General features: G+C 56.7%; 52 protein-coding genes and 1 tRNA gene (1 of these 53 running past the window's edge). 17 read left to right on the forward strand and 36 right to left on the reverse strand.

Features of this window, described 5'->3' with window-relative positions:
• Positions 1-388: 388 nt before the first annotated feature.
• Positions 389-763, reverse strand: a complete 375-nt coding sequence (locus ACRZ91_RS08295) for a hypothetical protein (RefSeq protein ID WP_170543664.1) — start codon at positions 761-763, stop codon at positions 389-391.
• A gap of 47 nt (positions 764-810) precedes the next feature.
• Here ACRZ91_RS08295 and ACRZ91_RS08300 point away from each other — a divergent pair, with 47 nt between their 5' ends.
• Positions 811-1,623 carry an alpha/beta fold hydrolase gene (locus ACRZ91_RS08300; protein WP_480904804.1) on the forward strand — a complete coding sequence of 271 codons (813 nt, stop codon included), beginning with the start codon at positions 811-813 and terminating at the stop codon, positions 1,621-1,623.
• Here the strand turns inward: ACRZ91_RS08300 and ACRZ91_RS08305 are convergent.
• From ACRZ91_RS08305 to ACRZ91_RS08330, 6 genes are all read right to left on the reverse strand, one after another.
• Entirely contained in the window at positions 1,611-1,796 is a 186-nt protein-coding gene (locus tag ACRZ91_RS08305; protein WP_010442554.1) for a hypothetical protein, read from the reverse strand. The two genes, ACRZ91_RS08300 and ACRZ91_RS08305, sit on opposite strands and share 13 nt — an antisense overlap.
• 85 nt (positions 1,797-1,881) lie before the next feature.
• Positions 1,882-2,274: a rhodanese-like domain-containing protein gene (locus tag ACRZ91_RS08310; protein ID WP_170543658.1), complete on the reverse strand. Its 393-nt coding sequence runs from the start codon at positions 2,272-2,274 to the stop codon at positions 1,882-1,884.
• A gap of 72 nt (positions 2,275-2,346) precedes the next feature.
• Entirely contained in the window at positions 2,347-3,687 is a 1,341-nt protein-coding gene (locus ACRZ91_RS08315; protein WP_480904149.1) for an HlyD family type I secretion periplasmic adaptor subunit, read from the reverse strand.
• Positions 3,688-3,690: 3 nt separating this feature from the next.
• On the reverse strand, positions 3,691-5,982 hold the full coding sequence (locus ACRZ91_RS08320; protein ID WP_480904152.1) for a type I secretion system permease/ATPase: 2,292 nt from the start codon (positions 5,980-5,982) through the stop codon (positions 3,691-3,693).
• A 36-nt stretch (positions 5,983-6,018) separates the two neighbouring features.
• A complete protein-coding gene (locus tag ACRZ91_RS08325; RefSeq protein WP_480904155.1) occupies positions 6,019-7,962 on the reverse strand; it encodes a type I secretion protein in 1,944 nt (647 codons plus the stop codon).
• Positions 7,963-8,093: 131 nt separating this feature from the next.
• Positions 8,094-10,505 (reverse strand): hypothetical protein, encoded by a 2,412-nt coding sequence (locus ACRZ91_RS08330; RefSeq protein WP_480904158.1) that lies wholly within the window; start codon positions 10,503-10,505, stop codon positions 8,094-8,096.
• A gap of 611 nt (positions 10,506-11,116) precedes the next feature.
• On the opposite strand from ACRZ91_RS08330, the gene ACRZ91_RS08335 reads away from it, so the two are divergent.
• Together ACRZ91_RS08335 and ACRZ91_RS08340 are read left to right on the forward strand one after the other, a co-directional pair.
• On the forward strand, positions 11,117-11,878 hold the full coding sequence (locus ACRZ91_RS08335) for a helix-turn-helix transcriptional regulator (RefSeq protein WP_480904161.1): 762 nt from the start codon (positions 11,117-11,119) through the stop codon (positions 11,876-11,878).
• The gene (locus ACRZ91_RS08340) at positions 11,871-12,368 is read left to right on the forward strand and encodes a hypothetical protein (protein WP_170543646.1); all 498 of its coding nucleotides are present in this window, start codon (positions 11,871-11,873) and stop codon (positions 12,366-12,368) included. The genes ACRZ91_RS08335 and ACRZ91_RS08340 overlap by 8 nt, the downstream gene beginning before the upstream one ends.
• 8 nt (positions 12,369-12,376) lie before the next feature.
• On the opposite strand, the gene ACRZ91_RS08345 is transcribed toward ACRZ91_RS08340, so the two are convergent.
• Positions 12,377-12,462 (reverse strand) — tRNA-Leu (locus ACRZ91_RS08345).
• A 215-nt stretch (positions 12,463-12,677) separates the two neighbouring features.
• Here ACRZ91_RS08345 and ACRZ91_RS08350 point away from each other — a divergent pair.
• The 10 genes from ACRZ91_RS08350 (at position 12,678) to ACRZ91_RS08395 (ending at position 22,809) form a co-directional block, all read left to right on the forward strand.
• Positions 12,678-13,721 (forward strand): pyridoxal-phosphate dependent enzyme, encoded by a 1,044-nt coding sequence (locus tag ACRZ91_RS08350; protein ID WP_480904165.1) that lies wholly within the window; start codon positions 12,678-12,680, stop codon positions 13,719-13,721.
• Entirely contained in the window at positions 13,718-14,863 is a 1,146-nt protein-coding gene (locus ACRZ91_RS08355; RefSeq protein ID WP_480904168.1) for a M24 family metallopeptidase, read from the forward strand. Before ACRZ91_RS08350 ends, ACRZ91_RS08355 begins: the two co-directional genes overlap by 4 nt.
• Entirely contained in the window at positions 14,860-15,573 is a 714-nt protein-coding gene (locus tag ACRZ91_RS08360; protein WP_480904170.1) for a maleate cis-trans isomerase family protein, read from the forward strand. Before ACRZ91_RS08355 ends, ACRZ91_RS08360 begins: the two co-directional genes overlap by 4 nt.
• A 132-nt stretch (positions 15,574-15,705) precedes the next feature.
• On the forward strand, positions 15,706-16,806 hold the full coding sequence (locus tag ACRZ91_RS08365; protein WP_010442565.1) for an ABC transporter ATP-binding protein: 1,101 nt from the start codon (positions 15,706-15,708) through the stop codon (positions 16,804-16,806).
• A 102-nt stretch (positions 16,807-16,908) separates the two neighbouring features.
• Complete coding sequence (locus ACRZ91_RS08370; RefSeq protein WP_170476914.1) at positions 16,909-18,000, forward strand: extracellular solute-binding protein; 1,092 nt, start codon at positions 16,909-16,911, stop codon at positions 17,998-18,000.
• Positions 18,001-18,070: 70 nt separating this feature from the next.
• Complete coding sequence (locus ACRZ91_RS08375; RefSeq protein ID WP_170476917.1) at positions 18,071-19,345, forward strand: ABC transporter permease; 1,275 nt, start codon at positions 18,071-18,073, stop codon at positions 19,343-19,345.
• Between the two features lie 5 nt (positions 19,346-19,350).
• Entirely contained in the window at positions 19,351-20,562 is a 1,212-nt protein-coding gene (locus ACRZ91_RS08380) for an ABC transporter permease (RefSeq protein ID WP_480717469.1), read from the forward strand.
• A gap of 160 nt (positions 20,563-20,722) precedes the next feature.
• The gene (locus tag ACRZ91_RS08385) at positions 20,723-21,943 is read left to right on the forward strand and encodes an aminopeptidase P family protein (RefSeq protein WP_480904174.1); all 1,221 of its coding nucleotides are present in this window, start codon (positions 20,723-20,725) and stop codon (positions 21,941-21,943) included.
• Positions 21,944-22,108: 165 nt separating this feature from the next.
• Complete coding sequence (locus tag ACRZ91_RS08390) at positions 22,109-22,423, forward strand: ArsR/SmtB family transcription factor (protein WP_170543638.1); 315 nt, start codon at positions 22,109-22,111, stop codon at positions 22,421-22,423.
• Positions 22,420-22,809 carry a VOC family protein gene (locus tag ACRZ91_RS08395; RefSeq protein WP_480904176.1) on the forward strand — a complete coding sequence of 130 codons (390 nt, stop codon included), beginning with the start codon at positions 22,420-22,422 and terminating at the stop codon, positions 22,807-22,809. Before ACRZ91_RS08390 ends, ACRZ91_RS08395 begins: the two co-directional genes overlap by 4 nt.
• 212 nt (positions 22,810-23,021) lie before the next feature.
• On the opposite strand, the gene speB is transcribed toward ACRZ91_RS08395, so the two are convergent.
• A complete protein-coding gene (gene speB, locus ACRZ91_RS08400) occupies positions 23,022-23,993 on the reverse strand; it encodes an agmatinase (protein WP_480904178.1) in 972 nt (323 codons plus the stop codon).
• 316 nt (positions 23,994-24,309) lie between these two features.
• On the opposite strand from speB, the gene ACRZ91_RS08405 reads away from it, so the two are divergent.
• Positions 24,310-25,680: a DUF3179 domain-containing protein gene (locus tag ACRZ91_RS08405; RefSeq protein ID WP_480904181.1), complete on the forward strand. Its 1,371-nt coding sequence runs from the start codon at positions 24,310-24,312 to the stop codon at positions 25,678-25,680.
• Here ACRZ91_RS08405 and ACRZ91_RS08410 read toward each other — a convergent pair whose 3' ends face one another.
• From ACRZ91_RS08410 to ACRZ91_RS08490, 17 genes are all read right to left on the reverse strand, one after another.
• Positions 25,681-27,366, reverse strand: coding sequence for a chloride channel protein (locus tag ACRZ91_RS08410; RefSeq protein ID WP_480904184.1), 1,686 nt, complete (start codon positions 27,364-27,366; stop codon positions 25,681-25,683). It abuts the gene before it with no gap.
• A gap of 104 nt (positions 27,367-27,470) precedes the next feature.
• The gene (gene recN / locus ACRZ91_RS08415; protein ID WP_480904187.1) at positions 27,471-29,120 is read right to left on the reverse strand and encodes a DNA repair protein RecN; all 1,650 of its coding nucleotides are present in this window, start codon (positions 29,118-29,120) and stop codon (positions 27,471-27,473) included.
• 35 nt (positions 29,121-29,155) lie between these two features.
• The gene (locus ACRZ91_RS08420) at positions 29,156-30,016 is read right to left on the reverse strand and encodes an outer membrane protein assembly factor BamD (protein ID WP_170476932.1); all 861 of its coding nucleotides are present in this window, start codon (positions 30,014-30,016) and stop codon (positions 29,156-29,158) included.
• Positions 30,017-30,142: 126 nt separating this feature from the next.
• Positions 30,143-31,063 carry a UDP-3-O-acyl-N-acetylglucosamine deacetylase gene (gene lpxC, locus ACRZ91_RS08425; protein WP_170476934.1) on the reverse strand — a complete coding sequence of 307 codons (921 nt, stop codon included), beginning with the start codon at positions 31,061-31,063 and terminating at the stop codon, positions 30,143-30,145.
• Between the two features lie 214 nt (positions 31,064-31,277).
• Positions 31,278-32,879, reverse strand: coding sequence for a cell division protein FtsZ (gene ftsZ / locus ACRZ91_RS08430; protein WP_480904190.1), 1,602 nt, complete (start codon positions 32,877-32,879; stop codon positions 31,278-31,280).
• Positions 32,880-33,227: 348 nt separating this feature from the next.
• Entirely contained in the window at positions 33,228-33,647 is a 420-nt protein-coding gene (locus ACRZ91_RS08435) for a hypothetical protein (RefSeq protein WP_480904193.1), read from the reverse strand.
• On the reverse strand, positions 33,634-34,968 hold the full coding sequence (gene ftsA, locus ACRZ91_RS08440) for a cell division protein FtsA (RefSeq protein WP_010442579.1): 1,335 nt from the start codon (positions 34,966-34,968) through the stop codon (positions 33,634-33,636). Before ftsA ends, ACRZ91_RS08435 begins: the two co-directional genes overlap by 14 nt.
• An 8-nt stretch (positions 34,969-34,976) precedes the next feature.
• Positions 34,977-35,981: a cell division protein FtsQ/DivIB gene (locus tag ACRZ91_RS08445; RefSeq protein ID WP_480904196.1), complete on the reverse strand. Its 1,005-nt coding sequence runs from the start codon at positions 35,979-35,981 to the stop codon at positions 34,977-34,979.
• Positions 35,969-36,886 (reverse strand): D-alanine--D-alanine ligase, encoded by a 918-nt coding sequence (locus tag ACRZ91_RS08450; RefSeq protein ID WP_480904198.1) that lies wholly within the window; start codon positions 36,884-36,886, stop codon positions 35,969-35,971. Before ACRZ91_RS08450 ends, ACRZ91_RS08445 begins: the two co-directional genes overlap by 13 nt.
• Before the next feature lie 111 nt (positions 36,887-36,997).
• Positions 36,998-37,921, reverse strand: a complete 924-nt coding sequence (gene murB / locus ACRZ91_RS08455; protein WP_480904200.1) for a UDP-N-acetylmuramate dehydrogenase — start codon at positions 37,919-37,921, stop codon at positions 36,998-37,000.
• Positions 37,918-38,211, reverse strand: a complete 294-nt coding sequence (locus ACRZ91_RS08460) for a hypothetical protein (protein WP_170543621.1) — start codon at positions 38,209-38,211, stop codon at positions 37,918-37,920. Before ACRZ91_RS08460 ends, murB begins: the two co-directional genes overlap by 4 nt.
• A 22-nt stretch (positions 38,212-38,233) precedes the next feature.
• Positions 38,234-38,500: a DUF2484 family protein gene (locus ACRZ91_RS08465; RefSeq protein ID WP_170476949.1), complete on the reverse strand. Its 267-nt coding sequence runs from the start codon at positions 38,498-38,500 to the stop codon at positions 38,234-38,236.
• Positions 38,497-38,745, reverse strand: coding sequence for a DUF2484 family protein (locus tag ACRZ91_RS08470; protein ID WP_480904204.1), 249 nt, complete (start codon positions 38,743-38,745; stop codon positions 38,497-38,499). The genes ACRZ91_RS08465 and ACRZ91_RS08470 overlap by 4 nt, the downstream gene beginning before the upstream one ends.
• Positions 38,746-38,749: 4 nt before the next feature.
• Positions 38,750-40,156 (reverse strand): UDP-N-acetylmuramate--L-alanine ligase, encoded by a 1,407-nt coding sequence (gene murC, locus ACRZ91_RS08475; protein WP_480904207.1) that lies wholly within the window; start codon positions 40,154-40,156, stop codon positions 38,750-38,752.
• Positions 40,153-41,244 (reverse strand): UDP-N-acetylglucosamine--N-acetylmuramyl-(pentapeptide) pyrophosphoryl-undecaprenol N-acetylglucosamine transferase, encoded by a 1,092-nt coding sequence (locus ACRZ91_RS08480; RefSeq protein WP_480904210.1) that lies wholly within the window; start codon positions 41,242-41,244, stop codon positions 40,153-40,155. Before ACRZ91_RS08480 ends, murC begins: the two co-directional genes overlap by 4 nt.
• Positions 41,244-42,407: a putative lipid II flippase FtsW gene (gene ftsW, locus ACRZ91_RS08485; protein WP_480904213.1), complete on the reverse strand. Its 1,164-nt coding sequence runs from the start codon at positions 42,405-42,407 to the stop codon at positions 41,244-41,246. The genes ACRZ91_RS08480 and ftsW overlap by 1 nt, the downstream gene beginning before the upstream one ends.
• A 170-nt stretch (positions 42,408-42,577) precedes the next feature.
• Positions 42,578-43,624: a Hint domain-containing protein gene (locus ACRZ91_RS08490; RefSeq protein ID WP_480904215.1), complete on the reverse strand. Its 1,047-nt coding sequence runs from the start codon at positions 43,622-43,624 to the stop codon at positions 42,578-42,580.
• 241 nt (positions 43,625-43,865) lie between these two features.
• Between ACRZ91_RS08490 and ACRZ91_RS08495 the strand changes: the two genes are divergently transcribed.
• Positions 43,866-45,044 (forward strand): BaiN/RdsA family NAD(P)/FAD-dependent oxidoreductase, encoded by a 1,179-nt coding sequence (locus tag ACRZ91_RS08495; protein ID WP_480904218.1) that lies wholly within the window; start codon positions 43,866-43,868, stop codon positions 45,042-45,044.
• On the opposite strand, the gene ACRZ91_RS08500 is transcribed toward ACRZ91_RS08495, so the two are convergent.
• The 9 genes from ACRZ91_RS08500 to mraZ all read right to left on the reverse strand — a co-directional run bounded on the left by ACRZ91_RS08500 (position 45,041) and on the right by mraZ (position 54,734).
• The gene (locus tag ACRZ91_RS08500) at positions 45,041-45,415 is read right to left on the reverse strand and encodes a glycine zipper family protein (RefSeq protein WP_480904221.1); all 375 of its coding nucleotides are present in this window, start codon (positions 45,413-45,415) and stop codon (positions 45,041-45,043) included. The two genes, ACRZ91_RS08495 and ACRZ91_RS08500, sit on opposite strands and share 4 nt — an antisense overlap.
• Positions 45,416-45,527: 112 nt before the next feature.
• On the reverse strand, positions 45,528-46,922 hold the full coding sequence (gene murD, locus ACRZ91_RS08505) for a UDP-N-acetylmuramoyl-L-alanine--D-glutamate ligase (protein ID WP_480904224.1): 1,395 nt from the start codon (positions 46,920-46,922) through the stop codon (positions 45,528-45,530).
• A 150-nt stretch (positions 46,923-47,072) separates the two neighbouring features.
• Positions 47,073-48,155 (reverse strand): phospho-N-acetylmuramoyl-pentapeptide-transferase, encoded by a 1,083-nt coding sequence (mraY, locus tag ACRZ91_RS08510; protein ID WP_170781876.1) that lies wholly within the window; start codon positions 48,153-48,155, stop codon positions 47,073-47,075.
• A gap of 34 nt (positions 48,156-48,189) precedes the next feature.
• Positions 48,190-49,584 carry a UDP-N-acetylmuramoyl-tripeptide--D-alanyl-D-alanine ligase gene (locus ACRZ91_RS08515; protein ID WP_480904228.1) on the reverse strand — a complete coding sequence of 465 codons (1,395 nt, stop codon included), beginning with the start codon at positions 49,582-49,584 and terminating at the stop codon, positions 48,190-48,192.
• Positions 49,581-51,062, reverse strand: a complete 1,482-nt coding sequence (locus ACRZ91_RS08520; protein WP_480904231.1) for a UDP-N-acetylmuramoyl-L-alanyl-D-glutamate--2,6-diaminopimelate ligase — start codon at positions 51,060-51,062, stop codon at positions 49,581-49,583. Before ACRZ91_RS08520 ends, ACRZ91_RS08515 begins: the two co-directional genes overlap by 4 nt.
• Positions 51,063-51,084: 22 nt before the next feature.
• On the reverse strand, positions 51,085-52,872 hold the full coding sequence (locus tag ACRZ91_RS08525) for a peptidoglycan D,D-transpeptidase FtsI family protein (protein WP_480904234.1): 1,788 nt from the start codon (positions 52,870-52,872) through the stop codon (positions 51,085-51,087).
• Complete coding sequence (ftsL, locus tag ACRZ91_RS08530; protein ID WP_170476976.1) at positions 52,869-53,237, reverse strand: cell division protein FtsL; 369 nt, start codon at positions 53,235-53,237, stop codon at positions 52,869-52,871. The genes ACRZ91_RS08525 and ftsL overlap by 4 nt, the downstream gene beginning before the upstream one ends.
• Entirely contained in the window at positions 53,234-54,226 is a 993-nt protein-coding gene (gene rsmH, locus ACRZ91_RS08535; RefSeq protein WP_480904237.1) for a 16S rRNA (cytosine(1402)-N(4))-methyltransferase RsmH, read from the reverse strand. Before rsmH ends, ftsL begins: the two co-directional genes overlap by 4 nt.
• Positions 54,227-54,230: 4 nt before the next feature.
• Complete coding sequence (gene mraZ, locus ACRZ91_RS08540) at positions 54,231-54,734, reverse strand: division/cell wall cluster transcriptional repressor MraZ (protein WP_170543605.1); 504 nt, start codon at positions 54,732-54,734, stop codon at positions 54,231-54,233.
• Between the two features lie 901 nt (positions 54,735-55,635).
• On the opposite strand from mraZ, the gene ACRZ91_RS08545 reads away from it, so the two are divergent.
• Positions 55,636-55,860 (forward strand): DUF1127 domain-containing protein, encoded by a 225-nt coding sequence (locus ACRZ91_RS08545; RefSeq protein WP_170543603.1) that lies wholly within the window; start codon positions 55,636-55,638, stop codon positions 55,858-55,860.
• A 370-nt stretch (positions 55,861-56,230) separates the two neighbouring features.
• Complete coding sequence (locus tag ACRZ91_RS08550) at positions 56,231-56,521, forward strand: DUF1330 domain-containing protein (protein ID WP_010442602.1); 291 nt, start codon at positions 56,231-56,233, stop codon at positions 56,519-56,521.
• A 3-nt stretch (positions 56,522-56,524) separates the two neighbouring features.
• On the opposite strand, the gene ACRZ91_RS08555 is transcribed toward ACRZ91_RS08550, so the two are convergent.
• On the reverse strand, positions 56,525-57,671 hold the 3' portion of the coding sequence (locus ACRZ91_RS08555; RefSeq protein WP_480904242.1) for an ATP-dependent helicase. It continues 1,250 nt past the right edge of the window; the window shows 1,147 of its 2,397 coding nt (coding positions 1,251-2,397); its start codon lies beyond the right edge, outside the window — the gene reads right to left on this strand; the stop codon is at positions 56,525-56,527.

Genomic DNA, 57,671 nt, shown 5'->3' on the forward strand with positions numbered 1-57,671 from the left:
AGTTGTCGATGGTCTGGCCGCCAATGGCGAAGAAGGCAATGCCGCAGTCGAAGCAAAGGTCAAAGCCGAAGTCGCTGAGCTTTGCGCCAAGTTTCCGATCTATCCGAACCTCTGAAAAGTCCGGACTTTGATCATTAAAAGCGGCGTCCTGTGGGCGCCGCTTTGCTATATAGATTGACGTACACGTGAGAAATCAGTGGTGCCTGATGCATCCAGCGTCGTTGGCAAAATCTGCTGCGCGCACATCAAATAAGAAGATACGGGCAATACAAGCCTCAAACGCTTCAAAAATATTGTTCTCGGAGGTGTGACGTCTGATCTGGGTTTTAGCCGGCCGGAGGCTCTTTGCATCATCCTCTGATCCGCGCAATTGCGCTTGAATTGCGAATCAGATCAAGCCACGCGACCTGAGGATAAAGATCGACACGGCGGTCAAAACCAGCAAGCCCAAAGCAAGCGACCCCAGAAAGCTTAGAAACCACCCCCAGCGCCGGTCAGCAAGGTTGATAGCATTCAGATGGCTTTGCACATCCTCCGATGCCTGCTCGAGTTTGGGTGTATCCAGCAACAGCCGTAGCTTTGGATGAACTGCCATCTTCTCGGCCTGCGCAAGCACCAGTGCCTGCTTATAGACCTTACGCGGCAATCTACGTCTCGCACGGCGAACCGATGCTGTCAGGGTTTTGTCCCGCACACCAAGCTTTTTACGCAGCAGTAAGATGGTCTGCGCGATTTGGGTCTGTATATCGAATTCCTGCGACATTCACGTCTCCTGACGGGGCAATCTAACCGCGCTCAATGCTGACGACAATGGGGCTGGTTGTTCCATCTGGTGGCAGGTATCACATAGCCATGTTGAACACGATCATCCATGGCGACCCGACTGACCAACCTCCTTTGTTGATAGCGCATGGCCTATATGGCTCGGCGCGAAACTGGGGTGTGATTGCGCGGCGCTTGTCAGACGAGCGGCAGGTGATCGCAGCCGATATGCGCAATCATGCCTACAGCTTTTGGAATGATCAGCATGGATACTCCGAATTGGCGCAGGATTTGGCCGAAGTGATCGACAGCATAGGCGGTGCCGCAGATGTCGTCGGGCATTCTATGGGCGGAAAGGCCGCAATGGTGCTAGCCCTAAAGCACGGAAACAAGGTTCGCAAACTGGTGGTCGCCGACATTGCTCCGGTTTCCTACGGACATAGCCAGATCAAATACATTGAAGCGATGCGCGCTGTTGATATGTCACATGTTGAACGACGATCTGATGCAGAATCGCAGCTGGCGGATCAGGGAGTTGAAAAAGCACTTCAGAGCTTCTTCACGCAATCTCTGGATGTCGAGAACAAGAAATGGCGTTTGAATCTTGATGTTCTGGCTCATGAAATGCCCAAAATTATGGGTTTTCCAGAGGCGTCTGGCAATTGGGATGGTCCGACTCTTTTTCTTTCTGGTGCCGCATCGGATTATGTCTTGCCCGAATATCGCGACCAAATCCGTCAGATGTTTCCCGCTGCACGCTTTGCCAAAATTCCCGGCGCAGGCCATTGGCTGCACGCCGAGAAACCTCGTGAATTCGAAGCGGCCGTCAGAACCTTTCTGACGCCTGATCATGCACCTTGATAGAGACGCTTGGCTACGAGCCATGACGCGGGTGCGGCAACAACAGCACCTGCAGCGGCCGCAGAAATGATCGCCACCGAACTGACCATCCCGGCGGCCAGAACGGCGATTACAGCACTACCTGCAATTGCGGTAGCGATCAGAGAATATAGCATGGCTGCAAGGCGTATCATGGCCAGTCGTCCTGTCGTTTGGTTTCTGGCCAAGACATTACACCCCTAGTATATTCGTGGCATTGATTTGGGTCAGAATTCATCGCTACATTCCGCGATCCATCGGACCGATGGTTTCTCCGCCACCCTCAACCCAATCTGAGTACCCACCCAGATTATAGACATGAGAAAATCCCATATCCTTAAGCAGTTTTCCTGCCAGCGCTGCCCGGCCTCCTGACGCGCAATGCAGGATGATCACCCTGTCCTTGCGCAATTCAGGATCATGAGATGGCAAATCTTGATCAGCCCGAAATTCCAACATTCCGCGTGGGATATGGTGCGAACCAACGGCGCGACCGGTACGTTCCAGTTCTGGTGCGTCGCGAATATCCAATAGTAATGCCCCCTGTCCCAGCAATTCCTGCGCCTTGCTGGCACCAATACGCTCAACTGCGGCGTTCGCTGCTTGCATCATGTCCTTGACCGTCAGTGCCATCTTCGTCTCTCCTGCTCGTTGATCCGCTAAAGGCTAACATGCAGAAAATTGAAGGTGTAGAGGTTCAGGCAATCAATGTTCCCTGAAGGCACGTGACATACTGTCGACGACCGGTTTGGCGATATAAGCGGCAAATGTGCGCTCTTCGGTTTGGATCATGATCTCGGCAGGCATTCCGGGCGTGGGAACAAACCCCCGTACGCGGCTCATCTCATCGGCGGTCAACGAGATGCGCGCCAGATACACCTCTTGCGGCATGCCAGCAGAATCTTCGACAAGCGAGTCGGCCGAGACATAGAACACCTGACCTTCCAGAACAGGCGTCGTACGCTGGTTGAGGGCCACGAGCCGAACCGTCGCAATCTGGCCAGTTATGACGCTGTCGATCTCTGTTCTCGGGATTTGCGCTTCGATAATCAACGGCGCGTCAGCGGGTAAGATCTCGGCGATCTGTTCGCCTGTTTCGATAACGCCACCGGGCGTGTGATGGTGTAACCTAACGACGGTTCCTGTGACCGGCGCCCGCACCACAGCACGGTCAAGAACACTGCGGGCCTGGCGCGCCTTTTCGCGCACACTTTCCAGATCGGCTTCGATAACGCCCAATTCGTCCAGAGCGGCCTCACGATAAGCTGATCGTGTCCGCAGAATCTGTTCTTCGTACTTCAGCAACATCTGATTGACCTCGGCAGTCTCTGCCCGCAGGCGTGCCAATTGACCCTCGGCCTCGGCCTGTACCCGGCGGATCGTGTTCAGATCGCCCTTGCGTACAAGCCCTTTCTCAAACAGTGAAAGCTTGGTGTCATATTCTTCCTTCAATATGTCCGAGCGGCGCTCCATACTGGTCAACTGCGCTTCAAACCCCGAGGCACGGATTTTCAATGCCTCCATATTACGCTGAAGCAGGGCGATGTCGTTCAGTAAAGTCTTGCGCGAAACATCAAAGCTGAGTTTCTGATTGTCGAGGATCGTCATGACCTCAACGTCGTCTGACGCTTCGATCAGCGCTGGCGAAAACACCAGGTTTTCCTGTTCGCTGTGCTCGGCCAGAAGCCGCTCAGTCATCGCTTGAAGGCGGATCTTGCGGATGAACAACTCGCGCTCATTGGCCTCGGCCGAGGTCTGGTCCAATGTCATCATGATCTGTCCGGCCTGAACGGATTCTCCTTCCGCGACCAGAATGTTCTCGATGATCCCACCTTCCAGGTGCTGCACGATTTTATTACGACCGGTGGCGACAAAGCTGCCTTGCGCGATGACCGCAGCCGCCAGAGGCGCGCGGAATGACCAGACGCCGAAGCCACCAAAACAGATGATCAGCATGGCTAACCCAATCACTATGAACTTGGTGATCGAGCGCGGAACCTCGGCATACCAAAGCCCGGATTCGTCGGTGCGTGCCACTTCGTTCATCGCTTAATCCCCCTTGCCCTGAATTTCAGGTGGTTGCTGGCGCGGCCCGTTGAGCTTTTCCAGCACCTGTTCGCGTTGCCCGAACAGCGCCACACGTCCGTCAGTCAGCAGCATGATCTTGTCGACCACATTCAGTAGCGTTGGTTTTTGTGTGATGACGACCACGGTGATCTTGCTTTCCTTGGCCTGTTCAATCGCCCGTGCCAGCGCCTTGTCGCCCGCCACATCGAGGTTCGAGTTCGGTTCATCCAGAACAACCAGTCGCGGGTTTCCGAAGAAAGCCCGTGCCAAAGCGATACGTTGCTTTTGCCCGCCAGAAAGGGGCGAACCGTCTGCGGCCACCACGGTTTCATAACCTTGTGGCAGCGTCGCGATCATGTTGTGTACGTCTGCCAGAACGGCGGCATCGTGGATCTGCTCATCTGTGGCGTCCGCACGCATCCGGCCGATGTTGTCCTTGATGGTACCTGGGAACAGCTGCACGTCCTGCGGAAGATAGCCAATATTCTCGCCAAACTGGCGTGGATCCCAATTGCGGATATCCATCAGATCCAACCGGACGCTTCCCGAGGTCGGAAGAATCGAACCCACCAGCGTTTTGCCCAGCGTCGTTTTGCCCGCGCCTGAATTCCCGATGACTGCCAAAGTTTCCCCGGGGTTCAGTGCAAAGGTAATCCCGTTTAGAACGACACTCTTGGTTCCACCCGGGACATAGAGCAGACGCTCTACATCCAGACGTCCCTCGGGCCGCGGCAGGCGTAATTTTTCGTATTGCAGAGCCGAACTCGACAGCAGTGCCTTGATCCGGCCAAAAGCACCTCGCGTTAGCAGGAATGTATTCCAGCCCTCAATCGATCCCTCAATCGGAGCGAAGGCCCGGCCCGCGATGATCGAAGCGGCGATGACCATTCCTCCGGTGATCTCTCCCTGCAGGGCCAAAAAGGCGCCCCACCCCAAAATGCTGATTTGTGTCAGCAAGCGAACGGCACGGGAAATAGCAGCGAAGATGACGTTGCGGTCCTGCGCTTTGACCTGCCAGGTCAGCGATTGTGCGGTGTCACGACCCCAGATGCGCACCGCCTCGGGGATCATCGCTAACGCGTTGATGATCTGACTGTTGCGCGACATCGAATCCAAATGCTGGTTGGCCAAAGATTGCGCCTGATTGGCCTTGGCAAAGGGCTTGGCCGTCATCTTCTGGTTGATCAGCGCGATCACCATCAGGATAAGAGCCGTCGTCACGACAATCATCCCCAATTGCGGGTGGACCAGAAAGATCATCAGGATGAAGAGCGGCGCAAACGGAACATCGAGAAACGAAATCAATGTGCCAGAAACCAGAAAGCCCCGCACCTGCTGCAGATCACCCAAGGTCTGATATTCACGTCCATTACCATGCAGAGAAGCGTGTGCAGCGGCACTCAAAACCGGAGCACCAAGACGCGCGGCCACTTCGACCGCCGTGCGCATCAACATGAATCGCCTTACAGCGTCAAAGGCTGATTGAAAAATGACCGCCCCGGCGACGATAGCGGTCAGCATGATAAGCGTATCCAGTGACCGGCTGGTCAGAACCCGGTCACTGATTTGAAACAGGTAAATTGGGATCGCAAGGATCAGAACGTTAGTTGCGCAAGTCAGAACCAGCACGAAAGCCAGATTGCGCCAGATTGCCCGCAGCGATGTGCGCAGAGTCTTCTGGAAATCTTCGGGCGGGGTGCGTTTGTGAAAAGTTTGGGGTGGCCCGTTCCCGTCGCCGCCTCCCGTTTCCAGGCGCATCAACGGTTCATTTGCCTTAGCCTCGATCGTGGTGCCCATGCGATTTTTGCCGTCCGACTGCACAGAGGGGGTCATGCGCGCAGTCGATTGATCGGCGGCTTCACGATCAGGGGCTTCCGCATCGGCCACCCCAGCGTCGCCACCCACAGGATCCTTGTCTTTTTTGGGCCGCGACCGCGTGCGCCGAAGGGGAGAGCCAGCGCACGATTTTGAATTTGCATTCTGCTGCTCTGCCTCTGCTTCTGCCTGCGTCGGTCTGTATGTTTGTTGCGCCGCACGCGGCAATTGTTCTGGATCATTGGGGTGCGTCGCAGGTTCTGCAGCTGCCGTTCCAACGCAAGGCTCAGGCATCCGCATTTCAGGGGTCAACCGCAATCGTGCCTCTGTTTTCGACAAAGAATTCCCGTTTGACTTGGCCACGCGATCACGGGTTTTGAGGGTCAACGGACCCCCTCCTCCGTGCCGGTCCAATGGGCTAGCAAAACGGGTGCGGCGCGACGAAAAAACGATCGACATAAACTAACCTTCCGGTCACTCGTTAATCAGGGAAAATCAGGCCAGCATGGTTTGCAGGCCATCAGAGGAATTCGCCAATTCGCTGGGCGTGAGATCGTTGCCCTGAGGGCCAATACCGCCTTCATAACCAGGCATACCTGCCTCTTCCATAATGGCGGCGATCGCCTCATTGGTCATCTCAGCGATGTCCTCGTTCGTCGGCATATCAATCAGGCTTGCTTGATGTAGCAATAGATCAGAAAAGGCCCCGTCCTGAGCCATGACGACTGAATCCACACCCGCCTTGGTGACATGGGCGGCATTGAGCATCGCATTACTGCCCGCCACCACTTCGGTCTCATCGGCGTTTGGGCCATGCAGATGTACGTCATCCTGATCAGCAAGCATGGTCGATTGCTCGGCGACATTGACCTGCACCAGCGATCCGTCGACCTTGAGCACACGCATCTGCTCCATCCCGGCGAACATTGGATCGTTCATCAGCGCCTCTTCCAAGGACGCCATGTCGTCTTCGCCAAAGGCCATCGCTTCGGCCATTGAGCTATGCATCTCTTGATGCGTGTCTTCGCCTTCTTTCGTCAGCGCGACTTCGTTCATGACGAGGTTCTCATCCGATCCATCAATCGGGCCCGGCAAGCCGCCCGTGATCACATCATCATCTATCAAGACGTGGGTCTGAATAAAGGCATCGACCGTAATCATGTCGCCTTCGATCATGATCAGATCGTAGTAGCTGCCAAGCTGGAGGATATTGGTGACATCCACCAACTCATTGTCGCCCAGTGCATAGAGCGTCGTCGTCGCGTTGATCTCGGTATCAATGTGATCGATATCTGTCGCATCAATGTTCTGCTTCACAAAATTAGCGACGATCAGGTCAGTGGTGATCCAATCAACATGTATGAATGCCGGAGCGTCGTCGTTTGCCCCCTGCATCAACCAAGGGGCTGAATTACCTTCTACTTCGATCGTCGATGAGTGCACAACATTGGTGCCCGATCCGCCATTCGTGCCTACATCCATATCCGACACAACAGCAACTTGGCTGATCATAGCCAACTCGATCGATTTACCACCCACGGCGATGTAGGGCGCGTCGACCCACGCTACAGTTGCGTTCACTTCGTTGATCGCAAGATTGCCGCCTGCAATCACCGTGTGGCCGTCTGCAAATTCAGAATCCTCATCCTGATCCCATTCCGCGGGCATCGCATCAGGCGTTTCATCCTCTTCCTCTTCGTCAGGCCTGTGATGCTCGGGCAAAAGGTCATCCCAAACCGGGGCTTCGTCCACATACTCACCATTGACGATTACACCGATCGCGTCTTCGCCGTGGAACTGATAAACAACCGCACCTTCAACTTCGACATTGATCGGTGCAAGCATCTCTGCGGCCAATGCCTCCACATACTCGATAGACAGATAGTCGGAGATCGAGAATGAAGGTACGGCAAACCCATGCATCGAGGCCGCAACCTGCGCTGCTGCTTCTGCCTGGGCGATAAGTTGGTCGACGTCGCGAAAATCCCCTTCGCCCACGACATCATTGTCGCGTAGGAAAATGTTCTGGAATGTATAGGTTACTGCCGAACCGATAAGTTCGGTCACAATTTCAAGCTTCTGTTCGATTATAAACGTTGCGCCGATGCCGGTGGTCGCCTCAGGCAACGGTGGACCGTCAGTGAGTGGTGGCTCTAGTGTGATGGCCGTTTGAATATCCGGTCCGTCAACCAGTGGTGGAAGTTCAGGAGTGGCCGGGGAAGTGTTGAACCCATAGGGTAGCGGGCCAAATTTGCCCGGGTCTAATTCAAGATCTGCTTTGACCCGGATTTTTGCGGGCTCTTCCAGTTCGTCGAGTTCCGCCTTGCGTCTGACGGCGGTGAACTCTTCGTACTGATCCCTCAGCCGGGCTTTTTCAATCGTGAGATCAAAAGTTCCAATAAAGTGTGCAATCTTTTCGGTAACACTATCGAATGACATTTCGATGATCCCTTACGCCCTTACCGGCCCAAAAATTTCCGGTTCGGGATATGTTGGGCCGAGGCCGCTCGACGCGGCCTCAGCGGTTTCAATGAACGGGGACCGATAATGCGGCCCCCGCGAATAGGGTCTTAGACCTCGGTGTCGTCGCTCGAATAAGTCGAAGTCATCGAACCGCCAACCATGGTCGTGTCGACCGAGTTACCAAGCACGTTGGCACCCATGACGATCGATTGGTTGAAGGCAGATGTGTCAACTACCGCAGCTGCGGATGCATAAGACTCACCGTTGACGATACCGTCGCCACCGTTGTCCGAGCCCCACATACCGCCGTCACCGCCAGCACCGCCAGCGCCAGAGTACGCACCAGACGCTTCGCCACCGGTATTCGTTGCACCCGTGGTTGCACCACCAGTCGACGAGCCCATGACATCACCACTGGTTCCTCCGGTCGATGCCGCAGCACCGCCTGCACCACCGGCGCCAGACGTCGCGGTACCGGTTGCATCACCCGAAGCCGACGAGTCTGCATCATTGTCAGATGACGCGTCACCACCGTATCCGGCAATCGCTTCGGCAAGGCTTTCTGCATAACCGTCATTGGCTGCGTCGGACCACGCTTCGGAATCGCCACCGTTTCCGGCTTCGTTGGTTGCGTCAGCAGAACCTGCGCCGCTTGCCGCCGAGCTTGACTCGGGGTTGGCTGTTCCGCCTGCACCACCAGTACCTTCGGCGGTCGCCATACCATCACCGCTGGCGTCAGCAGATCCATTGGTTGTGTTGGTTCCACCGTTACCACCGGAACCATCAACGTCCTGATCGTTATCGGCCGAGCCGTCGATGTCACCGGGTGACTGCGTGATTACCGGACCAGCGGCATCTTGGTCACCAACGCCTTGCGCTGCCGCATCCGTGTCTACGTAACCGCCACCTGCGCCACCGGTTCCTGTACCACCAGTACCTGTACCACCAGTACCCGTACCACCGGTACCCGTACCACCGGTACCCGTACCGCCAGTGCCCGTACCACCGGTACCAGTACCACCAGTACCACCGTCACCGCCGGTACCGTTCGAGTTACCAGCTGCAGCTTCTTCGTCACCGTCTGGATCTTCCTCTTCGACAAGGAGTACCGGGAATGGGAAGGCTTCTTCTACAGAGCCCGAATCTCCACCGGTACCATCACCACCGTTGGCGTTGCCACCAGTGCCGGAACCGCCTGTGCCTTCGCCACCAGAGCCTTCGCCGCCTGAGCCTTCGCCGCCTGAGCCTTCACCACCTGATCCTTCGCCGCCAGAACCGCTACCGCCATCGGCATCGTTCAGGCCAAGTGCACCCGCACCCGCCAGACCCAGACCAATATTACCACCAGAGGAAGATTCGTTAGCTTCGTTGGTTCCTTCGCTGGAGTTGTCAGCCGAACCGTCATTTTCAGCGTCACCATCTCCACCATCAGCATCTCCGGTTGACGAGTCATTGCCTGCTAGGCCGAGACCGGCAGCCAGCGCGCCTGAGGTGTTATCACCACCATCTGCATCGCCATCAGCGTTCGAACCGGACAGAGCAAGGCCGAGACCAAGACCAAACGATTCAGCGTTACCACCGTCGCCACCGGTCGAGTCGCTGTCTGCGCTTGCTTCACCGTAGTTATCCGCATTGGACTCGCTATCGGCGTCACCGCCATCGCCACCGGTGCTGTCACCGCTGGAGTGCGCACCGGAAAGTCCAAGACCAAGGCTTGCGTTATAGGCATCACCCGAAGATGCGCCATCACCACCAGACGCCGAACTATCAGCGTTTCCAGAATGACCACCGAGTGCAAACGAATGGCTGCCGCTGGTGTCGCCATCGGCATCACCTCCATAGCTCTCTCCGCCATCACCCGAGTCGCCACCATCGTTATTTACGTCGATACCGTCTTCCGCGTAGGCCTCACCTCCATGAGCGTTGCCACTTTGGCTAAAGTCACCTGAATTTGATACCGATGCGTTACCTAGTGAGTCGTTATCCTCTAGGCTCGCGTACTGGCTGTTGATGGATGCGAAGTCGTTTCCTGGGCCATCTTGTGAGATATCAATGTTGATATCATCACCGGGATCATAATCCAGGTCGTCACCTGCGGTGATTACGTCGCCTACATCGCCATCAATATCTTCGATATCGACATCTACTTTGTCGTCATCGCGCGGAATCCACTCGCCGCCGCCGAAGTCGATGTTCACTTCGTTGTGGTTCGAATTGTCATTGTCGTTGTTGTCTTCTCCACCGTTGGTGTTTTGCTGGTTCTGATTTTGGTTTTGGCGCTGATCCTGATCGTTGTCATTATCATTTCTTGAACGTTGTGATTGATCTTGGTCCTGTGAGTCAGAATTGTTCGCAGAATTATCAACATCTTGCTCTTGCTGCTGTTGTTGAGCGTTGATGTCCGCCTCGATATTTGCTTCGTCTACCGCGATATCAGTATCAAAATCGGCGTCCAGATCGTCGATTTGGACTTCATCAACTGTTGTTACGGTTGTCGTTTGATTAGGCTGGCGTCTCATAATAAATTCCACTTTTACGGAAGCACCCGACCGCCATTCATCTAAAAAGCGGTTACTGGCGCGGTTAAAACAAACGTCGCGCAAAGAGCGTCAAACTGGACACTCGCGCGGCAGTGATCGTCTTCTGTTTGGTTTGCCCCCCTTTCTCGGCTTAGCCGATTCCGTGACCACGGGGGTCTCGCCAAAATACGCGAATCCATGGGCACGTCAGGTTCAAGTGCGCTTTACAAATCAAAGCACCATCATGGTTGCAGTCATGAGCGGGCATGCATAGCTGGTCGAAAGCACTAGTTTCTTTAACTGCTTATTATTAATGCACTTTATTTGAAAAATTGCCCCTTCCATCGCCAAATCGAAGGGGAAACAATCTCGGCAGATCGAACATTATTATTAACGAAGCCATTTCATCAGGTTAGGCAATCTGGATTGGAATTGAACCTGATCAAAGGTTCTAGATATGCAGCTCCTAAATACTGCCTCTGGTTGCTGAAACCCGTACTTTCAGGTATGATCACACGTAATTTGGATGATAAAATTTCTCACGTCGCTTAACCCTGTGCCCGCATTTTTTGGCTTCAGAAGGTGACGTTTTTGCTAGTGGGGGAAGATCAGTGAGTTATTCCTTACAAGACGATGCCCGTAGTCAGATCGAATATCCCGAAGAGCTTTCGATCATATTTATCGGCAAAGAACTGTTCTATTCGGACCAAACCCTAAGAAGTGTTCAAACTGAATTCGGTGTTCGTGCAGAGCGATTTGATCACCTGGAAGACGTGCTGGCCAAAAGTAGTGTCGCGAGTTCCGCCGAACGAATAATCGTGGTGGATCAGATGATGCTGGATGAGCTGCTGGCGCGACCCGCCGATTATGCAAAAGTTGCAGAAAACGGCTGCCTTGCCTTCGCCTATCGCAAGAAAAGCCCCGCTCGGATATTGTTCGAACACTGGGACCGCACGAGTTTTGGCAACATCGGATATCTGCCGATGAACGTCGCTCCGGATGTGTGGCGCGCGATATTGCGGCTTCTCATGCATGAAGAACTGCACCTGCCTTGTTTTCTGGCCGACAGTATGGCGGCATCGCCAAGCGCAGCGGACGTACCAATCGAAAAACAGCCTGCGACCAGAACTCGGTCACCCGACAAACTACTGCAATACGCAAAGCTTACACGCCGGGAAAAACAAGTTTTGAGGCTTGTATCCAAAGGCCAAAGCAACAAAACGATTGCGACCAGGCTGGGCATTACTGAACATACAGTCAAACTGCACATGCATAATGTTTCGGGCAAAATCGAAGTGAGCAACCGGACCGAGGCCGCTCATTTCTATTTCGAGGTCGCGCCGAACGAAGCGCGTAGCGCAGCCGTTGGATGAGGCTTTCGAAACCCGATTTGACCGGCTCATCCTTCTGGTGGGTCGCCTCAATTACATGTGGACAAATACCGAAAGCCTTCTGATCCACCTCATTGCTGGGCTAACCGAGGCCAACAAAGATGTAGCAGTGATCATTTTCCTGACTTTGAACACGACGCGAGCTCGCATCGATCTGGTCGAGCGTCTTGCGAAGATGGAAGGTCGCGCGCCTGAAATCCGTGATCAGATCCTTGAACACACCCAGCGTTTGTCTCGCTTGTCCTCCATCCGGAATAAGTACAACCACTGCATTTACTCCTTTGATCAGGAAAGCGGAAATCCCAAGACCATCCTGATGAGAATCGCTGATCGCAAAACTGATATTAAATTAGGGCGGGAAGATACGGTGGATGACAAAGCGATGAAAGAAATCGAGGATGTCGTCTCTCAGCTTTCGGACGCGAACAAAGACATCTGGAAACTGATATCCCGGCTGGGTTTCCCGGTCTGAAGCTCAACTGGTGCGGGCGGTGGGACTCGAACCCACACGGCACTAAGGCCTTCGGATTTTAAGTCCGATATGTCTACCATTCCATCACGCCCGCATATCACCTGAGCGACAATTTCAAACCACTCTGATGACCTAGGCAATCTCTTACAAGCAACCAAAACGATTGAAAAGATACTCAATGGATTGATCCATAAATTCGAATGTCGGTGCGATCAAAATTCAGGATCGGACGTTTCAAGGAAACGCTTTACTTGACAGGGTTCGGGCAATTCGTTCACGTCTGCGCATAAACCGGTCAGGGAGCGAAGAATGAAGATAATCAGCAACCCGTTTCGAAACGGATCCAAGCTTGCGGATCAGGCCCCCTACCCGTCAGTCGAAACCCTTCGACTGGGGCGGCACCGTTCGTTCTGCCCGGATTTTGAGCCAACGCCCTTGGTTGATGCATCAGCGATTGCACCGGTCGCAAGCCTCTGGGTCAAAGATGAACGGCCCCGCATGGGTCTGGGATCGTTCAAGGCTCTGGGCGCTGCTTATGTTATTGCCTGCCAGGCGAACGAGGCTTCGGACAATCCAGGCAGCGACACCCTCAAAGGGCGTACATATGTCACGGCAAGCGCGGGCAATCACGGGATGAGTATGGCCGCCGGTGCTCGTGTCTTCGGGGCCGATGCGGTGGTTTACATCGCGGAAACCGTTCCCGAGAGCTTTGCCGAGCGTCTGCGCGCGCAAAACGCACAGGTGGTTCGGGCCGGTGCGGACTACGCAGCAAGCATGGAGGCCGCCAACCTTGCCGCGCAAGAAAATGGATGGACCCTGCTCTCGGATAGTTCTTGGGACGGGTACACCGAACTCCCACATCTTTTGATGGAAGGGTATCTACAAATGGCTGTCGAAGCAGCCAAGCAATGCCCCGAAGTGCCCACCCATATTCTGCTGCAGGCCGGAGTCGGAGGCATGGCTGGCGCTGTTGCCGCCTATGCACGCGTGGTTTGGGGTGACGAACCACAGATCATAGTTGTGGAGCCGACGTCCGCCCCCGCGCTTCAGGCCAGCATCGAGGCCGGGCACTGCGTTTTTGCAGATGGGCCAGACAGCATCATGGGTCGGTTGGATTGCAAAGAACCGTCGCTTATTGCGTTGAATGGGCTTGCGCGGGATGCTGATGCATTTCTTACCATCAGCGACACTGACGTAGCAGCCCAATTGCCTGTCATGGCAGAGGCAGGGTTGGAAACCAGTGCCTCGGGAGGCGCTGGAATTGCCGCTGTCTTGAACGACGCCAGCCGCACCGGTTTGGAAATTGGCCCCAATGCAAAGGTGCTGTGCATGTTGACCGAGCAGCCGGCATGACTGGATTCGCTCCGGCAGAGTTCGAGGCTCGGGTTGCGCGTGCTCAAGCGCGGATGCGACAGGCAGGTCTCGCAGCCCTTTTGCTCACAACGGAGCCCGAACTACGATACTTCACCGGCTATCTCACTCGGTTTTGGGAAAGTCCGACACGACCCTGGTTTCTGATTGTACCTGCCACCGGTAAACCGGTTGCAGTAATTCCCTCCATTGGTGCCGCGCTCATGGCGCAGACTTGGATTGATGACATTCGCACCTGGAGTGCACCCGATTTAATAGATGACGGGGTATCTTTGCTGGCGGATACGCTGAGCGAATTGACGGCCGAGGGCGATGAAATCGGTTGCCCCGATGGGCATGAGACTCATCTGCGCATGCCTCTGGCCGATTTAAGACGCCTTCAATCAGCTATAGGTGCGCGCAAAATTGTCGGGGACCAAGGCATCCTAAGGGGGCTGCGCATGGTGAAATCTGATGCCGAAGTCGCCAAGATCCGAGCAGCCTGTCAAATCAGCGCGCGCGCGTTTGCACGGGTGCCGGAAATTGCCTCGGCCGGTACACCGCTCGATCAGGTTTTTCGACATTTTCAGATGCTTTGCCTTGAGGAAGGCGCGGACTGGGTTCCCTATCTGGCCGGCGGTGCCGAGCAAGGCGGGTACACAGACGTGATCTCCCCTGCCAGTCAAACGCCACTTAGGTCGGGTGATGTTCTGATGCTGGATACAGGCCTCGTACGCGATGGATATTTCTGTGATTATGATCGCAACTGGTCGGTCGGTCCGGCAAGCGCGCCCGTTCGTGCGGCGCATTCGCGGCTGATCGAAGCATCGGACGCCGCCTTTGAACAAGCTCGTCCCGGTGCCACCGCGTCGCAATTGTTTCATGCCATGAATGCGATCCTGACTGACGGTGGTGTTGGTACGGATGCTGGTCGACTGGGCCACGGGTTGGGGATGTCACTGACTGAATGGCCCTCGCTTATCCCTGATGACCATACAGAATTGGAGGCCGGGATGGTGTTAACTCTGGAGCCAGGCATCGCCGTGAACAACAAGATCCTCGTTCATGAAGAAAACATTCTAATCACCGAGGGCGCGCCTGTATTCCTAAGCCCGCGCATCGGACCGGAGATCCCTGAGCTATGAGCACCTTGCCCTATATCCTAGATGCGGATGATCCCTCAGCGGTGCCAATGGGCCTGATCGTGCTACAGACGGATGAGACAATCGAGCCTGAGTTTCGTACAATTTTCGCCAATGACAAAAGCCCACTCTATGTCAGCCGCATACCCAGTGGGAATGAGGTTAACACTGATACTCTGGCGCAGATGGAAACCGACCTGCCAGCAGCGGCCGATTTGCTGCCCAAGGCACGGCGATATCGGGTTGTGGGATATGGCTGTACGTCCGCCAGCTCAGTCATCGGGTCGGATCAGGTTGAGAAAATGGTCAAGCAGACCTGTGATGTTCAAACGGTAACGAATCCTTTGCGCGCCGCGACAGCTTGCGCCGAGGATCGAGGGGTATCGAAGTTTGCGCTGCTCTCCCCGTATATAGAAGAAGTGAACACCCCGCTGCGTCGCGCATTTGCGGATCAGGGAATCACGATGGATGTATTCGGCACTTTTGGCGAGGCAGAAGAAGCCAAGGTGGTGCGTATATCAACCGAATCTGTGATTGAAGCCGCAATCCGTCTGGGCTCTGATTCAGCCGTCGATGCGGTGTTCTTGAGCTGTACGAACCTGCGAACCCTTGCTGCGATTCCCCGGATCGAAAAGGTGATCCGCAAACCGGTTCTTTCAAGCAATCAAAGCTTAGCCTGGCATATGAAGAAGCTGAACATGTCGCAAAACTAGGCAAAAGCGACGTTATCAGTAATCCATTTGCTTTACGGGCTTGCGACCATTTGTTAGCCTCGGGTTTAATACACGAGAAGATCAATGAAATCCGGACCAACCGGATAGTCAATTGACGCAACAGGGGGTCTTGTGACCGACACAAATAGCGACGCTGCGTTTGTCGAATTTCAACGCGTGCAAAAGTCTTATGACGGCGAGAATCTCGTCGTTAAAGATCTCAACCTGGCACTGCCAAAGGGCGAATTCCTGACTATGCTCGGGCCGTCCGGTTCAGGCAAAACAACCTGCTTGATGATGCTTGCCGGATTCGAAACCGCCACACATGGCGAAATTCTTCTGGATGGGAAACCTATCAACAACATTCCGCCGCACAAACGCGGTATCGGGATGGTGTTCCAGAACTATGCTTTGTTTCCGCACATGACCGTAGCCGAGAACCTCTCGTTCCCGCTTGAGGTTCGCAAGCTTGGCAAGTCTGAGCGTGAAGAGAAAGTTAAACGGGCTCTGGATATGGTCCAGATGGGCGCCTTTGGCGGCCGCCGTCCAGCGCAGCTTTCTGGTGGTCAGCAACAGCGGATCGCCCTGGCCCGAGCACTGGTGTTCGAGCCCGAATTGGTTCTGATGGATGAACCGCTGGGCGCGCTCGACAAGCAACTGCGTGAGCATATGCAGTTCGAAATTACCCGTCTGGCGCATGAGTTGGGTATCACAACCGTTTACGTGACCCATGACCAGACCGAAGCCCTGACCATGTCCGACCGCGTGGCGGTATTCGACGATGGCCGCATTCAACAGCTGGCGCCACCGGATCAACTATACGAAGAACCTGAAAACAGCTTCGTTGCACAATTTATCGGTGAAAACAATACACTAGAAGGTGTTGTTAAATCGATAGACGGTGACACTTGTCTTGTGCAGTTGGATGACGGATCGGAAATCGATGCAGTTCCGATCAACGTGCATAATCCGGGTGAACGGACCAAGGTCTCGATTCGGCCCGAACGTGTGGAATTCAACAAAGACCGACTGCATGCAGACGCACATACGCTAAAGGCCACAGTCAAAGAGTTCATCTACATGGGTGACGTGTTCCGCTTCCGCATGTCGGTGGCCGGGAATGACGAGTTCATCGTCAAGACGCGCAACGCCCCCGATGCCGTTCGCCTACAGCCCGGTCAAGAGATCGATATCGGCTGGTTGGCCAAGGATTGTCGTGCGCTCGACGCATAGACCAAACCGCGCGGCACAAGCGCGGTTTCACCGAGGGACCGGCTGGCGAAAACCCGTGCGTCAGCTGACACTATGATAAACGGGAAGTACTGGGAGTAACACATGAAACCAACCAAAACACTGCTGACCGCAGCAGCGCTGGCGACAGCGGCTGGCGGGGTGTCTGCTGAAGAGATGACAATCGTTTCTTGGGGCGGAGCCTATTCCAAATCGCAGCTGAAGGCTTATCACGAGCCCTATTCGGAAAAAACCGGCGTCACCATCCTGAACGATGACAGTTCAGCCGAAGCGGTTGCCAAACTGCGCGCGATGAACGAAGCGGGTAACATCACCTGGGACGTGGTTGACGTTGTTGCTGCGGACGCGATCCGTCTATGCGACGAAGGTCTGGCGATGGAAATCGACCCTGACACCATGCTGGCCCCGGCACCCGATGGCACCTCGGCTGCGGACGACTTCGGCGACCTGCTTGTCAGCGACTGCTTTATTCCTCAGATCGTTTATTCGACCACATTCGGCTATCGTACCGATCTGGTAGGGGACAACCCGCCCAGCGATATCTGCGCTGTTTTCGATCTTGAAAACTACCCGGGCAAGCGTTCGCTAGAAAAGCGTCCGATCAACAACATGGAATGGGCCCTGCTCTGCGATGGCGTCGCCAAGGATGACGTCTATGACGTGCTCGCAACTCCGGAAGGTCAGGAGCAAGCGCTGGCCAAGCTGGGCACTATCAAGGACAACGTAGTCTGGTGGTCTGCCGGTGCGGACACACCGCAGTTGCTGGCTGATGGCGAAGTCGTCATGGGATCGACCTACAACGGCCGCCTGTTCAGCGTGATCGAAGAGCAGAAGCAGCCCGTCGCGATGCTGTGGGACGCACAAGTGTTCGATCTGGACGGCTGGATCATTCCGGCTGGCCTAAGCGATGAGCGTAAGCAGCGCGCGCTGGACTACATCATGTTCGCGACCGACACTCAGCGTCTGGCAGATCAGGCCAAGTACATCTCGTACGGTCCAGCTCGTGCTTCGTCGGCACCGCTGGTGGGTCAGCACGCCGAACTGGGCATCGACATGGCACCGCACATGCCAACCGATCCGGAAAACGCGAAGAACACGTTCCTGTATAACTACGAGTTCTGGGCGGACTACCGCGACGACATCGACGCCAAATTCCAGGCGTGGTTGGCGCAATAAGCGGCTAATTTCCTGACACAGTCGGGGGCGGTGCGCCGCCCCCGGACCAAAGAAAACCCAAGGGGCACCGATGACTGACGCTAGCCAAAACGCCGGACCTATGCTGGCAGCGGACGGAACACCGCTCAAGCAATCGCTTGCACGTTCTTTGCGGCGGCAAAAGCTGCGCGCTTTGATGCTGGTGGCCCCTTTGCTGCTGTTTGTTTTGTTCTCGTTCATCGTGCCGATTGCTTCGATGCTGTTCCGTTCGGTTGAAAATAGCATCGTGCAGGAAACGCTGCCTCTTACGGTTGAGGCACTGAAGAACTGGGATGAGACCAGCGGCGAACTGCCGGACGAGGCAGTATATGATGCGTTCGTCCGAGACATGGTCGTGGCCGTAGACAACAAGACACATACCCGATTGGGCTCGCGTTTGAACTACGAAGAGACAGGCATGTCTTCGATGTTCCGCCGCTCAGGCCGGAAGCTAGGCAAGATGGACCCCGAAACCGATGGCCCATTCAAGGACCAGGTGATTGAGGTTCATGACGGTTGGGGCGAACCGCAGACCTGGGCGGTGATCAAGACGCACTCTCCTGCAGTCACCAATGGTTATTTCCTCAACGCGGTCGACATGCGCCGCACGCCTGAAGGGGCGCAGTCTCAACCCGAAGACAAGCAAATCCTGATCAAGCTGTTCGGCAGAACACTTTTCATGTCGCTGGTGATTACCGGAGCCTGTATCCTGCTGGCATACCCAGTTAGCTATTTGCTGGCGACACTTCCGATGCGGGTTTCGAACCTGCTGATGATCCTTGTCCTGCTCCCCTTTTGGACTTCGCTGCTGGTACGGACATCAGCCTGGAAGGTGATGCTGCAGCAACAAGGCGTGATCAACGAAACGTTGGTCTGGCTTGGGCTGGTGGCTGATGACGCGCGACTAGTGATCATCAACAACCAATTCGGCACGATAATTGCGATGACGCATATCCTGCTGCCGTTCATGATCTTGCCGATGTATTCGGTGATGCAGACCATTCCGCCCTATTATACCCGTGCTGCAAAATCCATGGGCGCAACCAACTGGACGACCTTCTGGCGCATCTATTTCCCGCAATCCATTCCGGGCATCGGCGCGGGCTCGATCCTCGTGTTCATTCTGGCGATTGGCTACTATATCACGCCCGAAATCGTCGGCGGCACCAAGGGTGTCTTCATCTCGAACCGGATCGCTTACCACATCTCGTCCTCGCTGAACTGGGGATTGGCCGCGGCATTGGGGACGATCCTTCTGGCGGTCGTTATGCTGCTCTACTGGTGCTACGATAAGATCGTCGGCATTGATAATGTGAAACTGGGATAATCGACATGGCCGCACTTACTCCGATATCCCGCAAACCACTTTCAATGGTCCTACCCAGCGTCGCGCTGGCTGGAGCCTTCGCCGGTATCTTTGTCGGCGCGGGCAATGGGTCGATACTGCTCGGCATAATAGGTGGCGCTGCTCTGATCGCAGCCGTGGCCTGGATCTACATCACGGTCCTCAAGAATGAGAAATTGGCCCGCTGGATTAACATTCTGGGCTTTGGCATTGTCGGTTTTCTGTTCTCTGGCGCGATGGGTGGCGTTCTTGGCCTGCTGGGCGGATGGTTCTTCGTCTGGTTTATCTATTGGCTGTACGAAGGCCGTTATCGTCAGAAATTGTTGCCGTACCTGACGCCGAAACAAGTGTTCTATCACTACCTGTTCCGGGTGATCTGCGGTGCGATTTTCGTCTTCCTGATCACCCCGATTCTCGTGGTGCTGCCGCTGTCGTTCAACGCGCAGGACTTCTTTACCTTCACGCCGGAAATGTTGCGTCTAGACCCCGAAGGGTATTCGCTGAAGCATTATCGCGACTTCTTTACCAACAATGAATGGCAGCGCAGCTTCAAGAACTCGCTGATCATCGCCCCGATTGCGACAATCATCTCGGTTTCGTTGGGTACGCTGGCAGCCATCGGCCTCAGCCAGAGCCATGTTCCCGGCCGGCGCGCCATCATGGGCATTCTAATCTCACCCATGATCGTGCCACTGATCATCTCTGCCACCGGCATGTTCTTTTTTTACAGCGATATCGGTCGCTTCATGGAGGGCACACTGGGCATGAACAAGAACTTCGTTGGCTATGTGAAAGTCATCCTTGCCCACGCCGTTCTGGGAATTCCATTCGTGATTATCACCGTGACCGCGACGCTGGTAGGTTTCGACCGTTCACTGACACGGGCGGCGGCGAATATGGGCGCGGGTCCAGTGCGGACGTTCTTCAAGATCCAGATGCCCTTGATCCTGCCGGGCGTGATCTCGGGCGGTTTGTTTGCCTTCATTACCTCGTTTGACGAAGTGGTTGTTGTGCTATTTGTCGGCTCGGCCAGCCAGAAGACCCTGCCCTGGCAGATGTTCACCGGCCTGCGTGAACAGATCAGTCCGACCATTCTGGCTGTGGCGACAATCCTTGTTGTGATTTCGATCGCGCTGTTGACCACAGTTGAATTGCTGCGCCGCCGGTCCGAGCGTCTGCGGGGGCTTTCCCCGTCTTGACGCAGGCCCGCGCGTAATCTAACGATTCACCCGTTCATCCCAGCCGCGATGGCGTCGCGGACACACTGGGCTGATCGGCTCTCGGACCCCGAGACCGCCTGTCCTGAACGCCGGGACAAGTGGCCGGGTTTGCCGCCCGGCAAAGATGAGAGACCTTGTGATGACAGACACAACAAAACGCCCCGAATTCTTCACTTGCCACAATGGCGACAAAGCCCCCCTTCCGTTCAGCAAGGGCGAATACGACCGCCGCCTTGGCAAACTGCGCGCCATCATGGCCAAGCATGACATCCCTGCAGTCCTGCTGACATCGATGCAGAACATCGCCTATTATTCTGGCTTTCTGTACTGTTCCTTTGGTCGCCCTTACGGCTGCGTGGTGACACAAGATGCCTGCACCACCGTTTCGGCCAATATTGACGCGGGCCAGCCGTGGCGGCGCTCGGTCGAAGACAATGTCATCTATACCGACTGGAAGCGCGACAATTACTGGCGCGCCGTGGCCAGCCTGATCGACGGGGCCAAACGAATTGGGATTGAAGGCGACCACATGACTTTGGCGGCGCGCAATACGGCGCTGGACATGCTCGGTCAGCCGGAACTGATCGACATCGCACCTGACACAATGTTCGCCCGCATGGTGAAATCCGCAGAAGAGATCGAGTTGATCAAAGGCGGCGCGCGTACCGCTGACGTCGGCGGGGCTGCCATCCATGCGGCCATCCGCGAAGGCGCGACCGAGATCGAGATCGCCATGGCCGGTCGCGACGCGATGGAAGAGGAAATCGCCCGCGCCTACCCGGACGCCGAGTATCGCGATACTTGGGTTTGGTTCCAGTCCGGCCTCAACACCGACGGTGCCCACAACCCAGTGACCAAACGCGCGCTGCAAAAGGGCGATATCCTGTCGCTGAACACTTTCCCGATGATCTCGGGCTATTACACCGCGCTGGAACGCACCCTGTTCCTGGGCGAACCCGACGCAGACAGCCTGCGCCTGTGGAAAGCCAATGTAGCCGCGCATGAGCTGGGCCTAAGCCTGATCAAACCCGGCGCGACATGCGCGGGCATCACCGCTGAGATCAACCGTTTCTTCGCAGATGAGGACCTGCTGCAGTACCGCTCGTTCGGTTACGGCCATTCCTTCGGCATCCTCAGCCATTACTACGGGCGCGAGGCCGGTCTGGAACTGCGCGAGGATATCGACACGGTGCTGGAGCCCGGCATGGTTGTTTCAATCGAGCCGATGCTTTGGATTCCCGAAGGTCAGCCCGGCGCAGGCGGATATCGTGAACACGATATCCTCGTGGTCGGTGAGGACGGGGCCGAAAACATCACCGGTTTCCCCTACGGCCCCGGCCACAACATCATCGGCGCGTAATTAAACAGGTGGGGTGCAATAGCAGCCCATTACCTAAAATAGCGCAGACAAACGACAAAAAGGCTCGGAGCGCATTGTTCGCTCCGACCCGAACTTAAACAATGCTGCAATTTTCACGAACGCAGGTTCGATTTGAGATGCAACAATTTTGTTGCATTATATGGCATGAGCGTTCAATTTGACCCGCAGCTAAGCATTCTTTTCAGCGCCCTCGGTGACACAACCCGCTTGTTGATCCTTGATGAGTTGAGAAAACGAGAGCACCAGACGCTTTTCGAGCTCTGCGCAAGACTGTTCGAAGAGCATTCAGTCACAATATCCAGACAAGGCATCACAAGACATCTGAACACTTTGGAGCAGGCTGGTCTCATCGCCACGACCTGGCGAGGGCGCACCAAGATTCACACGCTTGTATCAGCGCCAATTTCGGATGCAATCAACCCCTGGGTGGAACTATATTCTCAAGGAGACACTAGATGAAAATGTATATGAAAAGCATCGCTGTTGATGATCAGTCCAAGGCTCTCGATTTCTACACCAACAAACTTGGGTTTGTTGTGAAGCATGATATTCCCCTCGGAGAATATCGTTGGCTGACATTGGTCTCCGACGACGATTCAGATGGGGTGGAGTTGGGCCTTGAACCGAATGCACATCCTGCTATGCGCGCCTATCAAGAAGCACTTATGGCTGACGGCATTCCCGTTTCAGCGTTCAGTGTTGAAGATATCGATGCAGAAGTTGCCAAACTGGAATCTAAAGGTGTCGAGTTCACACAACCTCCTGTGAAGGCTGGCGGTGCGACCATGGCTGTATTTGATGACACCTGCGGAAACCTTATCCAATTGGTTGAACTACATGTTTGAACGGCAAGCATAAGATATCCATCAATCCATGAACTGGGCATTTGTTGAGCCCGTATCATCGGTGGCAAAGCACAGCGCTGCGGACATTCAACATAGTTAGCTCCCGAAGAAGCCTTCGGGAGCTTCTGTTCGAAGCGGCTTTATTAAGAGCAAGTCGTTTCGCCCGAACATGCACCACGAAATGCAAAGGACGAAGTGACAAGCCGTATCTTCTATCGCTGTGCGCGTTCGTGAAAGATGAAACCAAGAAAATTCAGCAACAACTGCGCCGCCAGAATCTGGGTGCTTTCGGTGGGATCATAGGCAGGCGCGACTTCGACCAAATCGATGCCAACAACATTTCCGCGCTTGGCCAGTCCCTGCAGAATCTCCAGCACGTCATAATATAGAAATCCGCCGTGGCTGGGCGTGCCGGTGCCTGAGGCTATCGAAGGGCAAAACGCATCGATATCGATCGTCACATAATACCGCGCCCCTTCTGGAATGCGTGCTAACACGGCCTCGGTTCCCAGCTTACGTACCTGCCTTACCGACAAGATGTCCGAACCACGTGCACGGGCGTCTTCGTACCCCTCCTTCGCGGTTGAGGATACATTGCGAATACCAAGTTGCGTCATACCCGAAACATAGTCTTTCTCAATCGCGCGCCGCATCGGGTTACCGTGTCCGGCGGTAACGCCGTGACGTTCATCCACGAAATCCAAGTGGGCATCGATCTGAACCACATGTATTGGCCCATTCTGCGCACAATCCTGGGCAAAGGCGTTGATGCATGGGATGTTGATCGAATGATCGCCGCCGATGGTCACGGGCATAGCCTTCGCCTGCAGGATTTTGCCTACGCCATAAGCGATATTTGCATGGCTCTCTTCGGTCTTGGTGTGGATAATATCTGCATCCCCAAGATCAACCATCCGCACCGAGCTATCCAAATAGGTCGCATCGTCCTCGTGGTCATAAGCGCCGGCATGACCAAAACTGAACAGGGTCGAGGCCTCGCGCACGGCCCGCGGACCAAACCGCGCGCCGGGCCGCCACTGGGTCCCGAAGTCGAACGGCGCCCCCAATATCGCAACATCTGCACCGATAGCATTCCAATCCGCGACGTATGGTGATTTTGCGAAGGTAGAAATACCAACAAACGGTAGATTCAATCTGCCAGATTCATAGCCATGATCCTGCATGGGGTGTTTTCCTTTTTGTATTTCCCGGCAACAGTTATCGAAAAAAATCCGATCCCCAGAGCTTTGTCGAGCATCATGTGCAGAGAAACGCACGATGTCGAGCCAACGAAACCTGCCAACATCCAAATTACGTTTTGGGGGTTCATAATAATAAGTCGCTACGAATGTCAGGTCGCGGCACGTAAGAAACAATTGGCTTCATAGTACTAACAACCAACCTCTTTAACTCGGGATGTTACGAAGGCCTCACGCGGGTGTTTCGTGTATGTGAAGAGGTTTGCAGGCAGAATGGGCGCGAACGAAACCGGAGGATGCCATGTCGATCTCTCGCCGAGGCTTTGCGGGACTTCTTAGCGCTGGGATGGTCTTGCCCACAACGCTGTGGGCACAGGAAGACCCTGTATATGACGCCGTGCGTTCAACCGTGTTCGGAGACAATGCGGAATTCGAAGCCGGTATGGAGTTTATGACCGAGAGAGATAACCCCGATGTTGTCCCAGCGCTTTTGACTTCGATGCGGTTCAGCGGACGTCGCGTACGCGACATCGCCAAAGTCATGGAAGCTTTGACCGGAGAAAACCACGGCACGGATTGGTTCGAATGGATGCTATGGCAGGAACGGAACGCACAGATTGTTCCCCATCCGTCGCTCGCGCCCTTCAAACGCGAAGTTCTATTGGGGATTGATCAGAATTTTGACCTGTTTCTGCGACCTGAGTATCTGAAACGCGACAAAATGAAGATCCGACTGGAAGAGATATCCTGGGGCGGCGTGGTCAAGGATGGCATCCCGTCACTGGATAATCCCAAACTGATTTCAGCAACGCAGGCAGATTATCTGAAAGACGATGATTTGGTCTTTGGCGTTTCGATCAACGAAGACGAGCGCGCTTATCCTCTGCGGATCATGGGCTGGCATGAGATGTTCAATGATGTAATCGGCGGCGTTCCGGTTGCGCTGGCTTACTGCACACTTTGCGGTTCGGGAATCTTGTTTGAAACGCAGGTCGCAGGGCGACGGAAACCCTTTATCTTTGGTTCATCCGGTTTCCTTTATCGTTCAAACAAGTTGATGTTCGATCGTGAAACGCATTCGCTCTGGAACCAGTATACCGGCAAACCTGTTGTAGGTCCGCTGACAGAAAGTGGGATCGAGCTTAGGCAGCGCCCGGTGGTGATTACACGTTGGGATAGCTGGAAAGCCTCACATCCCAATACCCGGGTTCTGTCGCTGAACACTGGTTATCGACGCAACTATGGATCCGGTGTCGTGTATCGTGACTATTTTGCCTCGCCTGATCTGATGTTCCCTGCGCTGGTCGATCAATCCAAGCATCGACAAAAAGACTATGTGTTTGCCGTTCGCCAATTTGGCGCAGCGCGGGCCTGGCCTCTGGATGCGTTTAAGGGCAAACCGGTCATCAATGATGCAATCGGCGGACGGAACCTGATGCTGATGGGCGATCCAGACAAACGCAGCGTGCGCGCGTACGAACGTGGTCCGCATCAGTTCCGTGCAACACCGAACGGCGGGCTGCTCGACGAAGCAGGGACCAAATGGACCGTCACCGAAGAGGCGCTGGTCTCCCCGAATGGTACGCAATTGCCGCGGGTGGCCGGGCATATTTCCTACTGGTTTGCCTGGGATAACTATCTGGGTGATGCAGCCAGCGTTTATGACGGCTGATCAAGAGTGTTCTTCGGCCGCTGTCGCGGCCAGTGCGCGGTTATACGCCTTGAGTGCGTCGACGTGATAGAGCGCTCCGACGGGATCCTCACACCCCTTTTCGTCGACTATGACAACCGGGATACAGGGGATGTCGTCGCGATCAAAATAGGGCATGGCAGCCTCGAGCGTGGCGCTGGCCTTGACGCAAAGCCCTTGTTCGATCAGCGCCTGCGCTTCTTCTTTCGTTATTGAGCGGGTGCCACCAAGCGGTCGCATCACGCTGCCCGCCCGCAGCATGGCCAGCAAATAGGCCTGAGGCCCGGCGGCCAGATGCACATTGCGACGTTCCAGCTGTGTCAGGAAGAACGACCGGTCCACCAGACGCGAGGCCAGCGCTGTGGACATCGAGACCGAAACCATCACGGCGAGGCCGATCTGCCAATCTCCGGTCAATTCAAAGACGATAAGCGTTGTCGAGATCGGAGCACCCAATACCGCCGCAGCAACGGCACCCATCCCGGCAAAGGCATAAAGCGTATGAGTTCCCGATACGTCGGGTAGCAGGCCGGTGGCGATCAGACCAAAAGCCAACCCGGTCAGCGCCCCAATCATCAGTGAAGGGGAAAAGACTCCACCCCCCATGCGCCCACCCATGGTGATGGCAACTGCAACTGTTTTCAAAACGGCCAGCACGATTGCCGCTGTTAGCACTATGTCACCTGTCAGGGCGCGTATTGTTGTTTCATAACCCACGCCGATGATATGGGGGAACCAGATCGCCAATAGACCCAGCATCGCACCAGACACTGCCGGGCGCAGCCAGCCTGGTAGCGATAATCGATTTTGGATGTGCGTGCCGATATCTTCAGCGAAAAAAATCGAGCGCATCAGCAGCAACGATACCAACCCACAGATCAGTCCAAGGATCAGAAAGGCAGGCAATTCGACATAAAACTGCAGCGAACCGGGCGTGTCCAATGTAAACTCGGTCACGTCGCCATAAGCCAGACGGTTGATCACGGTACCCGCGACAGATGCGATAACGATTGGGGCAAAGGCATGCACGGCAAAATGGCGCAGCACAACTTCAAGCGCGAACAGCGCTCCTGCAATTGGGGCATTAAAGCTGGCTGAGACAGCGGCAGCCACTGCACAGCCTAAAAGATCACGCCCAGTGATCCCATCTGCGCGAATACGGTCGCTGACCCAGGTCGAAATAACCCCTGCCATATGCACGACCGGCCCCTCTCGGCCCGTCGAGCCACCCGAGCTTAGCGTGATCAACGAGGCAATGAATGATGCGATACCGGCCTTTTTCTCGACGCGCCCATCAGTTATGGCCGATCCCTCGATCACATCCGCGACTGAACGTACCCGTCCATCATCTGTAAATCGGTTTAATAGAACCCCGACAACCAATCCGCCTATGACGGGTGTGATGAATATCCAGAACCAGTGCAGTTTCTCAGCATGGCTATGAAGGAAAAGAATGTTGTCAGTGCTATAGAGATAGGCTTGCAGCGACGCGATGGACATCCGGAACCCCAGCGCCATGAAACCAGCAGCGATCCCGATGATCAGCGCGATAAACCAGAATTGTATCTGGCTGGGACCACGATGGAGCATCACGCGCCAAGCATCCTTCAGGGCCGACAGCGCCTGATTGAATTGATTACGCAGCACAGTGCGGGTGGACTGGGTCATTGGCCCTCATGGGGATCGCGTAAGAATGGTCGCTGACCTTTAGTAAGCGACGTGGAGCGCAGAGAAAAGTCGGTTCACGGTGGTTTGTTTACAGGCGTTGCGCGTTAAGCCTCAAGCAGGGCACGGGCTGCAGCGCGCGCCTCATCCGTAATTGTGTCACCCGCGACCATGCGCGCAATCTCATCAATGCGATCAGGATCGGACAATGGGGTCACGGTTGACAGGGTCTGATCCCCTGCCACCTGCTTCTGCACCCGCCAATGATGTGCTGCGCGGGCAGCGACCTGCGGCGAATGCGTCACCACCAGCACCTGCCCACCCCGTCCCAGCGACGACAGACGCCGCCCGACCGCATCAGCGGTGGCTCCGCCAACGCCCCGGTCGATCTCATCAAAGATCATTGTGCGGGCGCTATCCTCGCCGGTCAGGCAAACCTTGAGTGCCAGCAGAAAGCGGCTGAGTTCCCCGCCCGAAGCGATCTTGTTAAGTGGCCCTGAGGGCGCCCCGGGATTCGTGGCGACGGTAAAGGCTACTGCATCGATGCCCTCGGGACCGGGATCGCCAGGCGCAATCTCGGTCTGGAAAACCGCGCGTTCCATTTTCAACGGCGCAAGTTCCCCCATGACCGCTTTGTCGAGCGCTTTGGCTGCAGATTGCCTTAAAGAACTAAGAGCTTCAGCTGCCTTGTCATAAGTCGCCTGTGCAGCGGCAACGGCAGCGCGCTTATCGCAAATATCTGCATCGCCGGCGTCTAATCGGTTTAGACGGTCGCGCAGCGTATCAGCGAAGGGACCCAATTCGTCTGGTGCCACATCGTGTTTTCGGGCCAGTGCGCGGATCGCAAAGAGACGCTCTTCGATCTGCTCCAGCTCCGAGGGGTTAAACTCAAGCGCTTGCAGGCAGGAATTCACACCATCCTGCGCCTCACCCAATTCGATTAGGGCACGGCCAAGCGCAGCGATGGGTTCTTCTAACTGCCCCTCCGCATGGTCCGAGACACCTTCCAGCCAGCGCACTGCGTCGGCCAAGGCGCCTTCGGCCCCATCTCCGCCCATCAACGCAAAAGCGCGGGCTACGTCATCGCGGATGCGCTCGGCCCCCTGCATCATACGGCGGCGAGCGTCGAGGTCGGCATCTTCACCCGGCTGCGGATCTAGCTTGTCCAACTCAGCCACGGAATGACGCAAGAACTCTTCCTCCGCGCGCATGGAGGTCAGCGCAGCTTCGGTCTGAGCCAACACTTTTCGAGCGGTGGACATTTGACCCCAGGCGGAGCGAACAGCAGCAAGTTTGTCCTCTGCCTCTGCATACGCATCCAGCATTGCGCGATGGCCACGCGGATTCAGCAAGCCCCGGTCATCATGTTGGCCATGCAACTCGATCAGGGTTTCTGACAAAGCCCGCAACACCTCACCCGTGCAACGACGATCGTTGACCCAAGCAGTCTTACGTCCCTCAGCCGTATTGACCCGACGCAGGATCAATTCCTCGCCCCCAGGCAAACCGGCGTCTGCCAACACGGCATGGGCAGGATGGCCTTCAGGTAACTCGAACTCAGCGACAACCTCGCCTTGTTCAGCGCCTTGACGGACCAGTTCAGCCCGCCCGCGCCAACCCAACACAAAACCCAAAGAGTCCAGTAGGATCGACTTGCCTGCCCCGGTTTCACCGGTCAAAGCGTTCAAGCCCGGCTGGAACGTCAGCTCCAACCGGTCGATGATCAGCATGTCGCGGATATCAAGGGCGCGCAGCATCGGGTCTTAGCGTCCCACGCCTTTAGCCATCGCGTTTACAACCACTCACCTTTGATGGTCTGGCGATAGATCGTGCTGAGCCAGTTATTGCCTCGGCTCTTCAGATCCAGCCCGCGTGAGGTCAACAGTGTGTAACCTGCATCGTACCATTCAGAGGATTGATAGTTGTAACCCAGAATTGCGCCGGCGGATTGCGCCTCATCTACCAGACCCAGTGCCAAGTAAGCCTCGATCAGACGATACAGCGCCTCAGCCGTGTGCGAGGTGGTTTGGAAGTCTTCAACCACAACACGGAATCGGTTGATGGCCGCAGTAAAGTGGTCCTGACGCAGGTAATAGCGCCCGATCTCCATTTCTTTTCCGGCCAAATGGTCAAAGGCCAAATCAAATTTGAGAACCGCTGAGGTGGCATATTCGCTATCAGGGTAGACTTCGATCACCGTACGTAGGGCCTGCAGCGCTTGAAAGGTCAGGCCCTGATCGCGACCAACTTCGTCGATCTGATCATAGTAGCTGAGCGCCAGAAGATATTGCGCATACGCCGCATCTTCGTCGGTTGGATAAAAATCGATGTATCTCTGCGCAGCGGCGCGGCTTTCTTCGTAGTTTTGATCCGAATGAAAGGAAAACGCCTGCATGATCAGCGCTCGCTTGGCCCAGTCGGAATAGGGATAAAGCCGCTCGACCTCAGAGAAATACCACGCCGCGTCGTCAGAACGGTTCTGAGACAGCTCATATTCACCACGGGTATAAATCTGTTCTGGTGTGAAACTTTCGAGGTTCTGGTTGCGGTCAGCGCCCTTTTTTCTGAAAAGGCCTCCGTCCCCGCACGCCGTCAAAGATGCTGCCAGAAGAATCGCCGCTGCGAATCTGACTGCCGCTTTGGTGCCAACCATTCCGCCCATCCTTGTCGTTAACTTAGCGGGATTTATCCCTGATCGGACCTCGGTCTAGCACATAAAATTCCAGTGCAAAACGCCTTATCCACCCTATTGACGCAAATGTCGCCAGAGTTGACCAGGTCACGCGACTTGTGGAATTTCACTCCGCACCAGACCCTGACCCGGCAAGCGTGCGGCTTGTTCAGGCGTACATAGGATCGGGCGCACCGCACCAGGTGTCTCGAACAGCTTGCGCAGCAGCGTGTTGGTCATAGCATGACCCGACTTTTCACCGGTAAAGCGACCCAGGATCGGACCGCCTGCCAGATAAAGATCACCCAAGGCATCTAGCATCTTATGACGCACGGCCTCATCAGCGTGGCGGAAACCACCCGGTGTCAGAACTTCGTCACCTTGCACAACGACCGCGTTTTCCAGCGTTCCACCCAACGCCAGACCATTCTCGCGCATCGCCTCAACATCCGTACGGCGGCAGAAGGTGCGGCTGTCGCACAACTCTCTCGCAAAGGATCCATTGCGCATATCGAGAACTTTGGTCTGACTGCCAATAGCGTGATCTTCAAAATCAATGTGGAATTCGATCTCAAGCCCTTCGGCAGGAACGATCGACGCGCTTGCGCCCTCGCGCGAAACGGTGATCGGTTTGAGAACTTCGTAGGCCAGCACAGGGCTCGCCTGACGACGCACACCTTTAGCCATGATACCGCGAACGAACTCGACCGACGAGCCATCCATGATCGGAACCTCGGGACCGTCAATCTCGATCAGAGCGTTATGTATGCCGCACCCGGCGAGTGCCGCCATGATATGCTCAACCGTCGAAACCGAAACATCCGCTTCGTTTACGAGACGGGTGCAAAGCGGCGTGCGTTCGACAACATCGTAGATTGCGGGAATCATCGCATTGCCCAGCTCGATATCAATCCGTTTGAACCAGATTCCATGACCTGCTGCCGCAGGCTTCAGAACCATCGTCGCAGGCTTGCCGCTATGCAGCCCAGTGCCCGTAAACGTGACTGAAGATTTGAGCGTATGTTGCAATGTGAGCCTCGATGAATTGTGTCCAGCCTGCCGGGGGCTGTGTTGCATCCTCAACTAAGGAAGGGGGCGTCAAGGCTCAACTCACTCTTTGCAACCGAATGAAACATGATTGTGACACATCGGCAAATCCCTGCTTACATGGGTTTAATGCCTTGTGTTTCAATGGGAAAGGGCCGCACGTTTGCGACCCTTTCAAACGATTTTGTTACCGCGATCAGTTCGCTTGACGCCGCAGGAAGGCCGGAATTTCGATGCGCTCCTGGTCTGGATCAACCTCATCCTGCGCAGGTGCCGTAGCGTCAACCGACCGCATTGCAGGCTGTTGGCGCACCGGTTGCGCAGGCGTATCGGCCGCATGACCAGTCATACGATCGATCAGTCGGTTAAATCCAAAACGCGGACGATCCTCGGCTGCCTGCTGCGGCTGTGGGGCAGGTTCACGAGGGGCCTCAGCCGTTGGACGTAGCCGGTTATGCGGTACCTTTTGTACGGCTGCCTGCAATCGCTGCATCGCTTCCGGCGACGGAGTGCCGGGGGTCGGAGCACGCTGATCGACGTAAGCCTCGGGGGTTTCTTCCACTTCTGGTTGCGGCTCGAATTGTGCCACTTGTGGCTGATAGGCAGGCGGAGGCAGCCCGTCATCGTCCTGTTCAGCCGCGGGCTGTTCGTCTTGCCAGCCCTCGTTGAACTCAACGTCTTCGATGGATTCAAACAGCGTCGGAGCAATGTTGTCCTCTTCTGCTGTCGGGGTGCTGGCAACCGGCTCCTGCGGCTGCTCTTCCGCTGAAACCGTACGGGTCAGCGGAGCTGACATCGAGCGGCGTGCGACTGGCACGTCGTCGGTTTTTTCGCTGGCATCGATACCCGTCGCAACAACAGAAACACGCATGCCACCTTCCATCTCGGTATCGAGGGTCGAACCGACGATGATGTTGGCTTCGGGATCCACTTCCTCGCGGATGCGGTTGGCGGCCTCGTCCAATTCGAACAGGGTCAGGTCGTGCGAACCAGTGATGTTGATCAGCACGCCCTTCGCGCCCTTGAGGCTAATTTCGTCCAGCAGCGGGTTGGCAATCGCCTTCTCAGCAGCCTGAATGGCGCGGTCTTCACCAGTGGCTTCACCCGTACCCATCATCGCCTTGCCCATCTCATCCATCACAGCGCGGACGTCGGCAAAGTCGAGGTTGATCAGACCCGGACGCACCATCAGGTCGGTCACGCCCTTGACGCCCTGATACAGAACGTCATCCGCCATCGAGAACGCTTCAGTGAACGTGGTCTTTTCATTGGCCAGACGGAACAGGTTCTGGTTCGGGATGATGATCAGTGTGTCGACAACTTGCTGCAATGCGTCAACGCCGTCTTCGGCCTGACGCATCCGCTTGGCCCCTTCGAACTGGAAGGGTTTGGTCACAACACCAACGGTCAGAACACCCAATTCTCGCGCAGCCTGTGCTATGATCGGGGCCGCACCTGTGCCGGTGCCGCCGCCCATACCGGCAGTGATAAAGCACATATGTGCCCCTGCCAGGTGGTCAACGATCTGTTCGATGCTTTCTTCGGCAGCCGCGGCTCCCACGGTCGGGCGTGCCCCCGCACCCAGCCCTTCTGTGACTTTGACACCCAGTTGCACCCGCGCTGATGAGCGGCTTTGCTGCAACGCCTGCGCGTCTGTATTGGCGACGACAAATTCAACGCCGTCCAACTGCTTTTCAATCATATTGTCGACAGCATTGCCCCCAGCGCCGCCAACGCCAAATACGGTAATCCGAGGCTTGAGTTCGTCGTGCCCGGGCATCGAAAGATTTAATGTCATGCTCTGTCCGCCTGTTTTATATGTTGCCGCAAAATGCGGTTTATTCTGACCTATCCACAATTGATTTTACTGTGTCATTTCGGAAACGTCACCAGAAAAATCGCCAGATTCCACAAAATATGGAGGAAATAAGGCAACAAACTGCCGCATTTCGCTGCAACCGCGATATGTTGCGGCGAATGGCTCATGTACCACTACGTACGGAAAACCACACCCGCCCTACGGGGGTGCGAAACTCGTTGATCATTCAATATGGTCGCGGAAAACTGCTCAACGTCCTGCCGCTAGACCTCTTTCGGGCCTTGTGGATATCTTGCGGGATTCTGGCGCGGGCTGCAACCGATTTCTTTAGCCTACAGGAGTACTTGGGCAGTTTAGACTGTCATCTGTAACACTTCGGACTTCTTGCGTTTCGCTACCGATGAAACGCGCGAGACGCACCATCAGCCGGTCATCGTGCAAGAAGGGCCACCAGCAGACTGGTACGCCATCTGGTGTGTCATCATAGAGAAAGCATATCTGGCCGTTTGGCGTGGTGATCTGGCCGTAAACACATCCCCGCCCCTCCATCCGCCAGACAGAGAGAGTCGGGCTCAGAAACTCTTCAGTTCCGACCAGCATGCCGCTGCGGATTTCGTGAAAGGTGATCGTTTTACCAACAACAGCGTTCAGAAACGCTTCAGGCGTGATCAGTGTCTGGGCCTTTGCGACGGTGGGTAAGAACGCCGCGCAAAGTGCTACCAGGCGCAGTTGTTTACCAGTTGTCACGGAACCAACGCACGGCGCGTTTGAACGGGCGAGCAGCGTAGGTGTCAACCGGGATTTCAAAGTCCCACCATTCGTCCTGTGGATGCGCAGCAAACAGGCTAAGCCCCACCGCCGAGGAAAAACCCGGCCCCGTGGCCGATTGCGGCAAACCATGGACGCGCAGCGGGCGACCCAAGCGAACACGCTGGCCCAGAATACGACTGGCCAAACCGTCGAGTCCCATGATCTGGCTGCCACCGCCAGTCAGAACGATTTGCTGGCTGGGCAGGTGATCAAATCCCGCTGCATCCAAGCGGGTGCGGACTTCTTCGAGGATTTCTTCGACGCGTGGTCGCATAATGCCGATTAATTCGGCACGGCTGACGGTGCGACGGTCATGCTCCCAATCACCGGTATCGCCGCCAATATCGATCAAGTCACGATCATCAGCCCCGGTGGCATGGACACCGCCGTTAAAGGTCTTGATCCGTTCGGCCACTGCTGCGGGCACTCCAAGGCCCATGGAGATATCGCTGGTCACGTGATCGCCGCCCATGCGCACGCAATCGGCATAGATCATATGTTTTTTCATGAAGATTGAGATGCTGGTCGTACCGCCGCCCATGTCGATACAGGCTGCACCCAGCTCTTGTTCGTCCTCGACCAATGCGGAAATGCCCGAAACGTAGGCTGAGTTCGCAATCCCTGCCAGTTCCAGATCGCAGCGCTTGATACAGCGGACGATGTTCTGGATCGCAACCGCATCGACGGTCAGCATGTGCATATCAACTGCAAGGCTTTGACCTAACTGTCCACGCGGGTCGATCAGACCCGAACGGTTGTCCAGTGCGAAATTCACCGGCTGGGCATGCAACACTTCGCGTCCTTCGCCATAATCCGGCACATCACAGGCGTTCAGCACGCGCCCCACTTCGGCCTCGGTGACCAGCTGGCCTTCCAGATCGACCTGTGCGTCCAGACCGTATGAGCGCGGATTGGCCCCTGAGAAGGACGCGATGACGTGATCAACACGGATATCGGCCATTTTCTGCGCTGCTTGCAGGGCGGTGCGGATGGCGCGCTCGGTCTCCTGCATCGCGGTAACTTCGCCGAACTGCACCCCGCGCGAGCGAGTGGTCGCGGCACCAATCACCCGAAACCCGGTCTGACCCGCCATGGAGCCAATCGAATTGTCCTCGGACAACCGCCCCGTCCCGTCGAAGCGCAGGACGAGGCAGGCGATTTTGGAGCTGCCCACATCCAAAATGGCGACAACACCGCGTTGCATTGCCTGCCGGCGCATCTGCCGCATGGCCCGTTGGGACTGATAAAGATCGGTCATCATGGTCGTTACTGCCCGTCACTCACATCTACTTTTGTGTTCCACCAGTCTTCGCTGGCTGTTTTGTTCATACGGATGGTTGGTCGCTGGCCAAGGCGCATATCAACCGCAGCCACGTCGCGTTCCAAAAGGTCCTGCACCTCGTTTACGGCCAGCACGCGTTCCAGTGCACGCGCGGGTCGCTCGGTTGGCAACATGATGCGCTGGTTGCGATCCAACACCAGATCCCAGCGGCGTTCACCAACTCGCACGAGCCCCCGGACCCGCTCGCCCAAACTGCGGGCGGTTGTCAGAATCTGCAGCGCTTCGGGCACATGCTTGTCCGCGCCTTTCCCGGCAATCAAAGGCAAGTTTGCGTGATCAGCACGCGCCGCAATCATATCCACGTGGGCACCAGTTTCATCCAATAGCTCGATCCCGTCACGCCTACGCCAGACGATGACCGGCTGACGTTCAACTACATCCACCTGTAAGATACCGCCGGGGCGAATGCGCACAGTTGCCGATTTCACCGGATCGAGCCCAGTGATGGTGTCGCGGATCATCTCGACATCCAGGTCCCAGGAACTGAGCGGGAAATCGAGAGGCACAACCTCGCGGATATCTTCCGATAGCGCGGTCCCCGCGCCGTCGATGGCCATCAGGTTGACCATGAATTCCGGACGTTCCTGAATCGAGGTCTTGATGCCGGCGACATAGGCGCTGACGGCCTCGCGGCGTTCTTCAGCGGCAAAGAAGCCTCCGACCAATCCGACGACCGCCAGAACCGGTAGACCAATCTTCACCCCGCGCCGGATGCCGGGGGTGAGCATCCAGCGCTGAAAACGGTAGCTGAGGCGCGAAGGCGCAGGATCAGACAAGCGTCCGCGACCAAAGAATCGGGTGCCTCGCAAGCGCAGTTTAGGTTCAACTTCGGATTCCGACTTTGGAGCAGCACCAAAATCCGCATCTGGCCCCGCCAGCGGTTTGGTCCGGTGGATCACTGGCGTGCGGGTGGCGGTCAGCGGTCGCATGAGGCGTCCTCCACCATCCAGGCGCAAAGCTCGCCGAATGTCATGCCCAGATGCGCGGCTTGTTCGGGCACCAGCGAGGTTGGCGTCATGCCGGGCTGCGTGTTGGTTTCCAGCAGGAACAGACCATCCGCACCCATGCTGTCATCCCAGCGGTAATCGGTACGGGATACGCCGCGACAACCCAGTGCATTATGGGCTTTCAGCGCGTAGTCCATGCAGCGGTCAAAGATATCCTGCGGGATGTCGGCGGGCAGCACGTGCCACGAGCCGCCGGGTTTGTACTTGGCGTCATAGTCGTACCAGCCACCATCGGTCATGATTTCGGTTACCGTAAGGGCGCGGTCGCCCATCACCGTCACGGTCAGTTCACGGCCTGCGACGTATTTCTCAACCATCACCTGATCGGGCATCGCCGCGTCCAGTTGCGGGGGGCCGTTGGCATTTTCGTGCACGATATAAATGCCGACGCTAGAACCTTCGTTGTTGGGCTTGGCCACATAGGGTGGTTCCATCACGTGGACTTCGACCACTTCGACCTTGGGCACGATCACGCTGGGCACGACAGGCAGACCCTCGGCCTGATAAACATCCTTACTGCGCTGTTTGTCCATCGCCAAAGCCGAGGCCAGCACGCCGGAATGCGTGTAGGGAATGCGCATCCATTCCAGTAGACCCTGCACACAGCCATCCTCGCCCCAGCGGCCATGCAGGGCGTTGAAAACCACATCTGGCTTGATCTCCAGAAGGCGCGCGTAGAGGTCGGGACCCGCGTCCAGTTCGACCACTTCAAAGCCTTCTCCCACAAGGGCGGCCGCGCATTCGCGCCCAGAGCTGAGAGACACCTCGCGTTCCGCCGAGGGGCCGCCCATCAATACCGCCACTTTGGGGTTTGTCCTGCTCGACATACCCAATGTGCGCCTCAATGTCCCCGGACCTTATGTAGTGGTCCGTATTGCGTTTATGCCTTTGATCCGTCGCCTGAATTTGCCTGTTTTGGTCTGACGGTTGGGGCTATATTATTTCAGCGGATCACCGACCCGCATGATTTCCCACTCTAGCGTGATGCCGCTTGTTTCGTAAACCTTTTTTCTGACCTCTTCGCCCAGTCCCTCGAGGTCAGCGGCAGTCGCGTCACCGGTATTGATCAGGAAATTCGAGTGCTTGGGGCTCATTTGCGCGCCGCCTTTGGTAGCGCCGCGCATGCCCGCGTTGTCGATCACCTTCCACGCCTTGAGGTCGTGCACATCATCTTCGCGCCCGGTCGAAGAAAACCCAGCCGGGTTGCGGAAGGTCGAACCAGCGCTTCTGTCCTTGGTTGGCTGCGTTTCGTCGCGCTTCTTAAGCTGCGCTTCCATGCGGGCGTGCAGCCCGGCCGGATCGCCCGAGGGGGCTTGGAAGGTGGCTGAAACCAGCACCGCACCTTCGGGCAGATCAGATTGACGGTAGCGGAAGTTGAGGTCATCGGGGCTGAGTTCGACAAGTTCGCCCTGCTGTGTGACGATGGTGGCTTTTTGCAGCACATCCGCCGTGTAGCTGCCATAGCAACCCGCGTTCATGCGCACCGCCCCGCCGATAGAGCCGGGGATCGTGCGCAGAAATGTCAGGTCAACGCCTGCATCCGCTGCCTTGCGCGCCACATGCGCATCCAGTGCCGCCGCGCCTGCTGTAACGGTATTTCCGTCGACTGAGATACCGTTGAACCCGCGCCCCAAACGGATCACCACGGCCCGCAGGCCGCCATCCCGTACAATTATGTTTGATCCGACACCCATGGGAAAAACCGGAACGTCCGCGGGCAGGTCGCGCAAAAAGGCCTGCAGGTCTTCGATATCAGCGGGCTGAAACAAATAATCAGCAGGTCCACCAACGCGAAGCCAAGTCAAATCATTGAGCGCACGCGCCTCGGTCAGGCGACCTCGGACCACGGGTAGATGGGTCATGCATTTGTCCTAGCTGACAGGCTGCGTCCGCCGACGCCCCCCATGATGACGGCAAACAGGAAAGGTAGGACACCACCTGTGAGCCAAACAAATGGGCCAAATGCATTTTCCTCTTCGCCTGCTTCAACACCAGCCAACATCACGATCAGCACCAATGCCACAGCCGAAGTCAAACCGATCAGCCAAAGCAGCGCTTTGATACCGATCCAGCGTCCGGCAACAAAACCAGATACGGCGCCGAAGATGAGAGAGATCAATGGCAGATAAGCAAAGGTGGCAATGTCGACCATGGGGGCCTCCTGATATGGTCGGTTACTTGTTGACCGCCTTCATGCCCTGCAATTTCGCCTTTGTCCAACGGGTCAGGTATATCACCGGCCAGCGCAAGATCGACATACCCGCAGCCAGCACCACAAGCCCGATCCAGGGACCGCTTTCATAGGTGACATAACCAAGAATTGGAATTCCTACGGCTATCAAGAAATATGCCCGTTTCCAGTGATTGTCTTTGCTTGGAAGCATTGCCAATATATTGGCAACAACGCCCCAAAGACCGGCAAGCGCAAGCGACCAATTCACTCTGATACCTCTTTATCCGTCCATTTACGCCAGTAATAGCGGATCGGATTACGAAACATCGAAGCAAAGGCGGCGAAAGCCAATGCCCCAATGAACCATCCATAATCATGTCCAAGCCAAAAAATCAGTACGGGTGCGCTAACCAGCAGCACAACACCCGGTGGAAATTGCAGACGCATCGGTAGTATTGCGACGATGGTTGAGGCAAAAACCCAGGCGCAGGCGATGATGAGCGAAAGCGACACGAGCCTAACTCGCCTTCGCAATCAATTGGTCAGGCAATCCATTGGCCCAGGCGCTGATGGTCCCGGCACCGAGGCATACAACCATATCCCCCGGTCGGGCCTGTTCACGGACGAGCCGCACTAGGTCACTTTCATCCAGAATGGCCCGCGCATGGCGGTGGCCATGACGGATCAGCCCTTCGACCAGTGCGTCACGGTCGGCCCCTTCGATCGGGTCTTCGCCCGCAGCAAAGACCTCGGCGATGGCGACCACATCGGCATCGTTGAAGCAGGTGCAAAAATCATCAAACAGATCAGACAATCGCGAATAGCGGTGCGGCTGGTGGACGGCGATGACGCGGCCCTCGGTAGCTTGGCGCGCAGCCTTGAGGACAGCTGCGATTTCAACAGGGTGGTGACCATAATCGTCGATGATGGTGACACCGTTGATCTCTCCGACCTTGGTGAAGCGGCGGTTAACACCACCGAAATTGGCCAGCGCGTCGCGAATTTCCGAAGCTTTCATCCCCAGATGACGGGCAACAGCCACTGCGGACAGAGCATTCGATACGTTATGATCGCCTGGCATCGGCAGGGTGCAGCCTTCGATCACCTTGTCTTCGTAGCGCAAATGGATGTCGAAATGGGCGACGCCACCTTTATAGGTCAGGTTCTCGGCCCGCACATCGGCCTGTGCGTTGAAGCCATAGGTGCGCACGCGACGGTCCGAGATGCGACCGACCAGAGCCTGCACCTCTGCATGATCGGTGCAGCAGACAGCAAGGCCATAAAATGGCAGGTTCGAGACGAATTCGTAAAACCCGTCGCGCAGTTTGTCGAAATCGCCCCAGTGCTCCATATGCTCGGGGTCGATATTGGTGACGATGGCGATGGTTGCAGGCAGGCGATTGAACGAGCCATCGCTCTCATCCGCCTCAACCACCATCCATTCACCCTGCCCCATCCGTGCATTCGAGCCATAGGCGTGGATGATGCCGCCATTGATGACGGTGGGATCGAAATCGCCCGCGACCATCAGTTCCGCCATCATCGTGGTCGTGGTCGTTTTTCCGTGGGTTCCGGCGATGGCAATATTCGAGCGCAGCCGCATGAGTTCGGCCAGCATGTCGGCGCGGCGCACCACCGGTAGGCCCTGCGCGCGCGCCTCATCCAGTTCCGGGTTGCCTGGTTTGATCGCGGTCGAGACGACGACCACTGCGGCGTTCTGCAGGTTCTCGGCACGCTGGCCTTCGAAAATCTCAGCACCCAGCCCAGCTAGTCGGTCAGTAATCTTCGAGGTTTTCAGATCCGAACCTTGCACCCGGTAGCCAAGGTTCAAAAGCACCTCGGCGATGCCCGACATCCCGATCCCGCCGATGCCCACGAAATGGATCGGTCCAACGTCCTGCGGCAGTTTGGTTGCTGGATTCATGAGGTCTCCTTCTGCGCCAGTTGCTCGACAAGGGCGACCAGACGCTCGGTCGCGTCCGGAGCCCCGACCGATAGCGCGGCATGGGCCATTTGCTGTGCGGCTTCGGGGTTGGTGAGAACCGTGGTCATCTGCTCTGTCAGCGCGGGAACGTCAAGGGCGTTTTCCGGGATCATGATCGCCCCACCCGCCTGAACCAACCCGCGCGCATTGGCGGTTTGGTGGTCACCAGCGGCGGTAGCAAGCGGGATCAATATCGACGGACGGCCAATCACCGAGATGTCGGCGATGCTGGAGGCACCCGAGCGGCTGACAACCAGCTGCGCATCAGACATGCGACGCGGCACATCGTCAAAAAATGGCTGCACATCGGCGCGGATGCCGTGATTGGAGTAAAAGGCTTTGACCCGCTCGCTATCCTCGTCGCGGGCTTGATGCGAGACGCGGATATGGTCGCGTACGGCTTCGGGCAACGCTGCAATCGCACCGGGGACCACATCGCTGAGAATACGCGCGCCTTGCGAGCCGCCCATTACAAGCACCGACATCGGGTAATCTCCGGGCGGAATAAAGGGCGCTCCTTCGCGTTCCAGTACTGCGCCGCGCACCGGGTTGCCGGTGTGGATACCGTTGGCCCCGTCCGGCAGATCGGTGGGCCAGACACCGCAGGCCACCTGTGCGACCCGAGTTGCAAACACTTTATTCACGCGACCCAGAACGCCGTTCTGTTCATGGATCATACGCGGGATTTTCAACAGCGTTGCCGCTCCCAGCGCCGGGATCGACGGATAGCCTCCAAATCCCACCACAACGTCCGGCTTGTCGCGCATCATCTGCGCCGCCATACCGGTCACACCAGCAGCAATCTTGGGCCCGACCAGCACTTTGGCGGCCAGACCGCCGCGGGCGAAGGTTGCCGAGGATGCCTCGACAATTTCAACACCTTCGGGGAACGCACCGGTATAGCGCGCGCCTCGCGGATCGGTGGACAAGCGCACACGCCAGCCTTTGGCCAGAATCGCTTCTGCCAGTGCCTGCGCCGGGAACATGTGTCCTCCGGTGCCACCTGCTGCGATCAGAAGATACGGCATCATCCTCGCCCGCGCAAAATATCACCCAACTCGCCTTGCGGGCGGGTTCGGGTGAAGGCCAGCAACATGCCAACCGCGATGCCGCCTGCGATCAGTGACGAGCCGCCATAGCTGACGAAAGGCAACGTCATGCCTTTTGCAGGCAACAGACGTACAGCAACGCCCATGTTGATCATCGCCTGTACACCGAACATGCAGGCCAGCCCGGTACCCGCCAGGCGAATGAACATGTCGCGTTCGCGCATCAGTCGCAGCAGCGAACGCACGACGATCAACGAATAGAGTGCGATGATGATCAGAACGAGGATCAGACCATACTCCTCTGCCGCCACTGCGATGATGAAATCAGTATGCGCGTCAGGCAGCGACCATTTCACCTGTCCCTCGCCCACGCCAACACCGAACAACCCACCCTCGCGGATTGCGTTCGTCGCGTAGCCAAGCTGAGTGGTCGGGTCGAGTTCCTGATTTAGAAAACCGTCGATACGGCGCGCAAAGTGCTCTGAGTTGGAATAGGCGAACATTCCGCCCAAAACCACGGCCCCCGCCATGCCAACCAACAGCAACATCGGAGCGCCCGCCACGAAATACATTACCCCCCAACCAAAGAGGATCAGGCAGGCCTGACCGAAATCGGGTTGCATCACCAGCATCGCAACAATCGCCATACACAGCGCAAAGGACCATAACCGCCCCGGAGGGCCATTGATTTCCTGCGAAGCAGCCAACAGCCACGCTGCCACGACGACAAATCCGGGCTTGAGAAATTCTGATGGTTGCAGCGAGGCAAAGCCCAGCGAATACCAGCGCACTGCGCCTTTGCCAAAATCCGTGCCAAAGATCGGCAGGAAGGCGAGCGACACGAACGAGACCAGAAAGCCCAAGATCGCCAGACGCCGCACCAGCGTGGGTGACATCATCGAGGTCAGAAGCATCGCAACCAGCGCGAGCCCTCCGAACAGCGCCTGCCGCTCGACATAGTGGAAAGGATCAAATCCGTTGCGCCCCGCGAGCGGCGGCGAAGAGGCCAGCCCAAGCAGAAGCCCTATGACAAACAGGATCAAAACGCAGGACATCGTCCAGCGGTCAATCGTCCGCCACCACTTCGGTAGAATCGGTTCGCCGCGCTGGTCCTGGACCGCGCCATACACCATCTCAGTCATGAGATACCGCCACTATCTGCCTCGTCAACGTCCCGTTTTCGGGATCTGTTCGGGAGTCTACAGTGATTTTTGTTTTCAGACCAGAGGAATGACGGAATAGATTTTCAAAACACTTTTCCCGACATGACGACATCATTGTCAAAGCCCGCGCCGCACGCTGGGACCATCTGTCAGGACAACAACGGCTTGTCGTTTTTCACGTGACGCTGGATCAGAGATTGCATCTTCCGACCCTGTTGCGGCACGAGGCGTGCCACCTGAGGCTCGTAGTCTTTGGCGACAATTTCGGGAAACAACTCGGTGATTTCCGCCAGGGCGTCTTTCCCAACGCTTTTTAGTGCTTCGGGCCCGGTTAACAGGCTTTCCGATGGTGCGCCTTCTGCGAAGACCACCTCGTGCCTGTCAAAAAGGAAGTGAACATATGTTACGCTTTGCGCCTCCTGATCCACCGAAACCCCCGGCAGCCCCAAAAGTTTGATCGCTGGAACCAGGATCTCGTGACTGGAAAACATGCGTCCAGCAATGGCTGAGCGCAGCAGCATCCGATGTTGCGGAGAAACGCGTAATGTGCGTTCGGGCAGACCTTCGCCCAACGCACCCTTGGCAATTCTGACGGGGCGCAACTTGGGTTTAATATTCAGGTCAATACTGTCCAGAGTGCGCCTTCCGATCCAACGGATGGCCTGAGGTCCATTATCGAGTGTCAGAACAAAATCACCTGTTTCGAGGGTTTCAACCGGTCTCGGGCCAGACGGGGTATCGATCTTAGTCCCCAAAGTGAAACATGGTACAACGGTATCTACATCAATGCTGGGTCCATTATCGACGATCGCCGTGATCGTCAGCGTCGTATTTAACGGCGGAATAGACCCTCCGATAAATGCCATGAAATATCCGTCTTCGCTGTCAACTCCGATCGAGTCACCATCGCCGTTGATATCATAGTCAAACAGGCCGATCTGGTAGGTGTTGGTGCCATCTGTCACCGTGACCGTAAAATCCCAGAATATGATCTCACCGTTGTAAGTCTGCGTCGGATCGTTCGAGACTTCGTTGGAAATGCTGTCACCGCTGTAAATCGTACCGTCGGCACCATCTTCGACGGTGATTTGATCATATGCAAAAATCTGGAAAGTTGATCCCACGACGGTTGTTGAAGCGCCTGCGTCGGACAACGTGGTGTTGCTGCGAAACGCACCATAGATATTCGTTGGCATCGGGCGTAACTCCACAACATTTCAAAACACACGCACATATCCAGTATATGTGCCATTTTTTGCTAGAGCCTGGTTTACGATGGGTCAAGCTGAGCTCACGGGATATTTCACCCCTGTGGCGCGTGCGCACTGCTCCAATACTGGACCATGAGGCTTGTAGAACAAGATCAATCCGCCTCACTTCAACGCGCGTGGTCCGGTGGCCCTTGCCATCCGGCGGATAACAGGCCAATGGCCATACATGAATTACGATACAATCATCCTTGGTGCCGGGGCGGCTGGCATGATGTGCGCGACCCATTGCGGTGGACGCGCGCTGGTGATCGATCACGCAAAAGCGCCCGGCGAAAAGATCCGTATATCCGGCGGCGGGCGGTGCAATTTCACCAATTTGCATGCGGGGCCAGGAAATTTCCTGTCGCAGAACCCCCATTTTAGCAAATCGGCTTTGGCGCGGTACACACAATGGGATTTCATCGATCTGGTAGAACGTCACCACATTGCCTGGCATGAGAAGACTCTGGGGCAGTTGTTTTGTGACGGTTCGTCAAAACAGATTATCCAAATGTTGCTGGACGAAATGGCACGTGTCGGGGCCGAGCTGTGGGTACAGACTACCCTCCACTCGCTGCGCAAGACCGAGAGCGGGTTTTCGCTGGAGGTCGAGCGAGAAGGCAATCGCCTTTCCCTGACATGCCGCAATCTGGTTTTGGCCACGGGCGGCAAGTCGATCCCCAAGATGGGTGCAACAGGGTTGGCCTACGACATTGCGCGCCAATTCGGGCTAAAGGTGACCGAAACCCGGGCAGCGCTGGTGCCATTCACCTTTTCAGATGGACGGTTCAAAGACCTATCCGGTGTCTCGCTGCCCGTGCGGCTGTCAAATCAACGCACCAGTTTCGATGAGGCCCTGCTGTTCACCCATCGCGGGCTGAGCGGCCCTTCTGTACTGCAACTATCTTCGTATTGGCGCGAGGGCGAGGTCATTCGGGTGAATCTGATCCCGGATCTAGGGCTGTTCGAGCTGTTGCGGGATCAGCGGCAGGCGGGTGGACGCAAGGCGCTGACCACAGAGCTCGCACGCCATTTACCTTCGCGTCTGGTGGACTACCTCAAGCACCATTTCCAGATGCAAGGCAATCTGGCGGATCAATCCGATGCTGCGCTGACCGATCTAGTCGCGGCTCTGTCGGACTGGCACCTCACCCCTGCTGGCACTGAAGGTTATCGCACGGCCGAGGTAACGCTGGGTGGAATCGATACTCAAGGGTTGTCGTCCAAAACGATGGAGGCCAGGGAAGTCCCCGGCCTCTATGTTATTGGTGAAGCGGTGGATGTCACCGGTTGGCTGGGTGGTTATAACTTCCAATGGGCGTGGTCTTCGGGCCACGCTGCAGGAAGTACCATCGCAGGCCGTTAACCAACGACGTTGTAGCCTCGACCGCGCATGCAATTGCGCACCAGCACTTCCTTGTTCTGGTTCTTATTGATCACGTCCGCGCCTGCCCCAACCAGAGCGCCGGCAACGGCTGCGCGACCCAGATTGTCGCTGCTGTCCTGAACGATGCCCGTTACGGCAGCTGCGCCTACCGCGCCGATGGCCGCATTGCCAGCAGTGGACCCATCAACGCTGGCCTGTGAGGCCGCCAGTTGCTGGCATTGCTGCAGATCGACATTGTAGTTCGGGCCTACAGGACCATCGATCACGGGCTGATAGTTGGCACCGGTATTGGTGCATGCCCCCGCCAAAAGCAGAGCGGGAACGATCAATAGAAACTTACGGTTTGGCATTTTCATAACCTCGTGTTGAATTTCCTGAAGGCAAAAACCAATGCAGATTGCGCGTCAAGCAGATAGGCGCTCAGCTTCGCCGAACCGGCAAACAATTGCAAACGCCTTGCTTTCAGAGGCGTTTTTTCACCTCGGCGGTGAAGTCATCACCGCGCTGTTCGAAATTGTCATATTGGTCGAAACTGGCCGCTGCAGGGGCCAACAAGACCACCTCGCCCGGCTGCGCGTCTGCCATGGCCTGTTCAACAGCGGCAGCCATAGTGGTGCAAACCTGAGCATCCGCAGTTAGCTGCATGGCAAAACCCGCAGCCTCGCGTCCAATGACATAGGCCTTGATCACGTGACCTTCGGCCCCGTTCAGCGCCTCAAGCCCACCCTCTTTCTCAAGCCCGCCACAGATCCAGCGAACCTTTTTGAAGGCGCTCAGCGCTTTCAAGGCGCTGTCCACATTGGTGGCCTTAGAGTCGTTCACGAAGGTCACCCCATCCACTTCGGCAATAATTTGACTGCGATGCGGCAGACCAGGAAAACTATGCAGCGCGTCTTCGATCACGCGGGGGGCCAAGCCCAGAGAACGGCAGGCAGCATAGGCAGCACAAGCGTTCTGGTGGTTATGCGCGCCTGGCAAGCCCTTGATGTCGCGCAGATCAATTGATCCCGTCTGACGTCCCTTGCGGTATTCAGACAAGTATCCCTTGCGTGCAAAAACCTGCCAGCCCGGTCCAGTCAGTTTACGCGCAACCGAAATGCGGATCACCCGATCATCAGACGGCCCCTCAGCCAGCTGACCAGCCAAAAACGCGCCTTCAGCCTCATCGATCCCGATCACGGCGCGATCCGGCCCGCCTTCGGCAAAGAGGCGGCGTTTGGCTGCGAAATAGCCACCCTTACCTCCATGCCGGTCAAGATGATCAGGTGAGAGATTGGTGAAAACCGCCACATCTGGCGTCAGGGCGCGGGCCAGTTCAGTTTGATAACTGGACAGCTCTAACACCACCACCGAGCCATCACCGCCCGGATCGATATCCAGAACACCGCGCCCAATATTGCCCGCCAACTGCGAGTCGCGCCCGGCCTCGGTCAGGATATGGTGGATCAGGGCTGCAGTCGTTGATTTGCCGTTCGATCCCGTCACTGCGATGACACGCGGCGGGGTGTCATAGTTGTGCCATTCAGGCCCGGCGAAGGAGCGAAAGAACAAGCCAATATCATTGTCTACCGGGACGCCAGCATCCGTTGCAGCAGCCACGACCGGATTGGGCATGGGATAAAGATGCGGAATACCAGGTGAAACAATCAGGGTAGCAATATTTTCGAACGCTCCATGTCGGCGCAGATCAGAGCAGACCAGCCCCTCTCCTTCAGCCGCCTCACGCGCGGCCGGGTTGTCATCCCAGCACACCGGTTCGGCACCGCCCGCCTGCAATGCACGAGCCGTGGCCAAACCAGACCGCCCTAGCCCCAGAACCGCAACTTTTTTCCCTGAAAACCCTTTGACCGGGATCATCTGCTGTCCACCTTCATCGCATAGAAATTTGCGCCACACTGCACCGAAGGATTTCCCAAAGGCAAGGGGGCGCTCAGGCTCGCGCGGCAGCGCGAGCCGGGCCCAACGGGTGGCAGGCGGGCCACAGGCCCTCCGAACCCGGCGGGAGTCCTACCGCACTTTCAAAGTCGCCAGACCAATCATCGCCAGGATCAGCGAGATGATCCAGAAGCGGATCACAATCGTTGGCTCAGCCCAGCCCTTTTTCTCATAGTGATGATGGATTGGGGCCATCAGGAATACACGTTTACCAGTGCGCTTGTAGTAAAGCACTTGAATGATCACGCTCAGCGCTTCGACCACGAATAGGCCACCCACAATGGCCAACACCAGTTCGTGCTTGGTTGCAACAGCGATTGCGCCAAGTGCACCGCCCAGAGCCAACGATCCTGTATCCCCCATGAACACTGCTGCCGGAGGGGCGTTGTACCATAAGAAGCCAAGCCCCGCTCCAAAAAGCGCTGAGGTGAATATGAAGATTTCACCGGTGCCGGGCACATAATGCACGTCAAGGTATTCGGTGAAGTCGACCCGCCCCACCGCATAGGCAATCACGCCCAGCGTCGAGGCGGCGATCATCGCGGGCATGATGGCCAACCCGTCCAAACCATCGGTCAGATTTACCGCATTGGCAGCCCCAACGATCACAATGACCGCGAATGGGATATAAAATAGGCCCAGATTGATCAGCGTATCCTTGAACACCGGCATAGCCAGTTGATTTTGCAAATCGGCAGGATGGTGCAATCCTGCCCAAAAAGACGCCAGAACCGCAATCAGAACTCCCAAAGCCAAACGCATCTTGCTCGAAACGCCTTTGGTATTCTGTTTTGATACTTTGGCGTAGTCGTCAGCGAATCCAATGGCCGCATAAGACAGTGTTACGAAAAGTACCATCCACACATAGGGATTGTCCCAACGCGCCCAGACCAGCGTTGAAGTTACCAGTGCGCCAACAATCAAAAGGCCACCCATAGTAGGGGTTCCGGCTTTGGACAGATGCGCTTCGGGGCCATCATCCCGGATCGGCTGGCCCTTGCCCTGCTTGCGACGCAGTACGTTAATCAGAGGTTTTCCGAAGATAAATCCAAAGATCAATGCCGTCAGAAAGGCTCCACCTGCCCGGAACGTAATGTAGCGGAAGAGGTTCCAGAAATCCCCTCCGTCCGACAGGGCGGTCAACCAATAGAGCATACCAAAACCTTTCTCACACGGGCATCACGGGCGCTTACGGCTCAAGCGCGCCCCCTTGCCCCATTTTCCGCAGACCGTCAACAATCTGCGCCAATGCCATGCTGAGCGAACCCTTTGCCAGCACTGCGTCGCCGTTACGGATCAACTCGGGCAGTTGCCCGACCATCTCGGCGCTGGTCTCAGTCCAAAGCCCACGCTTGCCCTCCGGCAAGGCCTGATGCAGCGCCTGCATAAGTGGACCGATGCAGTGAACCTGATCGACCTGAGCCATCGCGGCCACATCGGCCATGGCCGCGTGCATCGCGTGTTCCTGCGCACCCAGCTCTTTCATGTCGCCCAGAAAGGCGATCTTGCGATTACCTTGCGATGCGGCCAGCACGTCCAATGCGGCCTCCATCGAGGTTGGATTGGCGTTGTAGCTGTCATCCAGCAGCTCGATCTGATCGCCGCCAGGCAGCGCGATAACCTCACGCACCCCGCGCCCTTTGACCGGGGACCAGCGGCGCAGGCCAGCAACGGCCTGATCCAGATCGACGCCCAGCTCGACACAGGCCGCCAGAGCGCCCAGCGCGTTCATGGCAAAATGCGTGCCTGCCGATTGGACGTCGAACGAGATAGTGTTTTCGCCAACATTACCCTGCGCCTGAAGACTGTTGGCGCCCTGCTCCACCTCGGTCAGAGCGTAATCATGGGCCGTTCGACCAAAATCGACAATCTTCGCGCCCTGCGCCTGCGCACAGCTGCGCAGGATGTCGGCGTGTTCGATATCGGCGTTCACGATGGCGGCCCCGCCCTTGGTCAACCCGTCGAAAATCGCGGCCTTCTCATGGGCGATCCCCGCGACCGAGTCGAACGCTTCGAGATGCACCGCAGCCACCGTCGTCACCAACCCCACATGCGGCTGCGCCTGACGCGCCAGAGGTGCGATTTCGCCCGGGTGGTTCATGCCGATCTCGATCACGGCAAACTCGGTATCGCGCGGCATCCGCGCCAGTGTCAGCGGGACACCCCAATGGTTGTTGTAGCTGGCGACGCTTGCATGGGTTTTCCCTTGCGTTTCCAATATGCTGGCCAGCATTTCCTTGGTCGAGGTTTTGCCCACACTGCCGGTCACACCCACCACGCGCGCCGCCGTCCGGGCACGGGCCGCCTGCCCCAACGCTTCCAGACCGGTTTGCACGTCATCAACGATCAAGAGCGGCGCATCTTCGGATACGTCTTCAGGAATGCGGGATACCAGCGCGGCACCTGCCCCTTTATCCAGCGCTTGCGCGACGAAATCATGGCCGTCGCGGGCAGCTTTGAGCGCGACGAACAGGTCTCCGGGTTGCAAGGTGCGGGTGTCGATCGAGACACCGTTCACCTGCCAATCGGTGGTGGCGTGTCCATCGGTGGCCTCGGCGGCCTCGGCTGCGGTCCAGAGCGTCATGCGACCCTCCCGTCCAACGCGGCGACCGAGATACTGGCCTGTTCCACGTCATCAAAGGGCAGAACCTGATCGCCAACGATCTGGCCGGTTTCGTGGCCTTTGCCCGCGATCAACAGGGCGTCACCCGGTTGCAGCGCGTCGATGCCACGCAGGATCGCTTCGGCCCGATCGCCGACTTCAGTCGCTTCAGGCGCACCCAACATGACAGCGGCACGGATGATCGCCGGGTCTTCGCTGCGGGGGTTATCGTCGGTAACGAAGACCAGATCTGCATTCTCTGTGGCCGCCTGCCCCATGAGAGGGCGTTTAGTGGCATCCCGATCCCCACCTGCGCCAACAATGGCGATCAGACGACCCATCACATGAGGGCGCATCGCTTTCAGCGCTGTAGCAACCGCATCCGGCGTATGCGCGTAATCGACAAACACCGCCGCGCCGTTGTTGCGGGTGGCGGCCAGTTGCATTCGGCCCCGGACCGTTGTCAGATGCGGCAGGGTTTCGAAAACGCGGTCGGGGTCCTCTCCTGCCGCGATAACCAGACCGCAGGCCAGCAGGACGTTTTCAGCCTGAAATCCGCCGATCAGGTTCAGACGGGTTTGATATGTTTTGCCTTTCCACGAAAAACGCAAGTCTTGCCCGGTTGCGTCAAAGCGTTGGTTCAACAGGCAAAGATCAGAGCCCTCAGGTCCAACGGTGATAATATTTTGCCCCCGCGCCTCAGCGATCTTGCGCATCTCGACGCCCTTCGGATCGCCAAGGTTTATCACCGCGACCCCGTCCTCGGGCAGCACACGGTCAAACAGACCGGCCTTAGCGGCGAAATAGGCCTCGAACGTATCGTGATAGTCCAGATGGTCCTGTGTGAAATTCGAGAAACCGGCTGCTGCCAAATGCACTCCATCCAGCCGACGTTGTTCAAGGCCGTGAGATGAGGCCTCCATCGCCGCATGGGTCACACCATTCTCGGCGGCCTCGGCCAGACAGCGGTGCAGCGTGATCGGCTCGGGCGTGGTATGCGCTAAAGGCGCGGTCCATGCACCTTCAACCCCGGTGGTGCCCAGGTTGACGGCGGCGAGGTCCAGCTCGGACCAGATTTGACGGACGAAGCTGGCCACGGATGTTTTACCGTTAGTGCCAGTGACCGCCACGATGGTTTGCGGCTGAACGCCGAACCAAAGTGCCGCGGCCCCGGCCAAGGCCTGACGGGGGTCTTGGGTCACGATCAGCGCAGCGTCGGATGCGGCCAGTTCTTTGGCAGCGAGCTCGGCCCCTTCTGCGTCTGTGAGAATGGCAGTTGCCCCCATACGCAGGGCGTACTGGATAAACTCTCCGCCATGAACGCGAGTGCCGGGAAGGGCAGCAAACAGGAAGCCATCTTTCACCTCACGGCTGTCGACGGCCAGTCCGGTGATGTCGGGATTAACCCCGCCCCGTGCGGTCAGGGCCAGTTGGCTAAGTTTCTTTGACCGATTGCCCATGACCCACCTCTTGTCCGACGGCCTAATTTGAGGTCAGCGTTATAGCAGCGCGCGCCTCAGGCTCAAGCCGGGGTCTGAGCCCCAAGAGCGGTGCCACGCGCCCGATCAATTCAGCGGCAACCGGAACAGCTGTCCAGCCTGCGGTGCGGCGCTTTTCGCCATAGGCGACAATCGAGGGCTCATCCAGCGTGACGATCAGCACATATTTCGGATCATAAGCCGGGAAGATAGTGGCGAAAGTGGCGATAACCTTGTCGTCATAATACCCGCCGCGTGGCTTGGGCTTGTCGGCAGTGCCGGTCTTGCCAGCTACGTCATAGCCTTTGACATCCCCAAAGCTGGCGGTGCCATCCGTGACCACCTTGCGCAGCATGTTCTGCGCTTGTTTGGCCGTGTTTTCGGACATCACGCGTGGGCCGTGTTGCGGACCATTGCGGCGCAGGATGGTCGGGCTGACATAGTGCCCGCCATTGGCAATCGCCGCGTATCCTGCGGCCAGATGCATCGGGCTGGTCGACAAGCCGTGGCCATAGGAGATGGTCACAGTGCTCAACTCGCCCCATTTCTTGGGCTTGAGAGGCTGACCGCCTTTGGCTTCGACGATTTCAAATGGGGTTGGGTCGAACATTCCCAATGCGTTCAGGAAGTCCTGCTGCCGCTTGGCCCCAATTTGCAAGGCCAAGCGACCGGTGCCCCGGTTTGAGCTATGGACGATCACATCGGCCACGCTGATCTCGCCATAGTTCTTGCCGTTGAATTCGCCGATCGGGAAACGCCCGATTTTCATCGGGCCGGATGTGTCGATGATCGTGTTGGAATTGACCAGCCCCAACTGAACGGCCTGTGCGGCGGTGAAGATTTTGAAGACTGAGCCCAACTCATACACACCCTGCACATAGCGGTTAAACAACGGACTGTCCGAGGGGTCAAAGCCCGACGTCGGCGGGCGTGGACGATCATTGGGGTCGAATGACGGCAGTGAAGCGGCCGAGACAACCTCACCCGTATGGGCATTCATCAGTACCGCCGATGCCCCCTTGGCATTCATGATCTTCATGCCACCATAGAGCACTTGTTCAACGGCTGCCTGAACGGTCAGGTCCAGCGACAGTTGCAGGGGTTTGTTGCCATTGGCCGGATCGCGCAGATAATCGTCGAATTGTTTTTCGACGCCCGCAACGCCGATCACTTCAGCTGCGCTGACACCTTCACGACCAAATCCCGAGCCACCCAGAATGTGCGCCGCCAGTCGGCCATTGGGATATAGCCGCATTTCACGTGGTCCGAACAGGATACCTGGATCACCAATGTCATGCACGGCCTGCTTCTGCTCGGGCGAGATGCGTTTCTTGATCCATAGGAACTTACGCTTGCCGGTGAAATCCTTGACCAGCCGCTCTTTTTCGAGATCGGGAAAAATCGCCACCAATTGATCCGCGGCGGCAATCGGGTCAATCATCAGCGGCGGCTGGGCGTAGACGGAATAGGTGTCGAGATTGGTCGCGAGAATGCGTCCCTCGCGATCAACTATGTTCGCTCGTTGCATCGCGATGGTAGCACCCGGCGCACTGGCCAGTGGTTCCTGTGCTTCAGACGTGGCCAAAACGCCCATGCGGAAACCCACCACCGAGAAAGCGCAGAAGAAGAACAGACCCAATACCAGCAGGCGACCTTCGGCGCGCGCACGGGCGCGGTCTTTCATGTCTTCGTGACGTTTGCGGATATTCTCCCGCTCGATCGTCTTCGGGTTCTCGCCCTTGGCGCGGGCATCGAGAATGCGGGCCAGAGGGCGGAGCGGTGTTCGGGTCATGGGAACTGCACCTCACCAAGTGCCTGCGTCTCGGCAATCGCCTGCAGTTCAAGCGGGTCGACTATGGGCAGGTCCGGATCTTCACCATAAGAAATCTGGTCCGCGCGGCCAAACTGTTCAGCGCGCAGAGGCAGCAGCCCGAGACGTTCGAAATTCAAGTCTGCTAGTTCACGCAGACGATCCGGCCGGTTCAGATAGGCCCATTCAGCGTTCAGCACCGCCAGTCGCGCCTGCGCCATACCGATTTGGCCCTGCAATGACTGAGTTTCCTTCACCACCTGTTGGGTGCGGTAGTTTTCCTGATAGGCCCAGAGCGCCAGCCCAAAGACAGAAAGGGCCGTCAACATATACAAAATACTCTTCATCTTGCCCTTCCCCCCAGTTCCGGCATCCCGATGGCCCGTGCCTCAATTTCACCCGCCGGAGCATCTGTACGAATGGCGACACGCAACTTAGCCGAGCGTGCGCGTGGATTTTCCCGCAGCTCCTGCTCATCCGGCCCCACAGCTTTCCGGGTTTTGAGGGTGAATTGCGGCTGTTCCTGCGCCATCTCGGGTGCATAGCGGTTCGCGCGGCCTGTCTTGCCCGCGCGCGATTGGAAGAACCGCTTGACCATCCGGTCCTCAATAGAATGGAAAGTGACCACAGCCAGTTGCCCGCCCGGCTTCAAAGCGCGTTCTGCTGCCATAAGACCTTGAAACAGCTCTTCATATTCCGCATTCACAGCAATCCGCAGTCCTTGAAAGCTGCGCGTCGCCGGGTGCGACTGACCGGGTTTCGGGCGCGGCAGGCAGGATTCGATAATCTCGACCAACCGCAAAGTCGTTGTGATCGGTTCATCGGTCCGTGCCTTCACGATGGCTTTGGCAATGCGACGGCTGGCGCGTTCTTCACCGAAATGAAACAGGATGTCGGCCAGTTGCGCCTCGGATGCCGTATTCACCAGATCAGCGGCACTCTCACCCTCTTGGCTCATGCGCATGTCGAGCGGGCCGTCTTTCATGAAGGAGAAGCCACGTTCTGCCTGATCCAATTGCATTGAAGAAACACCAAGGTCCAACACGACGCCGTCCAGATTTTGCGCATATTCATCCATGCGCGAAAACACACCCTGCTGCATCACCAACCGATCACCGTATTTACTGGCCCAATCCGCGGCCATTTCAAAGGCCAGTGGATCGCGATCCACACCAATGACCTTCTCGGCCCCGACTTCGAGCAGACCGCGCGTGTATCCACCTGCACCAAAGGTTCCGTCCAGCCAAATGCCGGACACAGGCGCCACTGCAGCCAGCAACGGGCGTAGTAAAACAGGGATGTGAGGTTTGTCCGATGAGCTTTGAGCGCCGGCCATGCCGTCACCCGTCCCCAATGCCGTCGAGATACTGCATCGGATCGAAATCCTCTGGCAGATCGTCCAGCCATTCCTCGGTCGTGGCCAGTTCCTCGGCCTCGTATGTCTCGGGCTTCCAGATCTGAAAGGTATCACCAGCGGCGATAAAGAATGCCTCGTTCTCAAGATCGATCTTGTTACGCAACTTGGCGGGCAGAACCAGACGGCCAGTTTCGTCCACATTGGTCGGAAAGGACTGACCGTGGAACATCCGCTGCAGCATCCGACGCTGCATCGAGCCACGCGGCAGCGCGTCGATCTTGGCATCTACCTCGTCGATCGCTTCCATCGTATAGCATTCAAGGTATTTGCGGCGGTGGTCGCCATAAACGATCACAAGCTCAGGATTGTCACCGGGCTGCCAGTTGGGATCGGACGCTTCAAGCACACGGCGAAACGAGGCCGGGATCGAGACCCTGCCTTTCGCATCCACCTTATGGTGGCTTTCACCTCTAAACCTGCGCGCCAAGACGACTGTCCCTTTCGCTTGCGCCCCACCTCAAAATTCACGTTCCCCCCGGATGAAAAACGGCGGGTTGATCTGCTGCCACTGATCAACCCGCCGCATTGACCCGCTTTGCGGGATGTCCAGCTGCGCGCGCCACCTGGGGGGATGTCTGCTCGCCCGCGCGCCGGATCTGTTGATTGATGAAAGCGAGATGCCTGTATGAAACCTGTTTTTGTATTTTTGGTTCGGGGTCGTTTGGTGCCCCTTAACTGTCCTCGCCCTCATCGGGTAAACAAGGGATGCCATGGGAAATCATGGAAATCAACAGGAATTTTGCAAGAAGAGAACTGATTCTGGCTTCAGAGTAAGGTTAAAGCAATCGAAATCAGGGTTAAATGCACCATAAATTGTGATTTTTGTATCCGTCAATACCACATATGCGCAACCCAGCGTTGAAAAATTTTTTCCCACGAATTCCCATTAAACTTCCTAATTGGCGATAAATCCGGTGCAAGCCCCCATGAAATCCAACCAAACAGGACGAATCGCGATCGCTTAGGAGGCCATTCCCATAGTCGACCCATGCTTTCCCATGGCACCGTCACACCACGAGCCGGATCAGAGGCGAACAGCTCTACCCCCTCTTGATCTGACACGACATGCCCAAACAAATGCCAATCCCGCTTAAGGGATAAGCACCTTTAATCACGGCACCTGAACTGGTAAAAAGCCAACCGCATGCGAAAACCTATATTTTAAAGGCAATTATTGGGGTAGCCCGGTTTATCCCGACAATCCATGCGTTTGCTGCATAGCAGCATTGACGGCGCGAGCTATTGTGCAATCGCAGCATTTGCCTATCTTCAGTCTCAAGCAAGCGCCGGACGATGCCGGCAGCAACAAGAATGAACGGATGATGAAGATGGCAGTCGCAAGCACACAAACAGGTCTGAAAGGCGCTCCAGTATTTGGAGTCGCAGCACTGATTGAAACCGTAAAGACCCGCGTTGCGCGCTACCGCCTGTACCGCCAGACGGTAAACGAACTGTCGGCACTGTCGGATCGCGAGCTGGCCGATCTGGGCCTGCACCGTTCGATGATCCGTCGACTGGCCCAGCAGGCCACCGAAGAGCAAATCGCGCAGTAAGCGCGACACAGATACTGAGATCAGGCCCATCCTCCTCCCTTTTGGGTCTGTAATCAGCGGCAACGTCTCTCCTCCTCCCTGACGTTGCCGCACCTAATACCGGCCCTGACTGCCGGAAGCCGATACATCGGGGCTCTCCTCCTCCCTGCCTCGATGTTGAAAGCGCGCGGCGACGCCTTCCTCCTCCCTGACGTCGCCGCGTCTTCCTCATACCGGGATCAAACCCGGGCTCGGATACATCGGGGCTTCCTCCTCCCTGCCTTGATGTAGAAAAGAACGGCGGTTCCCCTCCTCCCTGGGAACCGCCGTTTTTCGTTTTTTGGCGCACAAGATGTAAGCTGGGGCTGTGAACGATTTTCAGGAGTGTCCCATGGCCGCCTATTTCATCGCCCAGATTTCCATTCATGACCCGGATGGATACCAGAAATACCTTGAAGGCTTCATGCCGATCTTTGACCGGCATGGCGGGCGCCTGCTGACCATATCCTCAAAGCCCGTTGAAGTGATCGAAGGCAGTTGGGCAGAAGACGGGATCGTGCTGATGGAGTTTCCGGACATGGCTGCCGCAAACGCGTGGAAGGACGATCCGGACTATGTTGAGCTGGCCAAGATCAGGCAACAAACGGCGACAGCGAATCTGGTGCTGGTCGAAGGGCTGTAAGCGTCAGAACGGCACGTCATCCTTCGCGGTCAGAAAGCGCGAGACGACCTTTTTCGTTCCGGCCTTGTCAAAATCGACCTCAACCTTGTCGCCCTCGATGCCGATTACTGCCCCATAACCGAACTTCTGGTGAAACACCCGCTCACCCAGAGTAAAGCTGGCGACCGCTGTGGCGTCGATCACGGTATTCCGGCTTTCTTTCGGTTGAGACATTCCATACTGTCCCTGCCGCGCCTGCATCCGTTTCCATCCCGGCGAGTTATAGACATTCGCCTCGGCCGCGCGGGTTTCGATACCGGTAGTGGTCTGACCACCACCATACAGACCTGGCGGCGTCAGCACTTCCACATGATCTTCGGGTAACTCATCAATGAACCGGGACGGCATCGAGTTCTGCCATTGTCCGAACACCCGTCGGTTGGCTGCAAAGGAAATCGTACAGACCTCTTCTGCCCGGGTGATGCCGACATAGGCCAGCCTCCGTTCTTCTTCGAGGCCTTTGAGACCGGATTCGTCCATCGAACGCTGCGAGGGGAATAACCCATCCTCCCAACCCGGTAGGAACACGGCGGGAAACTCAAGCCCCTTCGCCGCGTGCAGGGTCATGATCGAGACCTTGGCCCCGTCGCTGTCCTGTTCGTTATCCATCACCAAACTGACATGCTCCAGAAACCCTTGCAGGTTCTCGAAATTGTCCAACTGATTGACCAGTTCTTTAAGGTTTTCCAACCGCCCCGGCGCCTCGGGTGTCTTTTCGTTCTGCCAATGGGCGGTATAGCCGGATTCGTCTAACACGATCTGTGCCAGTTCGATATGCGTGTGCTCGGGTTCGCCATAGCGGATCGGCGACACGCCGTCATCGATCACCGAGTCATCGTCCATCTCGATCCGGGGCCCGCGTGTCATGGCGTTCCACCGCGCCAGACCGTCGATCAATTCACGCAGTGCCTTGCCGCCCTTGCCCTTGATCAGGCCGTTATCGACCGCGATCCGCGCGCCTTCGACCAGAGACACCCCATTCTCACGCGCCACTACCTGAATCGTCTGTTGCGCCTTGTCGCCAAGGCCGCGTTTGGGGGTGTTTACAATCCGCTCGAAGGCCAGATCATCCTCGGGGCTGACCACGAGCCGGAAATAGGCCATGGCATCA

It is taken from the genome of Ruegeria sp. O11, from assembly GCF_056535285.1.

Coding starts and splice junctions, on each gene's coding strand:
- ACRZ91_RS08525 (WP_480904234.1), bottom strand. CDS start 52,872: ATGACCCGAACACCGCTCCGCCCTCTGGCCCGCATTCTCGATGCCCGC.
- ACRZ91_RS08350 (WP_480904165.1), top strand. CDS start 12,678: ATGAAGATAATCAGCAACCCGTTTCGAAACGGATCCAAGCTTGCGGAT.
- ACRZ91_RS08405 (WP_480904181.1), top strand. CDS start 24,310: ATGTCGATCTCTCGCCGAGGCTTTGCGGGACTTCTTAGCGCTGGGATG.
- recN (WP_480904187.1), bottom strand. CDS start 29,120: ATGCTGCGCGCCCTTGATATCCGCGACATGCTGATCATCGACCGGTTG.
- ACRZ91_RS08490 (WP_480904215.1), bottom strand. CDS start 43,624: ATGCCAACGAATATCTATGGTGCGTTTCGCAGCAACACCACGTTGTCC.
- ACRZ91_RS08395 (WP_480904176.1), top strand. CDS start 22,420: ATGAAAATGTATATGAAAAGCATCGCTGTTGATGATCAGTCCAAGGCT.
- ACRZ91_RS08450 (WP_480904198.1), bottom strand. CDS start 36,886: ATGTCGAGCAGGACAAACCCCAAAGTGGCGGTATTGATGGGCGGCCCC.
- ACRZ91_RS08445 (WP_480904196.1), bottom strand. CDS start 35,981: ATGCGACCGCTGACCGCCACCCGCACGCCAGTGATCCACCGGACCAAA.
- ACRZ91_RS08315 (WP_480904149.1), bottom strand. CDS start 3,687: ATGAACGAAGTGGCACGCACCGACGAATCCGGGCTTTGGTATGCCGAG.
- ACRZ91_RS08410 (WP_480904184.1), bottom strand. CDS start 27,366: ATGACCCAGTCCACCCGCACTGTGCTGCGTAATCAATTCAATCAGGCG.
- ACRZ91_RS08320 (WP_480904152.1), bottom strand. CDS start 5,982: ATGTCGATCGTTTTTTCGTCGCGCCGCACCCGTTTTGCTAGCCCATTG.
- ACRZ91_RS08460 (WP_170543621.1), bottom strand. CDS start 38,211: ATGGTCGACATTGCCACCTTTGCTTATCTGCCATTGATCTCTCTCATC.
- ACRZ91_RS08515 (WP_480904228.1), bottom strand. CDS start 49,584: ATGACGCTCTGGACCGCAGCCGAGGCCGCCGAGGCCACCGATGGACAC.
- rsmH (WP_480904237.1), bottom strand. CDS start 54,226: ATGGCCGGCGCTCAAAGCTCATCGGACAAACCTCACATCCCTGTTTTA.
- ACRZ91_RS08550 (WP_010442602.1), top strand. CDS start 56,231: ATGGCCGCCTATTTCATCGCCCAGATTTCCATTCATGACCCGGATGGA.
- ACRZ91_RS08420 (WP_170476932.1), bottom strand. CDS start 30,016: ATGGTTGGCACCAAAGCGGCAGTCAGATTCGCAGCGGCGATTCTTCTG.
- ACRZ91_RS08300 (WP_480904804.1), top strand. CDS start 811: ATGGGGCTGGTTGTTCCATCTGGTGGCAGGTATCACATAGCCATGTTG.
- ACRZ91_RS08500 (WP_480904221.1), bottom strand. CDS start 45,415: ATGCCAAACCGTAAGTTTCTATTGATCGTTCCCGCTCTGCTTTTGGCG.
- murC (WP_480904207.1), bottom strand. CDS start 40,156: ATGAATCCAGCAACCAAACTGCCGCAGGACGTTGGACCGATCCATTTC.
- ACRZ91_RS08480 (WP_480904210.1), bottom strand. CDS start 41,244: ATGCCGTATCTTCTGATCGCAGCAGGTGGCACCGGAGGACACATGTTC.
- ftsW (WP_480904213.1), bottom strand. CDS start 42,407: ATGACTGAGATGGTGTATGGCGCGGTCCAGGACCAGCGCGGCGAACCG.
- ACRZ91_RS08520 (WP_480904231.1), bottom strand. CDS start 51,062: ATGGGCAATCGGTCAAAGAAACTTAGCCAACTGGCCCTGACCGCACGG.
- ftsA (WP_010442579.1), bottom strand. CDS start 34,968: ATGACCGATCTTTATCAGTCCCAACGGGCCATGCGGCAGATGCGCCGG.
- ftsZ (WP_480904190.1), bottom strand. CDS start 32,879: ATGACATTAAATCTTTCGATGCCCGGGCACGACGAACTCAAGCCTCGG.
- murD (WP_480904224.1), bottom strand. CDS start 46,922: ATGATCCCGGTCAAAGGGTTTTCAGGGAAAAAAGTTGCGGTTCTGGGG.
- mraY (WP_170781876.1), bottom strand. CDS start 48,155: ATGCTCTATTGGTTGACCGCCCTGTCGGACGGAGGGGATTTCTGGAAC.
- ACRZ91_RS08370 (WP_170476914.1), top strand. CDS start 16,909: ATGAAACCAACCAAAACACTGCTGACCGCAGCAGCGCTGGCGACAGCG.
- ACRZ91_RS08360 (WP_480904170.1), top strand. CDS start 14,860: ATGAGCACCTTGCCCTATATCCTAGATGCGGATGATCCCTCAGCGGTG.
- ACRZ91_RS08305 (WP_010442554.1), bottom strand. CDS start 1,796: ATGATACGCCTTGCAGCCATGCTATATTCTCTGATCGCTACCGCAATT.
- ACRZ91_RS08385 (WP_480904174.1), top strand. CDS start 20,723: ATGACAGACACAACAAAACGCCCCGAATTCTTCACTTGCCACAATGGC.
- ACRZ91_RS08390 (WP_170543638.1), top strand. CDS start 22,109: ATGAGCGTTCAATTTGACCCGCAGCTAAGCATTCTTTTCAGCGCCCTC.
- ACRZ91_RS08380 (WP_480717469.1), top strand. CDS start 19,351: ATGGCCGCACTTACTCCGATATCCCGCAAACCACTTTCAATGGTCCTA.
- ACRZ91_RS08330 (WP_480904158.1), bottom strand. CDS start 10,505: ATGAGACGCCAGCCTAATCAAACGACAACCGTAACAACAGTTGATGAA.
- ACRZ91_RS08310 (WP_170543658.1), bottom strand. CDS start 2,274: ATGGCACTGACGGTCAAGGACATGATGCAAGCAGCGAACGCCGCAGTT.
- ACRZ91_RS08375 (WP_170476917.1), top strand. CDS start 18,071: ATGACTGACGCTAGCCAAAACGCCGGACCTATGCTGGCAGCGGACGGA.
- ACRZ91_RS08545 (WP_170543603.1), top strand. CDS start 55,636: ATGGCAGTCGCAAGCACACAAACAGGTCTGAAAGGCGCTCCAGTATTT.
- ACRZ91_RS08325 (WP_480904155.1), bottom strand. CDS start 7,962: ATGTCATTCGATAGTGTTACCGAAAAGATTGCACACTTTATTGGAACT.
- ACRZ91_RS08495 (WP_480904218.1), top strand. CDS start 43,866: ATGAATTACGATACAATCATCCTTGGTGCCGGGGCGGCTGGCATGATG.
- ftsL (WP_170476976.1), bottom strand. CDS start 53,237: ATGAAGAGTATTTTGTATATGTTGACGGCCCTTTCTGTCTTTGGGCTG.
- ACRZ91_RS08295 (WP_170543664.1), bottom strand. CDS start 763: ATGTCGCAGGAATTCGATATACAGACCCAAATCGCGCAGACCATCTTA.
- ACRZ91_RS08355 (WP_480904168.1), top strand. CDS start 13,718: ATGACTGGATTCGCTCCGGCAGAGTTCGAGGCTCGGGTTGCGCGTGCT.
- murB (WP_480904200.1), bottom strand. CDS start 37,921: ATGACCCATCTACCCGTGGTCCGAGGTCGCCTGACCGAGGCGCGTGCG.
- speB (WP_480904178.1), bottom strand. CDS start 23,993: ATGCAGGATCATGGCTATGAATCTGGCAGATTGAATCTACCGTTTGTT.